The organism is Nocardioides allogilvus (assembly GCF_003047285.1).
In the GTDB taxonomy this organism is placed as follows: Bacteria; Actinomycetota; Actinomycetes; order Propionibacteriales; family Nocardioidaceae; genus Nocardioides; species Nocardioides allogilvus.
Map to the genome: position 1 here is coordinate 56,375 of NZ_PZYX01000004.1, position 54,063 is coordinate 110,437.

Annotated in this window: 59 protein-coding genes and 3 tRNA genes (2 of these 62 only partly in view); 26 read left to right on the forward strand and 36 right to left on the reverse strand. The window is 69.3% G+C overall.

Features of this window, described 5'->3' with window-relative positions:
• Positions 1-337 carry the 5' end (the start) of a glucose-1-phosphate thymidylyltransferase RfbA gene (gene rfbA, locus C9J87_RS08430; protein ID WP_010834153.1) on the reverse strand. Its footprint begins 539 nt before the window's first position, so only the first 337 of its 876 coding nucleotides appear in the window; its start codon is at positions 335-337; its stop codon lies off the left edge, out of view.
• Positions 338-380: 43 nt separating this feature from the next.
• On the opposite strand from rfbA, the gene C9J87_RS08435 reads away from it, so the two are divergent.
• Genes C9J87_RS08435 through C9J87_RS08445 form a run of 3 tightly spaced genes read left to right on the forward strand, consistent with a single transcriptional unit; the run spans position 381 to position 4,764 of the window.
• Positions 381-2,264: a DUF4012 domain-containing protein gene (locus C9J87_RS08435; RefSeq protein WP_157953153.1), complete on the forward strand. Its 1,884-nt coding sequence runs from the start codon at positions 381-383 to the stop codon at positions 2,262-2,264.
• A 35-nt stretch (positions 2,265-2,299) separates the two neighbouring features.
• Positions 2,300-3,298 (forward strand): dTDP-glucose 4,6-dehydratase, encoded by a 999-nt coding sequence (gene rfbB / locus C9J87_RS08440; protein WP_107705256.1) that lies wholly within the window; start codon positions 2,300-2,302, stop codon positions 3,296-3,298.
• Between the two features lie 56 nt (positions 3,299-3,354).
• The gene (locus C9J87_RS08445) at positions 3,355-4,764 is read left to right on the forward strand and encodes a sugar nucleotide-binding protein (RefSeq protein WP_107705257.1); all 1,410 of its coding nucleotides are present in this window, start codon (positions 3,355-3,357) and stop codon (positions 4,762-4,764) included.
• A 103-nt stretch (positions 4,765-4,867) separates the two neighbouring features.
• Here C9J87_RS08445 and C9J87_RS08450 read toward each other — a convergent pair whose 3' ends face one another.
• Positions 4,868-5,224, reverse strand: a complete 357-nt coding sequence (locus tag C9J87_RS08450) for a phosphomannose isomerase type II C-terminal cupin domain (RefSeq protein WP_232819975.1) — start codon at positions 5,222-5,224, stop codon at positions 4,868-4,870.
• A gap of 78 nt (positions 5,225-5,302) precedes the next feature.
• On the opposite strand from C9J87_RS08450, the gene C9J87_RS19645 reads away from it, so the two are divergent.
• Entirely contained in the window at positions 5,303-5,590 is a 288-nt protein-coding gene (locus C9J87_RS19645; protein WP_157953154.1) for a DUF2516 family protein, read from the forward strand.
• A 107-nt stretch (positions 5,591-5,697) separates the two neighbouring features.
• Here C9J87_RS19645 and C9J87_RS08460 read toward each other — a convergent pair whose 3' ends face one another.
• Complete coding sequence (locus C9J87_RS08460) at positions 5,698-6,396, reverse strand: hypothetical protein (protein WP_107705259.1); 699 nt, start codon at positions 6,394-6,396, stop codon at positions 5,698-5,700.
• A 1-nt stretch (position 6,397) separates the two neighbouring features.
• Positions 6,398-6,793, reverse strand: coding sequence for a helix-turn-helix domain-containing protein (locus tag C9J87_RS08465; protein ID WP_107705260.1), 396 nt, complete (start codon positions 6,791-6,793; stop codon positions 6,398-6,400).
• A 73-nt stretch (positions 6,794-6,866) separates the two neighbouring features.
• Between C9J87_RS08465 and C9J87_RS08470 the strand changes: the two genes are divergently transcribed.
• Positions 6,867-7,112, forward strand: coding sequence for a VanZ family protein (locus C9J87_RS08470; protein ID WP_232820015.1), 246 nt, complete (start codon positions 6,867-6,869; stop codon positions 7,110-7,112).
• Here the strand turns inward: C9J87_RS08470 and C9J87_RS08475 are convergent.
• Positions 7,106-8,065 carry an asparaginase gene (locus C9J87_RS08475; RefSeq protein WP_107705262.1) on the reverse strand — a complete coding sequence of 320 codons (960 nt, stop codon included), beginning with the start codon at positions 8,063-8,065 and terminating at the stop codon, positions 7,106-7,108. The genes C9J87_RS08470 and C9J87_RS08475 overlap by 7 nt on opposite strands.
• 40 nt (positions 8,066-8,105) lie before the next feature.
• Between C9J87_RS08475 and cysC the strand changes: the two genes are divergently transcribed.
• The 3 genes from cysC to C9J87_RS08490 all read left to right on the forward strand — a co-directional run bounded on the left by cysC (position 8,106) and on the right by C9J87_RS08490 (position 11,431).
• On the forward strand, positions 8,106-9,335 hold the full coding sequence (gene cysC, locus C9J87_RS08480; RefSeq protein ID WP_107705263.1) for an adenylyl-sulfate kinase: 1,230 nt from the start codon (positions 8,106-8,108) through the stop codon (positions 9,333-9,335).
• 106 nt (positions 9,336-9,441) lie between these two features.
• Positions 9,442-10,452, forward strand: coding sequence for a sulfite exporter TauE/SafE family protein (locus C9J87_RS08485; RefSeq protein WP_107705264.1), 1,011 nt, complete (start codon positions 9,442-9,444; stop codon positions 10,450-10,452).
• A 139-nt stretch (positions 10,453-10,591) separates the two neighbouring features.
• Entirely contained in the window at positions 10,592-11,431 is an 840-nt protein-coding gene (locus C9J87_RS08490; RefSeq protein WP_010834167.1) for a DUF559 domain-containing protein, read from the forward strand.
• A gap of 95 nt (positions 11,432-11,526) precedes the next feature.
• Here C9J87_RS08490 and C9J87_RS08495 read toward each other — a convergent pair whose 3' ends face one another.
• On the reverse strand, positions 11,527-12,351 hold the full coding sequence (locus C9J87_RS08495; protein ID WP_198652309.1) for a BKACE family enzyme: 825 nt from the start codon (positions 12,349-12,351) through the stop codon (positions 11,527-11,529).
• A gap of 18 nt (positions 12,352-12,369) precedes the next feature.
• Between C9J87_RS08495 and dtd the strand changes: the two genes are divergently transcribed.
• The 3 genes from dtd (at position 12,370) to C9J87_RS08510 (ending at position 15,084) form a co-directional block, all read left to right on the forward strand.
• Positions 12,370-12,816 (forward strand): D-aminoacyl-tRNA deacylase, encoded by a 447-nt coding sequence (gene dtd / locus C9J87_RS08500; protein WP_107705266.1) that lies wholly within the window; start codon positions 12,370-12,372, stop codon positions 12,814-12,816.
• Between the two features lie 67 nt (positions 12,817-12,883).
• Entirely contained in the window at positions 12,884-13,798 is a 915-nt protein-coding gene (gene cysD / locus C9J87_RS08505) for a sulfate adenylyltransferase subunit CysD (RefSeq protein WP_107705267.1), read from the forward strand.
• A complete protein-coding gene (locus C9J87_RS08510; RefSeq protein ID WP_107705268.1) occupies positions 13,798-15,084 on the forward strand; it encodes a sulfate adenylyltransferase subunit 1 in 1,287 nt (428 codons plus the stop codon). The genes cysD and C9J87_RS08510 overlap by 1 nt, the downstream gene beginning before the upstream one ends.
• Positions 15,085-15,164: 80 nt before the next feature.
• Here C9J87_RS08510 and C9J87_RS08515 read toward each other — a convergent pair whose 3' ends face one another.
• From C9J87_RS08515 to C9J87_RS08545, 7 genes are all read right to left on the reverse strand, one after another.
• On the reverse strand, positions 15,165-16,298 hold the full coding sequence (locus C9J87_RS08515; protein WP_157953155.1) for a glycoside hydrolase family 16 protein: 1,134 nt from the start codon (positions 16,296-16,298) through the stop codon (positions 15,165-15,167).
• 15 nt (positions 16,299-16,313) lie between these two features.
• Positions 16,314-16,727 (reverse strand): DUF4395 domain-containing protein, encoded by a 414-nt coding sequence (locus tag C9J87_RS08520; protein ID WP_036491268.1) that lies wholly within the window; start codon positions 16,725-16,727, stop codon positions 16,314-16,316.
• Positions 16,724-17,146 (reverse strand): TlpA family protein disulfide reductase, encoded by a 423-nt coding sequence (locus C9J87_RS08525; protein ID WP_010834184.1) that lies wholly within the window; start codon positions 17,144-17,146, stop codon positions 16,724-16,726. Before C9J87_RS08525 ends, C9J87_RS08520 begins: the two co-directional genes overlap by 4 nt.
• Positions 17,147-17,209: 63 nt before the next feature.
• The gene (locus C9J87_RS08530) at positions 17,210-17,506 is read right to left on the reverse strand and encodes a DUF1416 domain-containing protein (RefSeq protein ID WP_010834185.1); all 297 of its coding nucleotides are present in this window, start codon (positions 17,504-17,506) and stop codon (positions 17,210-17,212) included.
• Positions 17,506-18,360, reverse strand: a complete 855-nt coding sequence (locus C9J87_RS08535) for a sulfurtransferase (RefSeq protein ID WP_107705270.1) — start codon at positions 18,358-18,360, stop codon at positions 17,506-17,508. Before C9J87_RS08535 ends, C9J87_RS08530 begins: the two co-directional genes overlap by 1 nt.
• 354 nt (positions 18,361-18,714) lie before the next feature.
• On the reverse strand, positions 18,715-19,962 hold the full coding sequence (locus tag C9J87_RS08540; protein ID WP_107705271.1) for a glycosyltransferase family 4 protein: 1,248 nt from the start codon (positions 19,960-19,962) through the stop codon (positions 18,715-18,717).
• A 4-nt stretch (positions 19,963-19,966) separates the two neighbouring features.
• Positions 19,967-20,941: an NAD-dependent epimerase/dehydratase family protein gene (locus C9J87_RS08545; RefSeq protein ID WP_010834188.1), complete on the reverse strand. Its 975-nt coding sequence runs from the start codon at positions 20,939-20,941 to the stop codon at positions 19,967-19,969.
• Between the two features lie 149 nt (positions 20,942-21,090).
• Here C9J87_RS08545 and C9J87_RS08550 point away from each other — a divergent pair, with 149 nt between their 5' ends.
• The 3 genes from C9J87_RS08550 to C9J87_RS08560 are packed head-to-tail and all read left to right on the forward strand — an operon-like array spanning position 21,091 to position 24,064.
• Positions 21,091-22,245, forward strand: coding sequence for an acyltransferase family protein (locus C9J87_RS08550; RefSeq protein ID WP_157953156.1), 1,155 nt, complete (start codon positions 21,091-21,093; stop codon positions 22,243-22,245).
• Entirely contained in the window at positions 22,242-22,970 is a 729-nt protein-coding gene (locus tag C9J87_RS08555) for an FkbM family methyltransferase (RefSeq protein WP_157953157.1), read from the forward strand. Before C9J87_RS08550 ends, C9J87_RS08555 begins: the two co-directional genes overlap by 4 nt.
• Before the next feature lie 5 nt (positions 22,971-22,975).
• Entirely contained in the window at positions 22,976-24,064 is a 1,089-nt protein-coding gene (locus tag C9J87_RS08560) for a glycosyltransferase (protein WP_107705273.1), read from the forward strand.
• Here the strand turns inward: C9J87_RS08560 and C9J87_RS08565 are convergent.
• Positions 23,997-25,271: a lipopolysaccharide biosynthesis protein gene (locus C9J87_RS08565; RefSeq protein WP_107705274.1), complete on the reverse strand. Its 1,275-nt coding sequence runs from the start codon at positions 25,269-25,271 to the stop codon at positions 23,997-23,999. The genes C9J87_RS08560 and C9J87_RS08565 overlap by 68 nt on opposite strands.
• Before the next feature lie 2 nt (positions 25,272-25,273).
• Entirely contained in the window at positions 25,274-26,332 is a 1,059-nt protein-coding gene (locus C9J87_RS08570; RefSeq protein WP_107705275.1) for a Wzz/FepE/Etk N-terminal domain-containing protein, read from the reverse strand.
• Positions 26,333-26,412: 80 nt separating this feature from the next.
• On the opposite strand from C9J87_RS08570, the gene C9J87_RS08575 reads away from it, so the two are divergent.
• Positions 26,413-27,720, forward strand: a complete 1,308-nt coding sequence (locus C9J87_RS08575; RefSeq protein WP_107705276.1) for an O-antigen ligase family protein — start codon at positions 26,413-26,415, stop codon at positions 27,718-27,720.
• Here C9J87_RS08575 and C9J87_RS08580 read toward each other — a convergent pair.
• The 3 genes from C9J87_RS08580 to C9J87_RS08590 all read right to left on the reverse strand — a co-directional run bounded on the left by C9J87_RS08580 (position 27,633) and on the right by C9J87_RS08590 (position 31,238).
• On the reverse strand, positions 27,633-28,508 hold the full coding sequence (locus tag C9J87_RS08580) for an FkbM family methyltransferase (protein WP_107705277.1): 876 nt from the start codon (positions 28,506-28,508) through the stop codon (positions 27,633-27,635). The two genes, C9J87_RS08575 and C9J87_RS08580, sit on opposite strands and share 88 nt — an antisense overlap.
• A 100-nt stretch (positions 28,509-28,608) precedes the next feature.
• Complete coding sequence (locus C9J87_RS08585) at positions 28,609-30,768, reverse strand: carboxypeptidase-like regulatory domain-containing protein (protein WP_157953158.1); 2,160 nt, start codon at positions 30,766-30,768, stop codon at positions 28,609-28,611.
• A gap of 170 nt (positions 30,769-30,938) precedes the next feature.
• Positions 30,939-31,238, reverse strand: a complete 300-nt coding sequence (locus C9J87_RS08590; protein WP_107705279.1) for a MoaD/ThiS family protein — start codon at positions 31,236-31,238, stop codon at positions 30,939-30,941.
• Positions 31,239-31,283: 45 nt separating this feature from the next.
• On the opposite strand from C9J87_RS08590, the gene C9J87_RS08595 reads away from it, so the two are divergent.
• On the forward strand, positions 31,284-32,009 hold the full coding sequence (locus C9J87_RS08595) for a response regulator transcription factor (protein ID WP_107705280.1): 726 nt from the start codon (positions 31,284-31,286) through the stop codon (positions 32,007-32,009).
• A gap of 36 nt (positions 32,010-32,045) precedes the next feature.
• Here the strand turns inward: C9J87_RS08595 and mshD are convergent, their stop codons facing one another.
• Genes mshD through C9J87_RS08615 form a run of 4 tightly spaced genes read right to left on the reverse strand, consistent with a single transcriptional unit; the run spans position 32,046 to position 34,700 of the window.
• Positions 32,046-32,843: a mycothiol synthase gene (mshD, locus tag C9J87_RS08600; RefSeq protein WP_010834197.1), complete on the reverse strand. Its 798-nt coding sequence runs from the start codon at positions 32,841-32,843 to the stop codon at positions 32,046-32,048.
• Positions 32,840-33,784: a CAF17-like 4Fe-4S cluster assembly/insertion protein YgfZ gene (gene ygfZ / locus C9J87_RS08605; RefSeq protein ID WP_107705281.1), complete on the reverse strand. Its 945-nt coding sequence runs from the start codon at positions 33,782-33,784 to the stop codon at positions 32,840-32,842. The genes mshD and ygfZ overlap by 4 nt, the downstream gene beginning before the upstream one ends.
• A complete protein-coding gene (locus tag C9J87_RS08610; protein WP_232819977.1) occupies positions 33,781-34,209 on the reverse strand; it encodes a Fur family transcriptional regulator in 429 nt (142 codons plus the stop codon). The genes ygfZ and C9J87_RS08610 overlap by 4 nt, the downstream gene beginning before the upstream one ends.
• Positions 34,206-34,700 (reverse strand): FABP family protein, encoded by a 495-nt coding sequence (locus tag C9J87_RS08615; protein WP_107705282.1) that lies wholly within the window; start codon positions 34,698-34,700, stop codon positions 34,206-34,208. The genes C9J87_RS08610 and C9J87_RS08615 overlap by 4 nt, the downstream gene beginning before the upstream one ends.
• Before the next feature lie 24 nt (positions 34,701-34,724).
• On the opposite strand from C9J87_RS08615, the gene C9J87_RS08620 reads away from it, so the two are divergent.
• Positions 34,725-35,087 carry a DsrE family protein gene (locus tag C9J87_RS08620; protein ID WP_107705283.1) on the forward strand — a complete coding sequence of 121 codons (363 nt, stop codon included), beginning with the start codon at positions 34,725-34,727 and terminating at the stop codon, positions 35,085-35,087.
• A gap of 20 nt (positions 35,088-35,107) precedes the next feature.
• Here C9J87_RS08620 and C9J87_RS08625 read toward each other — a convergent pair whose 3' ends face one another.
• The gene (locus tag C9J87_RS08625) at positions 35,108-36,124 is read right to left on the reverse strand and encodes an alpha/beta hydrolase (protein ID WP_107705406.1); all 1,017 of its coding nucleotides are present in this window, start codon (positions 36,122-36,124) and stop codon (positions 35,108-35,110) included.
• A gap of 77 nt (positions 36,125-36,201) precedes the next feature.
• Here C9J87_RS08625 and C9J87_RS08630 point away from each other — a divergent pair, with 77 nt between their 5' ends.
• The 3 genes from C9J87_RS08630 (at position 36,202) to C9J87_RS08640 (ending at position 40,110) form a co-directional block, all read left to right on the forward strand.
• Positions 36,202-38,391 carry an RNA degradosome polyphosphate kinase gene (locus tag C9J87_RS08630; protein WP_107705284.1) on the forward strand — a complete coding sequence of 730 codons (2,190 nt, stop codon included), beginning with the start codon at positions 36,202-36,204 and terminating at the stop codon, positions 38,389-38,391.
• 99 nt (positions 38,392-38,490) lie between these two features.
• Positions 38,491-39,108: a DUF47 domain-containing protein gene (locus tag C9J87_RS08635; protein WP_107705285.1), complete on the forward strand. Its 618-nt coding sequence runs from the start codon at positions 38,491-38,493 to the stop codon at positions 39,106-39,108.
• 6 nt (positions 39,109-39,114) lie between these two features.
• Entirely contained in the window at positions 39,115-40,110 is a 996-nt protein-coding gene (locus tag C9J87_RS08640; RefSeq protein WP_107705286.1) for an inorganic phosphate transporter, read from the forward strand.
• A gap of 159 nt (positions 40,111-40,269) precedes the next feature.
• Here C9J87_RS08640 and C9J87_RS08645 read toward each other — a convergent pair whose 3' ends face one another.
• The 6 genes from C9J87_RS08645 to C9J87_RS08670 form a co-directional block, all read right to left on the reverse strand.
• A complete protein-coding gene (locus tag C9J87_RS08645) occupies positions 40,270-41,361 on the reverse strand; it encodes a hypothetical protein (protein WP_157953159.1) in 1,092 nt (363 codons plus the stop codon).
• A gap of 271 nt (positions 41,362-41,632) precedes the next feature.
• The gene (gene pstB, locus C9J87_RS08650) at positions 41,633-42,412 is read right to left on the reverse strand and encodes a phosphate ABC transporter ATP-binding protein PstB (protein ID WP_107705288.1); all 780 of its coding nucleotides are present in this window, start codon (positions 42,410-42,412) and stop codon (positions 41,633-41,635) included.
• A 32-nt stretch (positions 42,413-42,444) separates the two neighbouring features.
• Positions 42,445-43,521, reverse strand: coding sequence for a phosphate ABC transporter permease PstA (gene pstA / locus C9J87_RS08655; RefSeq protein WP_107705289.1), 1,077 nt, complete (start codon positions 43,519-43,521; stop codon positions 42,445-42,447).
• 1 nt (position 43,522) lies between these two features.
• Positions 43,523-44,464 carry a phosphate ABC transporter permease subunit PstC gene (gene pstC, locus C9J87_RS08660; RefSeq protein ID WP_107705290.1) on the reverse strand — a complete coding sequence of 314 codons (942 nt, stop codon included), beginning with the start codon at positions 44,462-44,464 and terminating at the stop codon, positions 43,523-43,525.
• Positions 44,465-44,562: 98 nt separating this feature from the next.
• Positions 44,563-45,672 carry a phosphate ABC transporter substrate-binding protein PstS gene (gene pstS / locus C9J87_RS08665; protein WP_198652310.1) on the reverse strand — a complete coding sequence of 370 codons (1,110 nt, stop codon included), beginning with the start codon at positions 45,670-45,672 and terminating at the stop codon, positions 44,563-44,565.
• 198 nt (positions 45,673-45,870) lie between these two features.
• The gene (locus C9J87_RS08670) at positions 45,871-46,728 is read right to left on the reverse strand and encodes an NUDIX hydrolase (RefSeq protein ID WP_107705291.1); all 858 of its coding nucleotides are present in this window, start codon (positions 46,726-46,728) and stop codon (positions 45,871-45,873) included.
• Between the two features lie 45 nt (positions 46,729-46,773).
• Here C9J87_RS08670 and C9J87_RS08675 point away from each other — a divergent pair, with 45 nt between their 5' ends.
• Positions 46,774-47,847, forward strand: a complete 1,074-nt coding sequence (locus C9J87_RS08675) for a hypothetical protein (protein WP_107705292.1) — start codon at positions 46,774-46,776, stop codon at positions 47,845-47,847.
• A 19-nt stretch (positions 47,848-47,866) separates the two neighbouring features.
• Here C9J87_RS08675 and C9J87_RS08680 read toward each other — a convergent pair whose 3' ends face one another.
• The 3 genes from C9J87_RS08680 to C9J87_RS08690 all read right to left on the reverse strand — a co-directional run bounded on the left by C9J87_RS08680 (position 47,867) and on the right by C9J87_RS08690 (position 48,842).
• On the reverse strand, positions 47,867-48,040 hold the full coding sequence (locus tag C9J87_RS08680; protein ID WP_232819981.1) for a hypothetical protein: 174 nt from the start codon (positions 48,038-48,040) through the stop codon (positions 47,867-47,869).
• Between the two features lie 211 nt (positions 48,041-48,251).
• Complete coding sequence (cspE, locus tag C9J87_RS08685) at positions 48,252-48,455, reverse strand: transcription antiterminator/RNA stability regulator CspE (RefSeq protein WP_036491281.1); 204 nt, start codon at positions 48,453-48,455, stop codon at positions 48,252-48,254.
• 314 nt (positions 48,456-48,769) lie between these two features.
• Positions 48,770-48,842, reverse strand: a tRNA-Lys gene (locus C9J87_RS08690).
• A 59-nt stretch (positions 48,843-48,901) separates the two neighbouring features.
• Between C9J87_RS08690 and C9J87_RS08695 the strand changes: the two genes are divergently transcribed.
• The gene (locus C9J87_RS08695) at positions 48,902-49,549 is read left to right on the forward strand and encodes a PaaI family thioesterase (protein ID WP_107705294.1); all 648 of its coding nucleotides are present in this window, start codon (positions 48,902-48,904) and stop codon (positions 49,547-49,549) included.
• A 3-nt stretch (positions 49,550-49,552) separates the two neighbouring features.
• Here the strand turns inward: C9J87_RS08695 and C9J87_RS08700 are convergent, their stop codons facing one another.
• Positions 49,553-51,028, reverse strand: a complete 1,476-nt coding sequence (locus C9J87_RS08700) for an NAD(P)/FAD-dependent oxidoreductase (RefSeq protein ID WP_107705295.1) — start codon at positions 51,026-51,028, stop codon at positions 49,553-49,555.
• Positions 51,029-51,270: 242 nt separating this feature from the next.
• Between C9J87_RS08700 and C9J87_RS08705 the strand changes: the two genes are divergently transcribed.
• Genes C9J87_RS08705 through C9J87_RS08715 form a run of 3 tightly spaced genes read left to right on the forward strand, consistent with a single transcriptional unit; the run spans position 51,271 to position 52,924 of the window.
• A complete protein-coding gene (locus C9J87_RS08705; RefSeq protein WP_157953160.1) occupies positions 51,271-52,203 on the forward strand; it encodes an ATP-binding protein in 933 nt (310 codons plus the stop codon).
• Entirely contained in the window at positions 52,200-52,595 is a 396-nt protein-coding gene (locus tag C9J87_RS08710; protein ID WP_107705297.1) for a FluC/FEX family fluoride channel, read from the forward strand. The genes C9J87_RS08705 and C9J87_RS08710 overlap by 4 nt, the downstream gene beginning before the upstream one ends.
• Entirely contained in the window at positions 52,592-52,924 is a 333-nt protein-coding gene (locus C9J87_RS08715; protein WP_107705298.1) for a fluoride efflux transporter FluC, read from the forward strand. The genes C9J87_RS08710 and C9J87_RS08715 overlap by 4 nt, the downstream gene beginning before the upstream one ends.
• 11 nt (positions 52,925-52,935) lie before the next feature.
• On the opposite strand, the gene C9J87_RS08720 is transcribed toward C9J87_RS08715, so the two are convergent.
• The 3 genes from C9J87_RS08720 to C9J87_RS08730 all read right to left on the reverse strand — a co-directional run bounded on the left by C9J87_RS08720 (position 52,936) and on the right by C9J87_RS08730 (position 53,606).
• Positions 52,936-53,289 (reverse strand): metallopeptidase family protein, encoded by a 354-nt coding sequence (locus tag C9J87_RS08720; protein WP_107705299.1) that lies wholly within the window; start codon positions 53,287-53,289, stop codon positions 52,936-52,938.
• A gap of 63 nt (positions 53,290-53,352) precedes the next feature.
• Positions 53,353-53,429: transfer RNA gene (locus tag C9J87_RS08725), tRNA-Asp, on the reverse strand.
• 104 nt (positions 53,430-53,533) lie between these two features.
• Positions 53,534-53,606 (reverse strand) — tRNA-Glu (locus C9J87_RS08730).
• A 127-nt stretch (positions 53,607-53,733) separates the two neighbouring features.
• Between C9J87_RS08730 and C9J87_RS08735 the strand changes: the two genes are divergently transcribed.
• Positions 53,734-54,063 carry the 5' portion of a response regulator gene (locus tag C9J87_RS08735; protein WP_107705300.1) on the forward strand. It continues 63 nt past the right edge of the window, so the window shows 330 of its 393 coding nt (coding positions 1-330); its start codon is at positions 53,734-53,736; its stop codon lies off the right edge, out of view.

A 54,063-nucleotide genomic window follows, 5' to 3' on the forward strand; every position in this document is an offset into this window, starting at 1 on the left:
CGTAGAAGATGTTGTCGCCGAGCACGAGCCCGACCGTCTCGTTGCCGATGTGGTCGGCACCGATGATGAAGGCCTGGGCGAGCCCGTCGGGACTCGGCTGCACCGCGAAGGTGATGTTGATGCCGAACTGGGAGCCGTCACCGAGCAGGCGGTGGAAGCCCTCGGCCTCGTGCGGCGTGGTGATGATCAGCACGTCCCGGATCCCCGCCAGCATCAGCGTCGAGAGGGGGTAGTAGATCATCGGCTTGTCGTAGACCGGCACGAGCTGCTTGCTGATGCCCTGGGTGATCGGGTGCAGTCGCGACCCCGTGCCCCCGGCCAGAATGATTCCGCGCATGGCGGCCACCCTATGGCCTGGGGCGTTTGGCACCATGACGGCCATGCCCGCCGCCGCCGAACTGCTCCGCCACCCCCGTCGGCGCCACGTCTCGCTGGCGCTGGGGGCGATCGCGGTGCTGCTGACGCTCGCGTTCGCCGTACCCGTCGGCTGGTCGTGGTGGCAGGGGAAGCAGGCCCAGGTCTCGCTCGAGCAGGCGATCGTCGCGCTCCAGGACGAGGACGTCGACACCGCGCGCGAGCACGTCGAGGACGCCCGGGCGTACGCCGATCGCGGGATCGCTTCCCGCCACGGACTGCTCGGCGTGCTGTGGCGCAACCTGCCGGTCCTGTCAGCGGCAGCGGACGACGCCGTCCGGATGGCCGACTCCGTGGACGACCTGACGGCAGTGGCCGAGGCGGCGATGGCGGTCTACCCGCAAATCTCCGGCGACGAGGGCCGGCTGGTGACCGACGGCAAGGTCGACCTCGACCTGCTGGACGACGTCCTCGGCTCCTTCGACGAGGTCGAGGGGCGTCTGGCCGACGCCCACGCCTCCTTGGCCGCCGTCGAGGCCGACGCTCCCCTGCTCGGGTCGACGATCGCGGAATTGCGACACGACGGGCTCGCCGGGATCCGGCCGGTCCGGCGCGGCATGAAGACGCTGGCCCCGATCGTCGACGTGCTGCCCAGCGTGCTCGGGTCCCGAGGAGAGCGCGACTACCTCATCGCCATCCTCAACCCGGCCGAGCAGCTCTTCTCGGGCGGCACCCCGCTGACCTTCACCCCGATGTCGGTTCGCGACGGCCGGATCGAGATGGGCGAGCCGCAGGACACCGCCACCCACGGCGTCGCCTTCCAGCCCCGCTTCTGGCCGAAGGTCAAGGGCAACCCGTTCCACCACGGCAAGCTGCGCATCGGCACCGCGACCTTCGCGCCTGACTGGTCAGTCTCCGGCGAGGAGGCGCTGCGCGCGTGGCGCAGCCTGCGAGGCAAGCAGATGGACGGGTTGATCGCCATCGACGTGATGGCGCTGCGCGACCTGGTGGCCATCACCGGCCCGCTCGACGTGCCCCACTACGGCGAGGTCTCGGCCGACAACTTCGTCCAGGTCCTGATCGGCAACTACGACGCCATCCCCGACTACCGCGTGCGGCACCAGATCAACCAGTCGCTGGTGCCGATCTTCCGTGACAGGTTCTTCCGGACCGGGCAGTTCGTGGAGAAGTTCCAGGCCGTCCGGGCCTCTGCCCGGGGCAGGCACTTCGCGGTGTACCTGCGCGACCCTGCCGCCCAGGCCGCCTTCTCCGGGCTCGGCCTCACCGGCGAGCTGTCCGACACCCGCCACGACTACCTCGGCGTGTTCACGCAGAACGCGGTGCCGAGCAAGACCGACTACTGGCAGAACCGCACGGTGACCTCGGACGTCCGGCTCGAGCCGGACGGCAGCGCCCGCGTCACCACGACGACCCAGATCCACAACGACAGCACCCCCTATCCCTTCGAGGGGCCCGATCCGCGCGAGGGCTACTCCACCCGCTTCGCCACCCTCTCGATCGGCCAGTTCTTGCCCAAGGGCGTCCGCAACGTGCAGGCACGCGTCGACGGCGAGAAGTTCGTGCCGACGCTCAACGACTTCTACGGTCGCCCGTTCGTACGCCGCACGGTCGCCTTCAAGCCCCAGGAGACGCGCGACTTCGCGGTCGCCTACGACGTACCCAGCGCCGCCCTGGTGAAGAACGGCAAGCTCGTCTACCGCCTGGACATCGACCCGCAGGGCCTGGTGCGGCCGTCGGCGATCAGCGTCAGCGTGCACCTGCCGCGCGGCTACGAGCCCGTCGACCTGCCGCCGGGGTGGATCGAGCTCGACGAGGACACCGTCGCCTGGGGTGGCGCGGCGCTGGTGGAGGGACAGTCCTTCAAGGTCAGGACCGCGGAGGGAGGATGACCGACGCCGCGACGAAACCCCATAGGATCCCGCCCATGGATCGTCTTCTCGTGACCGGCGGCGCCGGCTTCATCGGCTCCAACTTCGTCCACTACCTCATGCGCGAGACCGACGCACGCGTCACGGTGCTGGACAAGATGACCTACGCAGCCAGCAAGGAAGCCCTCGACGGCCTCCCCGAGGACCGGGTGTCCCTGGTCGTCGGTGACATCGCCGACGCCGACGTCGTCGACCCGCTCGTCGCCGAGCACGACGCCGTCGTGCACTACGCGGCCGAGTCGCACAACGACAACTCGCTCAACGACCCGTCGCCGTTCATCAAGACCAACATCCTCGGCACGTTCACCATCCTCGAGGCCGTGCGCAAGCACGAGAAGCGCCTCCACCACGTTTCCACCGACGAGGTGTACGGCGACCTGGAGCTCGACGACCCGAAGCGGTTCACCGAGGACACCCCGTACAACCCCTCGTCTCCCTACTCCGCCTCGAAGGCCGGCTCCGACCACCTCGTGCGCGCGTGGGTCCGCTCCTTCGGCGTCCAGGCGACCGTCTCGAACTGCTCGAACAACTACGGCCCGTGGCAGCACATCGAGAAGTTCATCCCGCGCCAGATCACCAACGTCATCGACGGCATCCGCCCCAAGCTCTACGGCTCGGGTGAGAACGTCCGCGACTGGATCCACGCCGACGACCACTCCTCCGCCGTGTGGACGATCCTGAACAAGGGCGCGATCGGCGAGACCTACCTCATCGGCGCGGACGGCGAGAAGAACAACCTCGAGGTCGTGCAGCTGATCCTGACCCTCATGGGCCAGCCCGCCGACGCCTTCGACCACGTCAACGACCGCGCCGGTCACGACATGCGCTACGCCATCGAGTCCGGCAAGCTGCGCCAGGAGCTCGGCTGGTCGCCGCAGTTCCAGGACTTCGAGTCCGGCCTGGCCAACACCATCGAGTGGTACAAGACGCACGAGGAGTGGTGGCGCCCGGTGAAGGAAGCCGTCGAGGCTGCCTACGCCCAGAAGGGCCAGTGACTTCTCCGCTGGTTGAGCAGCGAGGTACGAGCGTGTCGAAACCAAGGAGCCTCTAGATGTCCCTGCCCTCCCTCGAGACCACGCCCATCCCCGGCCTGGTCGTCGTCCGCCTCGACCGTCGTGACGACTCCCGCGGGTTCTTCAAGGAGAACTGGCAGCGCGAGAAGATGGTGGCGATCGGGCTGCCCGACTTCGGCCCCGTGCAGAACAACGTCTCCTTCAACTCCGACCGAGGCGTCACCCGCGGCATCCACACCGAGCCGTGGGACAAGTTCGTGTCGCTCGCGACCGGCCGGATCTTCGGTGCCTGGGTCGACATGCGCGAGGGCGAGTCGTTCGGCGCGACCTTCACACTCGAGATGGACACCGCGGTCGCGGTCTTCGTCCCGCGCGGTGTCGGCAACAGCTACCAGGTGCTCGAGGACGCGACGGCCTACACCTACCTCGTCAACGAGCACTGGCGTCCCGGCGTCGCCTACCCCGCGCTGGCGCTCGACGACCCGACCGTCGCGATCGCGTGGCCGATCCCGCTCGCCGAGGCAATCATCTCGGACAAGGACCAGAACAACCCGGCGCTCGACCCGTCGACCGCGATCGCCCCGAAGAAGACGTTGATCATCGGCGCCCGCGGCCAGCTCGGTCGTGCGCTGCAGGTCGACTTCCCCGGTGCCGACCTCGTCGACCTCGTCGCCGGCGACGGCGTGACGGCCCTCGACCTCACCGACCCTGCCGCAGTCGCCGCCTGGCCCTGGCACGAGTACGCCACCGTCCTCAACGCCGCCGCCTACACGGCCGTCGACGTCGCTGAGACGGCCGACGGTCGCCGTACGTCCTGGGCAGCGAACGCGACTGCCCCCGCGACCCTCGCCGGGCTGGCCCGCGACCACGGCTTCACGCTGGTGCACTACTCGTCGGAATACGTCTTCGACGGCACCGCCGAAGAACACACCGAGGACGAGCCCGTCTCCCCGCTCGGCGTCTACGCCCAGTCCAAGGCCGCCGGCGACATCGCCGTCGGGCTCGCACCGCGCCACTACCTCGTGCGCACCTCGTGGGTGATCGGCGACGGCAAGAACTTCGTCCGCACCATGGCCGACCTCGCCGCCAAGGGCGTCTCGCCGTCGGTGGTCAGCGACCAGGTCGGTCGGCTCACCTTCGCCGACGAGCTCTCGCGCGCGACGAAGCACCTCATCGACTCCAACGCCTCGTTCGGCACCTACAACGTGTCGAACTCGGGGGCCGCCATGTCGTGGGCGGAGATCGCCCGCGAGGTCTTCACCCGCTCCGGCCGTGCCGCCGAGGACGTCTCGGAGACGACGACCGCGGAGTACGCCGCCGGCGTGCTCGAGAAGGGCAACCCCTTCGCCCCCCGCCCGCTGCAGTCGGCGATGTCGCTTGCGAAGATCCGCGCCACCGGCTTCGAGCCCGAGGACGCGCTCGTCGCGCTCGACCGCTACCTCGCCTGATCCGGCGGTCACCGCTGGTTGAGCAGGCGCGCCAGCGCCGTGTCGAAACCAAGGTGCCTCAGTCTCGACACTCCTCGCTGCACTCGCAGCGGGTGGGGTCGCCTCAGGACGAGGCGGCGTCCGAGCGGCCGTAGTCGTCCTCGAGCCGGCAGATGTCGTCCTCGCCGGTGTAGCCGCCACGCTGGACCTCGATGATGACGAGCTCCTCGTTGTGCATGTTGGTGATGCGATGCGCAGCACCTTGGCTCACGTCGATGGAGTGGCCGGGGCCGATGACGTGCGTCTCGCCGTCCACGACACAGGTGGCCATCCCGAAGATCACCACCCAGTGCTCGGAACGGTGCTCGTGGGTCTGGTAGGACAGCCGCTGTCCGGGCTTCACATGGATGCGCTTGACCTTGTAGCCGACCCCTTCGTCGATCACGTGCCACGAGCCCCACGGCCGCTCTTCCGAGTCCATCGACATCCACAAACCCCGTCTACCTCGCTTGATGACGCGCACACCATAACGGCGCACGGCGCACGTAAGGTTAACCGTGTGACCGTCTATGCCCTCGAGGGCTACACCTCTCTGTTGGTGCTCCTCGTCATGCTCGGCGTGAAGGGCTTCGCGTTCATCAACGCCGTGCTCTACCCCACCGAGGCCTACCCCGCGTCCAGTCGCGGCACCAAGGCCGCCTGGACGATCGGCCTCGGTCTCGGTCTGGTCGCCCAGATCCTGATCCCCACGCCGTTGACCCTGATCAATCTGGCCTTCACGATCGCCGCGTTCGTCTACCTCGCGGACACCCGCCCCGCTCTCGCCGAGGTCACCCAGCGCCGCTGACCCTGCAGACGCACGAAGCCCCCGGCATGACGCCGAGGGCCTCGTGAGAATCCTGGGAGGGAGGATTCAGGGAGTCAGAACAGCGTCAGCTGTCCGTCGTCTTCTCTTCAGTCGCCCAGCTTCTCGGCGGCGTCGGAGACGGCCTTGACCGCGGTGCTGGCGGTCTTCTTGGCCGAGGTGACGGTGGCCTTGGCGGACGACTTGGTCGCCGCAGCCTTCTTGGCGGCCGGCTTCGCGGCGGTCTTGGTCGTGGTGGCGGTCTTCTTCGCGGCGGTCTTCGCCTGCGTCGTGGACGTGCCAGTGGCCTTCTTGGCCTGCGTGGTGGTGGCCTTGGCCTTCGACACGGTGGTCTGGGCGGACTTCACGGTCGCCTTGGTGGACTCCTGGCGACGGATGCGGCCGACGAGCGACTCGCCGCGCTTGACCAGGTCGGTGTAGGTGTCGGTGGCGACGGAGACGTTGCCGTCGACGAGGGTCTGGACCTTGGCGGGGTAGGCCTTGGCCTCGGCCTGCAGCTCGGCGACGCGGGTCTCGATCGCCTTGCGGCGAGCCTTGGCGTCGGTGGTGAGGGCGTCGACGCGGGCGTTGACGACCGTCACGGCCTGCTCGCGCAGCGCCTTCGGGTTGGCGACCTTCGTCTGCACGTCGGCGACGCGAGCGGTGACGTCCTTCTGGACGCCCGCGAGGCGGGTCTGGGTCTCCGACACGAAGTCGCGGACGACCTCGACGGCGAGGTCGGTGACGCCGACGCCCGCGAGGAGCGGCTTGGTGGCCTCGGTCTTGATGTCGAACTTGGTCTTCGCCATGTCATTTCTCCATGTGTTGGGTTGCTTCGGGATCCTGCCCCGCATTGAGCGCGAGGAAGGACGAATAGACATCCAGCAAGGACTGCTTCTGGCGCTCCGTGAGGCCCGCATCCGCGAGGATGGCGAGCTCGACCGTCGCGCCGACGTGCTCGACGGGGCTGACGATGCCGGCCCGGACGTAGAGCTGTTCGGCGGAGATGCGCAGCGCCTTGGCGATCTGCTGGAGAACTTCTGCCGAGGGCCGGCGCAGACCGCGTTCGATCTGGCTCAGGTAGGGGTTGCTGACGCCGACCTGCTCACTGAGCTGCCGCAGGGACAGCCGCGACGCGAGTCGCTGCTCCCTGAGGAACCCCCCGAGTGACTCGACGACGGTCTTCCCGTCCTTGCCCTTGGCCATGTCGCCATCTTGCTAACAACTGTTAGCAAAATGCAAACTCAGCCTAGGTGACTGCGCTCACATGTCCCTATCCATGGGCCTTTTCCCGCTAACAGCACCGGTTCCAGCGGAGCCGTGCTGCTCGGCTCCGCTCCTTCGCCCGGGCATCTCCGTGAGCACCTGGACCGCGGTCGGCTTCGGCGGATCGCTGCTGGTCGAGGCCTGCCAGGCCTTGCTGCCGGGTCGCTTCTCCAACCATGTCGACGCCGTCGCCAACACCCTCAGTGCAGCCCTCGGGGCACTGGTCGCGTGGGTCGTCCTGCGCGCGCGGCGTCAGTAGCAGGCGCGGATCTCGCCGACCGGCTTCCCGCCACCCAGCAGGGTCAGCTCCCCGGTCCTGCGTACGGCGACGCCATCCACCCCGTCGAGGTCGAGCACGCCCGAGCGTTCGAGGGCGGCCGCCATCAGCACAGGGCGCACCCGCGGCGCACCGTCGTCGGTCTTGAGCGCGAACGCCCGTCCGTCGGGCAGCGCCACGACGTAGCAGGACTCGGCCCCGGCCTTGCCGATGGCGCCGGGGATGGCGGTGAGCAACGCGAGCTCGTCGCGGGTGGTGCCCGAGACGAAGGCCGGGTGCGCGCGGATCGCCTCGGCGATCTGGCGCTCAGGACCCGCGGCGGCGACGGCCAGCGCGCGGAAGGCCCGGGCCAGGCCGATCAGCGAGGTCGAGAGCAGAGGTGCTCCGCACCCGTCGACGGCCACGACGTCGACCGGCTCGCCCGTGAGCTCGGCGAAGGTCTCCGCGATCGCGACCTGCAGGGGATGCTTCGGGTCGAGGTAGTCGTCGATCGACCAGCCGTTGAGCACGCAGGTGGCGAGCATCGCGGCGTGCTTGCCCGAGCAGTTCATCTGGAGCGACGTCTTGGCGCCGCCGTCGCGGATCACCGCATCCCGGGCGGAGTCGTCGAGTGGGTAGTCGAGCGGGGTCTGCAGTGCGGACTCGTCGAGTCCGGCGCCGGCCAGGATCCGGCGTACGCCGTCGAGGTGGAAGGGCTCGCCGGAGTGCGACGCACACGCGAGCGCGAGCAGCTCGGGCGGCAGGTCGAGGCCGGCGCGCACCATGGCGAGCGCCTGGATCGGCTTGTTGCAGGACCTCGGCAGGATCGGCGCGTCGACCATGCCGACGGCCCACTCGACCTCGCCGGCGGCGTCGAGCGCCACGACCGATCCGTAGTGGTGGCCCTCCACGAAGCCCGAACGCACGATCTCTGCAACGACGACTGGTGCTGACATGCCTGCAGGCTAGTGCCCGCGGACTGGCAGGATTGCAGCCGTGTCGACACCCCAGCCCAGCCCTCAGCACTGCCCCACGCCCCGCGAGCTCGATGACCTCCAGCTCCTCACGACCGGCGCACTGGCTCCGCTCACCGCGTTCAACGAACCCGGCAGCGTGGTCACCGTGGACCTGCCCGCCGAGATCGCCGCCGCCGAGTCCGTCGAGCTCGTCGATCCCGAGGGCCTGCCGCTGGCGACCCTGTCGCCCGCGACCGGGGCCGTGACCGCGCTGACGCACGCACAGTTCGGACCCTTCCGCCGGCTCCACCTGTCCCCCGCCGAGGTGCGCGAGCAGCACGCCGGTCGCACGGTGGTGCCGGTGACCGATGCCCTCACCGAGGCCGAGCTCGACGAGCTCCGCGCCCTCGGTCCGGTGCTGCTGCTCGCCTTCGCCGGTCACGGCACCTCCCGCCTGTCCTCGGTCGCCCTCGTCCGCGCCACGCTCGCGGCCTGTGACCTCCTCGACGATGCAGCCGTCGTCGTGGTCCCGCTCGCCGCCCACGGTGACCCCGAGGCCGATCACGACCTCGGGGTGCAGGTCGCAGCGACGTACGCCGCGGGCGACCCGGTCCACGCCCTGGCCGACACCGACGGGCCCTACCCCGAGACCATCGCCGCGATCGTCGAGCGCGACCTGCCTGCGCCCGAGGACCAGGGGCTGGTGCTGTTCTTCACCGGCCTGTCGGGCAGCGGCAAGTCCACGCTCGCCCAAGCCCTGATGGACCGCGTGCTGGAGCAGGGGCACCGCACCGTCACGAGCCTCGACGGCGACGTCGTGCGCCGCAACCTCAGTGCCGGCCTGACGTTCAGCAAGGCTGATCGCGAGACCAACATCCGCCGCATCGGCTGGGTGGCGGCCGAGATCTCGCGCCACGGCGGGCTCGCCGTGTGCAGCCCGATCGCGCCCTTCGACGAGACCCGCAAGCAGGTGCGAACGATGGTCGAGGAGGCGGGCGGCGCCTTCTTCCTCGTGCACGTCGCGACGCCGCTGGAGGAGTGCGAGCGGCGCGACCGCAAGGGGCTCTATGCCAAGGCCCGCCGCGGCGAGATCCCGGAGTTCACGGGCATCTCCTCGCCGTACGAGGAGCCCGAGGACGCCGCTGTGCGCGTCGACACCACCGGGCGGACGATCGAGGCAGCGCTCGACGACGTGATCGAGGCGCTGGCGGAGTCCGGCCACCTCGACCTCCGCACCGCCCCGGTGGTCGAGCAGGAAGGGGCGAGGTGAGGTCGGCGGCCGGCCGGCGGCGTGGGAATTCGGCTGCCGTGGCGGCAGCGTGCACAATCTCGACTATGTTGAGCGTGATTGTTCCCGTACGTCCCGAGGAGGACTGATGGCCGACCTTCTCACCATCACCGCACTGTCGATCCTGGCGGCCGGATTCTTCGTCGGAATCGTCGTCGGACTGACCGGGATGGGCGGCGGCGCGCTGATGACGCCCGCGCTGATCTTCCTCGGCGTCGGTGAGGCGGCGACCGTCGTCACCGCCGACCTGACGGCCGCAGCGGTCTACAAGACCGGCGGCGCGATCGTGCACAAGCGCGAGGGCTCGCCCAACATGCAGCTCGCCAAGTGGCTGATCATCGGCTCGGTGCCGATGGCGCTGCTCGGGCCCCACCTCGTCAGCTGGTTCGCCGATCCCGAGGACCTCGACGAGACCCTCAAGCTCTGCATCGGCTTCGCGCTGCTCTTCGCCGCCGCGACCTACGCGATGCGGCTCTACATCAACCTCAAGCGCGTCCGCGGCGACGGCGTGCAGGCCGAGGAGAACCCCGCCATCCGTCCGATCCCGACGCTGCTCGTCGGCGCCCTCGGCGGACTCCTCGTCGGCATCACCAGCGTCGGCTCCGGCTCGGTGATCATGATCGCGCTGCTGATGCTCTACCCCGGCCTCAGCGCCGTGAAGCTCGTCGGCACCGACCTCGTGCAGGCCGTGCCGCTGGTGATGGCCGCCGCCATCTCCAACATCGCCCTGCACGGTCTCGACTGGGGCGTGCTCATCCCGCTCGTCATCGGCTCGGTCCCCGGCACCCTCCTCGGCGCCAAGATCGCGCCCAAGGTCCCCCAGTCGATCATCCGCCGCGGCATCGTCGTGGTGCTGACCATGAGCGGCGTCGCGCTGCTCGACAAGGCCGGCTGGGCCCCGCTCGGTGCCGGTGAGGACGAGACCCACCCGATGCTGATCGCCGGCGTCGGCCTCTTCGTCGTGGTCGTGCTGCCGATCGTGTGGGGCTTCCTCCGCAAGTCGCAGGGGTTGCCGATGTTCGGCTCCCCCACCATCGCGCAGCTCGAGGACCCCAACTACAAACCGGGGCTCGTCGGGATGAAGCGCACCGACGACTAGGGCCACGTCTTCACAGCACCCGCCGTCTCGTGCGGCGTGTCGCTCTCGCCGTACGGCGTGTTGCGGCCCTGCGCCTCGAGAAGCGGCCCTCTGTGGAGAACCGTTCGCGCCTCCGCCGCCCGTTGGCGAGACTCGCGGCATGGACCCCGTGGCCGCACTCACCCGCCTGGGTGGCATCGCGTCCACGCGTGAGGTGATCGGCCTGACCACGCGCAAGCGTCTGCGGCGCGCGGTTTCCACCGGCCGGGTCGTGCACGTGTCGCGTTCGCGCTACGCCTTGCCCTCCCAGGACGAGGCGCAGGCCGTGGCAGTCGCGATCGACGGCCACCTCCGGCTGCTCTCCGCGGCGGCACACTGGGGGTGGAAGGTGAAGTGGTCGGCACAGTGGCCACACATCCAGGTGGCGGCGACGCCGTCCGAGACGATCGACGCGTCCCTGACCGTCGGGGCCCTCCCACGCGCCGACCTCGACGGGTGGGCGACCTCCCGGGTCCGCACCGTGCTGGACTGCGCGGCCGAGCTGCCCTTCGACGAGGCCCTGTCGGTGGCGGACTCGGCCCTGCGCAGCGGGGAGGTGACGCGCGAGGAGCTCGAGGCCGCCCTGACGGCAGCCGCCCCTGCGGCTGCACGGCGCGTGGTGGCGCATTCGACCCACCTCGCCGCCAACCCGTTCGAGTCGGTGCTCCGCGCGATCCTGATCGAGGCGGGCATCGCCGTGGTGCCCCAATGGGCGACCACCATCAACGGGGTCACCTACCACCCTGACCTCGCCGACCCCTTCAACGGCATCGCCATCGAGGCGGACTCGTTCGCGCACCATGGCGAGAAGGACGCCCACGACCAGGACTGCCTGCGCTACAACGCTCTGGTCACCGGCGGATGGATCGTGCTGCGCTTCACGTGGGACCAGGTGATGTTCAAGCCCGCTGAGGTCGTGGCCACCGTCCGCGCAGCCCTCGCCCTGCCCCGCGCCGCCTGACGGGGCCACTTCCTGGCGCCGCCGGGCGTTGCCTGCGGCGTGTCCTCTCGCCGTACGGCGCGTTGCGGGCCATTCGCCAGAAAACGGGCCCTTCCTCAGCTCAGCCCGAGCAACGAGCGGCACTCGGCGGGCGTCATCGGGGTCCGCTGCGCCAGCTCCCCCATCGCCACGGCCCGTGACACGAGCTGGGCGTTGGACTCGACGGGCACGCCCCGGCTGATGGTCAGGACGTCCTCCATCCCCACGCGCAGGTGCCCGCCCATGGACAGCGACGCCATGGCGACCGACAGCGTCGAGCGCCCGATCCCGGTGGCCGCCCACGACGTCACCTCGGGAGGCAGTGCCGCGACGGCGGCGACCAGCGCTGGCGCCGTACCAGGCATGCCGCCCGGCACGCCCATCACGAAGTCGACGTGCGCCTTGCCGCCAGCCGGCACCCCGAACTCGCGGAACAGCCGTCCCAGCGCGTGCACCTGCCCGAGGTCGAAGAGCTCGAACTCCGGCGCGATCCCCCGTGAGAGGGCGAGCTGGTAGAGCTCCTTGACGAACGGCCACGGGTTGAGGAACACGTCGTCGCCGAAGTTGGTGGTGCCCATCGTCAGGCTGCAGCTGTCGGGCTCGGCGTCCAGCACCTTGAGCCGCTCCTCGAGCGGGTCGTGGACCGAACCGCCCGTGGAGAGCTGCACGACGAGCGAGGACGACGACCGCACCGCCGCGACCCACTCGCGCAGCAGCCCCTGGTCGAGCGTCGGCGCGTGCGACGCGTCGCGCACGTGGATGTGGATCATGGCGGCACCTGCCGCCTCGCAGTCGGCGGCAGTCCGGGCGAGCTCCTCGGGGGTGGTGGGGAGCTGCGGGCAGTCGGCCTTGGTGGTCTCGGCGCCGGTGGGCGCCACGGTGATCAGCAGTGGAGCGGACATGAGCGGCATCCTTGCACCATGCGTGCAGTCATCCAGCGGGTCCTGAGTGCCAGCGTGTCCGTCGACGGCGAGGTCGTCGGCGCGATCACCGACCCCGGCCTCCTCGTCTACCTCGGCATCACCCACACCGACGGACCGCGCGACGTCGAATGGATGGCACGCAAGGTCCGCGACGTCCGCATCCTGCGCGACGAGCAGTCCGCCGGCGACGTCGACGCGCCCGTCCTGGTCGTCAGCCAGTTCACGTTGTACGGCGACGCGCGCAAGGGTCGCAGGCCCACGTGGATCGCCGCCGCTCCGCGCGAGATCAGCGAGCCGACGTACGCCGCTGTGTGCGCCGAGCTGGAACGGCTGGGCACCCCCGTGGCGCGCGGGGTGTTCGGGGCCGACATGCAGGTGAGCTCGGTCAACGACGGCCCGATCACCGTGATCCTCGACTCCCCGGGGTCCGCCAGCGACGCGTGATGCGACGTTCCCCGCGGGCATCGCTACGATGTGGGCTGCTGTCCCCCAGAGAGGCCCCTCGTCTGTCATGACAACCACCCACGCCGACTACCAGCTGAGTCAGCTCGACCAGCTCGAGGCCGAGTCGATCCACATCTTCCGTGAGGTCGCCGCCGAGTTCGAGAAGCCGGTCCTCATGTTCTCCGGTGGCAAGGACTCCATCGTCATGCTCCGGCTGGCGGAGAAGGCCTTCTACCCCGCCAAGCTGCCCTTCCCGCTGCTCCAGGTCGACACCGGCCTGGACTTCGACGAGGTGCTCTCGACCCGCGACAACTGGGTCGACCGCCTCGGCGCGCGGATCCACATCGCCAGCGTCGACGACGCGATCGCCAACGGCGTCGTGATCGACGACGGCAAGACCTCGCGCAACCGTCACCAGATCGGCACCCTGCTCAACGCCATCGAGGAGAACGGCTTCACCGCCGCCTTCGGTGGTGGCCGTCGTGACGAGGAGAAGGCCCGCGCCAAGGAGCGCGTCTACTCCCACCGCGACGAGTTCGGCCAGTGGGACCCGAAGATGCAGCGCCCCGAGCTGTGGAGCCTCTACAACGGTCGCATCCACGCCGGCGAGCACATGCGGATCTTCCCGCTGTCCAACTGGACCGAGCTGGACATCTGGCACTACATCGACCGCGAGCAGATCGAGATCCCCTCGATCTACTTCGCCCACGAGCGCCAGGTCATCCTGCGCGACGGCATGTGGCTCTCGCTCTCCGACGCCGTGCAGCCCGTCGGCAACGAGCAGGTCGAGACCAAGATGGTCCGCTTCCGCACCGTCGGCGACAAGTCCCAGACCGGTTGCGTCGAGTCGACCGCGTCCACCACTGCCGAGATCATCGACGAGATCGCGATCGCCCGGGTCACCGAGCGCGGCGCGACCCGTGGCGACGACCGGTTCTCCGAGGCGGCCATGGAAGACCGCAAGAAGGAAGGCTACTTCTGATGGGCACCCCCCAGACCTCCTCTGACCACGGTCAGATGGACCTCCTCCGCTTCGCCACCGCGGGCTCCGTCGACGACGGCAAGTCCACGCTCATCGGTCGCCTGCTGCTCGACTCCAAGTCGATCTTCGAGGACCAGCTCGAGGCCGTCGAGGCCTCCTCGGTGTCCAAGGGCTACGACTACACCGACCTGGCGCTGCTGACCGACGGTCTGCGCTCCGAGCGCGAGCAGGGCATCACCATCGACGTGGCCTACCGCTACTTCGCGACGCCCAGCCGCAAGTTCATCATCGCCGACACCCCGGGCCACATCCAGTACACCCGCAACATGGTCACCGGTGCCTCCACCGCCGACCTGGGCCTCGTGCTGGTCGACGCCCGCCAGGGCCTGACCGAGCAGTCGCGACGTCACGCCGTGCTCCTCTCCCTGCTGCGGGTCCCGCACCTCGTGCTGGCCGTGAACAAGATGGACCTGGTCGACTGGTCCGAAGAGGTCTACGACAAGATCCACAAGGAGTTCACGACCTTCGCCACGAAGCTGAACATCCCCGACCTCGAGGTCATCCCGATCTCGGCGCTGCAGGGTGACAACGTCGTGACGCGCAGCGAGAACACCCCGTGGTACTCCGGCCCGACGCTGATGCACCACCTCGAGAACGTGCACGTCGCCTCCGACCGTGACCTCGTCGACGTCCGTTTCCCCGTGCAGTTCGTGGTGCGGCCCAAGTCCGACGAGTTCCACGACTACCGCGGCTACGCCGGACAGGTCGCCGGTGGCGTCCTCAAGCCCGGCGACGAGGTCGTGGTGCTGCCCAGCGGCATGACGTCCAAGATCCAGGGCATCGACCTCTTCGACCAGGAGGTCGCCGAGGCGTTCCCGCCGATGTCGGTGACCGTCCGCCTCGAGGACGACGTCGACGTCTCGCGCGGCGACATGATCGCTCGCGTCAACAACGCGCCGAAGCCCAGCCAGGACATCGACGCGATGGTCTGCTGGATGACCAACGAGCCGCTCAAGCCGCGGCAGAAGCTCCAGATCAAGCACACGACGCGTACGGCGCGTGCCATGGTCAAGGACATCCAGTACCGCCTCGACGTGAACAGCCTGCACCGCGACCAGGACACCAAGGAGCTCGGTCTCAACGAGATCGGCCGCATCCAGCTGCGCACCACCGTGCCGCTGCTGTGCGACCCCTACTCGAAGAACCGCACCACCGGCTCCTTCATCCTGATCGACGAGGCGACCGGTGTCACCGTCGGCGCCGGCATGATCAACAACGCCAGCTAGAACTCGGCGTCACATACGAACTGCCCGCCTGGCTCGACCAGGCGGGCAGTTCGCATTTCGATGGCAGAGGACCGCCGGGCTCAGGGCGCCGGGTCGGCCCACACCTTCACCCAGTCGACGTCCATGTGCTGCGGGAGCTTGTCCTCGCCCCCGAGGTGCTGGAGCTCGTAGTCAGAGCTGAGCAGGCTCAGGATGAGGAACTCCGGCTGCCCGGACACGCCCTGCGTGATGGTGTTGGTGACCTGGCCGTCGATGCGGAAGACGTACTTCTTCGGGGTCCACTCGACCGAGAACACGTGGAACTTCGACGACCAGTCGCCGCCGAACTGCTCGGGGTCAGGCAGCCAGCCGCCGGCCGTCTTGCCCTTCGCGGTGGGGTGCCAGTAGACGAAGCTCGTCAGGCCGCCGTCGGGGTGGTCGTCGCCGAAGTACTCGATGACGTCGATCTCGGCGCCGGTGACCTTCGCGTCCCCGGTGGGCTTGGGCCCGAAGCCCTGCATCCAGAAGGACCCGTGCTGGCCACGGAGCTCCTGGAACTTGATGCGTGCGGCGGCGTGGCCGTACCTGAAGCTGAAGCCCGTGCCGATGTGGCCGTTGAGGCGGTAGTTGTACTTCTCACCCTTGACCCGGCACGTGCCCTTCTTCGGGTCGTCAATGACGCTCAGCCGCACGACACCGTCGACCCACTCGACTGCGTCGTCGGAGGCACGCGAGCACAGCCGGACACCGGCATAGCCTTGGTCGCGCGTCGCCCAGACGTCCTTGAGCTGCTCGTCGAACTCGTCGGTGAAGGTCGCCTCGGGCGCGTCGGCGGTGGACAGGTGGATGCCCACGGGCTCGTCACCCTCGGACACCACGCGCAGCTCGCTCGCCTCGCCGACGGTCAGCGCGACCCGGCCCTTCTCGTCGGTCTCGGCACTGTCCTCGAGGGTCCAGTCGTCACCGTCGGCGACCTGGAGCTCCACCACCTGGCCGGCCGAGGCTCCCTCGATCGTCGCGTCGACGACGTACTCCGCGTCGGACGACTCCTCGGTGTCCTCACCGGGAGCCGCGAGCTGGGGCAGCACCACGGCTGTGATGCCGGCGCCGTCGTCGTAGTCGGACTCGGCGACGTCGATGCCGGAGGCTCCGGAGCACGCGGTGAGCGCGGTGAGGCAGACGAGGGCGGCGGTGTGCCGCAGGGCAGTGCTGGTTCGAGACCTGGTGCGAGACATGGCCTGCATCTTGCCCTAGCGCGCGAGCCGCATCCCGAGGAGGTAGAGCTCGCACCCCAGGCAGAAGCCGAAGACGGCGTTGAGCAGCGCCGCAGCCACGGCGAAGCCGATCGCCACCTGCGCGACCACCAGCGCACCGGCAGCGAAGCCGAGCAGCGCCACGACGGTGAAGGCCAGTCCGACGGCCTGGGCGAACCGCGGCGGCCTCGGGTCCTCGAGCGCGGCCGGCGGCGCGAGGCGCGGCTTGACCAGGGTCTTGAAGACGTAGGCCGTCGGCGTCCGCTGCACACCGAGGGTGGCACCCGTCAGGAAGAAGAGTGCCTGCACGGCGACGAGCGCCACGGCGACCGGCGTCGGCGCCAGCAGCGCCGCGGCGAGCAGCACGAGGGTCACAGCCGCGGTGAAGCGCGGGCCACGGGGATCGATCACGAGTCAGCTCCGGTCGGTAGGGCGGCGAGCACCTGGGCGCGCTGCGGGGCACCCGCAGCGCGGGCGACCTCGTGGCCGCGCGAGTCGAGCACGAGCGTCGTGGGAGTACGCCGCACGTCGAGCGCCCGCACGAGGTCGAGGTGCTTCTCGGCGTCGATCTCGACGTGGCGTACGCCGATCTCCCGCTGTGCGACGTCCGCGAGCACCACCCGGGTCGTCCGGCAGGGTGCGCAGAAGGCAGAGGAGAACTGGACGAGCGTGGCCCGCTCGCCGAGCGACGCGGCGGGGAGCGCGTCGCTCACGTGCCCCCACGTGTGGGACACCGGCTCGCTGCCGAAGTCCCCGTCGGTGGCGCGCCGGAACAGGCCGAAGCCCACCGCCACGACGACGGCGAGAGCGAGGATCACGATTCCGGTCACACCAGCCTCCAACAACACGAGCGGCTCCCGATGTTCCGGGAGCCGCTCGCGAGATGCATCACGTCAGATCGCGACTGCGACCTCGGCGACCGAGCCGACGGCCGCGGTGACGCGGGTGTCGACGGGCTCGGCCTTGGGGGCCAGCGTGCGCAGGGTCCACTCGCCGTCGCCGGCGAAGAAGCGGAAGTGTCCGGTCGCGGAGGTGGGGACCTCGGCGGTGAACTCGCCCGACTTGTCCAGCAGACGCACGTAGGCGTTCGGGACCGGCTCGCCCTCGCGGGTGACCTGGCCCTGGATGACGGCCTCGATCTTGGTGTTGACGCCGTCGAGCGACAGGCCGCCCTCAGTTGCGCCGCACATCAGGCGTCAACCGTTCCGGGCTCGTCGCCGAGGGCGATCGGGACGCCAACGAGGGAGCCGTACTCGGTCCACGAGCCGTCGTAGTTCTTGACGTTCTTGCGACCGAGCAGCTCGCTCAGGACGAACCAGGTGAGCGAGGAGCGCTCACCGATGCGGCACAGCGCGATGGTGTCCTTGTCCTGGTCGAAGCCGACCTCGTCGTAGAGCTTGGTCAGGTCCTCGTCGGACTTGAAGGTGCCGTCGTCGTTGGCGTTCTTGCTCCACGGCACGTTGACCGAGGTCGGGACGTGACCGGCGCGCTGCGACTGCTCCTGCGGGAGGTGGGCCGGGGCGAGCAGGCGGCCGGCGAACTCGTCGGGGCTGCGGACGTCGACCAGGTTCTGCACGCCGATGGCGGCGATGGTCTCGTCACGGAAGGCGCGGATCGAGTGGTCCTGCTCCTGCGCGACGTAGGTGGTCGCGGCGCGGGTCGGCAGCTCGGCGGTGAGCTCGCGGGAGTCGAGCTCCCACTTCTTGCGGCCGCCGTCCATGAGCTTGACGTCGCCGTGGCCGTAGAGCTTGAAGTACCAGAACGCGTAGGCGGCGAACCAGTTGTTGTTGCCGCCGTAGAGCACGACGGTGTCGTCGTTGCTGACGCCGCGCTCGGACAGGAGCGCCTCGAACTGGGCCTTGTTCACGAAGTCGCGACGGACCTGGTCCTGGAGGTCCGTGGTCCAGTCGAGCTTGATGGCGCCCCGGATGTGGCCCTTGTCGTAGGCGGTCGTGTCCTCGTCGACCTCGATCAGGACGATGCCGGCAGTGTCGAGGTTGTCCTCGACCCACTGGGCCGAGACGAGCGAGTTTTCGCGGCTCATGGGATGTGCTCCTTGGTTGTGGTGACGCGATGGAAGAAGTGGCATGACTGCGTGGGGCACGCGGCTCGGAGACCACGCGCAGAGGACGAGCCCGCGCCCCGCGAATTGTCCACAAGAGTGGTGGACTTAGCGGAGGATGAAGTGCGGACCCGTCAGGACATTCGACACAGCGCCGAGCGCGTGCGGCAGTGATCCACTGCGCGGCGCTTGGTCAGCATGGTCGAGAACATGCTGAGGACTCTAGGGCGGGGACGGTGACGAGCTTCGATCCGTCTCGCATGTTGGATGGGCGTACCACCGATTGAGACGGACGGGAGTGAGGCCCGCGGCGGCCGCCCAGGGACCGCCGGCGGCCTACTTGCCCGAGAGGGCGAAAGGACGTGCGCGGCCGCGACGGAACGGCAGGACCGAGGTCGGCAGCACCGAGTCGAGGATCGACTCGAACTGGTCGGCACACCCCTCCAGCGCGAACTCCTTCTCGGCGAGCAGGCGCGACTCGGCGCCGAGCTGGGCCAGCCGAGCGGGGTCACGCAGCACCTGGTCGGCCCAGAGCGCAGCAGGCCCCAGCGAGGAGCACAGCGGCGGCGCGATGAACCCACCGGCGTCGAGCACCAGCCCGGCCGCGAGGTTCTCCGGCGGCATCAGGCCCAGCACCGGTCGCCCGGCCGCGAGGTAGGAGAGCGTCTTGGACGGCACGGAGAACTCGCCGGCGTCCTGCTCGAGCAGCACGACGAGCAGGTCTCCCGACGCGAGGACGTCCGGCAGGTCGGCGTACGGCTGGAACGGCAGCAGGCTCAGCGGGACCGAGAGCCGCGCGGCCGCCGCACGCACGACGGGCACCGCGGGGCCCTCGTTGACGACGACCAGGCGGACCGGGGTGCCCTGCGCGCGCACGGCCGCGGCCAGCTCGACGAGCAGCTCGGGGTCGTGCTTGAGGCCGAGGGTGCCGGAGTAGAGCAGCGTCTGCTCCTCGTCGAGGCCCTGGGTGACGGCCCAGTCGTTGTCGCGCGGACGCGGGGAGATCTCGTCGAGCGGAGCCCAGTTGGGGATGACGGTGACCTTGTCGGCCGTGCCCCACTTCTCGTGCACGGACCGGAACGCCTCGGTGATCACCACGATCGCCGCGGCCCGCCGCGACCCCCAGCGCTCACCCCACTCGAGGGCCCGCGCCAGCGCGCCGAAGATCGGCGACAGCTTGGTGCCGGCCAGCCGCGCGACCGCGACGGCCTGCACGTCCTGGTGCCACAGCACCCAGGGCGTACGGCGCAGCCACAACGTCGCAGCCAGCATCACCAGCATCGGCACGGGCGTGGTCGACACGAGCACCACGTCCGGTCGGGCGCGGCGCACGAACCGGACGAGGTCGACCCCGAGGCGCAGCTCCTGCAGCGAGCGCCGGAGATAGCTGGTCTTGGCGATCGTGCGACCCACCGACACCGGCTCGAAGCGCACCGTCTCCCCCGGTCCGGCCTCGAGCCGGCCGTGGCCGCTGACGTAGGCGTCGCACCATGCGTGCGTCACGTCATGGCCCCGGCGGCCGAGCTCGCGGCTCAGCTGGGCCTGGAAGGGATGGCCACTGAAGTCGAAGACGAGGACCCGCACGACCTCAGCCCTGCGAGCGCTTCACCTGGTCATGGACCCAGGCGTAGGTGACCTCGAGCCCGTCGGCGAGCTGCGTCGAGGGCGCCCAGCCGTGCACCTGCTCGATGAGGGTGTTGTCGCTGTTGCGCCCGCGCACGCCCAGCGGGGCGTCGAGCTGGTAGCGGCGCTCGCAGGTGATGCCCGCGATCTCCTCGACGATGTCGACGAGCTGGTTGACGGTGACGAGCTCGGAGCTGCCGACGTTGACGGGCTCGCCGGAGTCGCCGTGCATGACGAGATCGGTGCCGGTGAGGCAGTCGTCGATCCACGTGAAGCTGCGGGTCTGCTCGCCGTCTCCCCAGATGTCGATCTCGTGCTCGCCACTGATCGCGGCCTCGGCGATCTTGCGGCAGATGGCCGCCGGTGCCTTCTCGCGACCGCCGGTCCAGGTGCCCTGGGGGCCGTAGATGTTGTGGTAGCGCGCGACCCGCGTGACGAGGCCGAAGTCCTCCTCGAAGTGACGGCACATCCGCTCGGAGAAGAGCTTCTCCCAGCCGTAGCCGTCCTCGGGCATGGCCGGGTAGGCGTCCGACTCCTTCAGCGCGGTGACGCTGGCGTCCTCCTGCAGGCCGGCGGGGTAGACGCACGCCGACGACGAGTAGAAGTAGCGCTCGACGCCCTGCGCCTGGGCGGCCTGCAGCATGTGGGTGCTGGTCAGCACCGAGAGCATGCAGGCGGCCTTGTTGTTCTCGATGAAGCCCATGCCACCCATGTCGGCGGCCAGCATGTAGACCTCACCCACGCCCCGCGAGGCGCTCATGGCGCTCTCGAGCAGGGAGAGGTCGGCCGTCACGTTCTCGACGTCCGGGTGGACCTGGTGCCACTCGTCCAGGGGTTTGACGTCGACACTGCGCACCGTCCGCCCCTCGGCGAGGAGTCGCCCGACCAGATGTCCACCAATGAAGCCGCCGCCACCGGCGACCAGCACGTCCACGTTCACGCGATGCCCTTCGTCCTTGTCTCCGACTGTTCATTAACGGCTGAGGAGCGATTCCGTCACTGTGCCACCCTTGCGGGCTCGGCGTCGGCGGTCACGGGGATTGAGACAACCCGCGGCGGACATCGGCCAACGTGTGACAACCTCCGCGTGTGAGATCGAGGCCAGCCGGAACGCCGAGCCGGGCACCCACCCCACCACTGCCGTGGGCCGACGGGGTGCGCGCGCTGGCCATGCTCGTGGTCCTGGTCTGGCACACCCTGCTGACGGTCGCACCGGACGAGCCGACAGCGCCCTGGGCGTGGGTCATCACCCCGTTCGGGGGTGTCGCGCACGCCGCCGTGCTGACCTTCATCGTCCTGTCCGGCTATCTCCTGGGCCGGCACTGGCGCCCGGGCGAGCTGCGCACCGAGTCGCTGCACTACCTGCTGCGACGGGGCTGGCGGCTGCTGCCGCCCTACTGGGTCGTGGTGACCCTCACCGTCGTGGCGATGCTCGCGCTCGGCCTGCGCCACCCCGGCGGAAGCCACTGGGACGTCGGGCTGCCCATGACGTGGGGCAACACCGCCCTCAACTACCTGCTCCTCACCGATCTGGCCGGCACCAGCCCCTACAACCACCCGCTGTGGACGGTGCCGGTGGAGTTCCACCTCTACCTCCTGGCTCCGCTCCTCGTCCTCGTACGCCGCCGCGCGGCCGCCATCGTCGTGGGTGCCGTCCTCACGCTGGCCGTCGCGTTCGCCGCCCCAGGCTTCGTCGCCCCGTTCTTCGCGTTCGCGTTCGCCGCCGCGTTCTGGGCCGGCCACCACCGCCAGTCGCTCCGCGAGGTCGACACGCGACGGACCCTCCGGGTGGTGCTGCCCGGCGCCGTCGTGGGGCTCGCCGTGGCCGCGGCCGTGGTCGTCGGCGGCGACCTGTCGCAGGGCGGCGTCCGGTTCCTCCTGCTCGATGCCGTCGCCACGCCGCTCCTGATCGGGTGGCTGCTGCTCAGCGACCTGTCTGTCGGTGACGGCCGCGTCCATCGTCTCCTCTCGAGCGGTCCCCTCCGCTGGACCGGCGCGCGCTCCTACAGCACCTACCTCGTGCACGCCCTGGTCATCGAGATCCTGTGGCGCTTCGCCGTCGAGCCGATCGGCCTGGCCGGCGACGCCGCGCCGTTCGGCGTGCTCCTCGTGCTCGCTGCGCCGCTGAGCCTCGTCGCCGGCAAGCTGCTCCACCAGTGGGTCGAGCTGCCCTCGGCCCGTCGCTCCGCGGCCGTGGGCACCCGGCCCGGCCGTCTCCCCGCTCCGAGCAAGGACCCTGCGTGAACGCCAGGCACACCGCCACCGAACGCCTCAAGCTCGGCCTGCGGCGAGCGCTGCTCCGCGCCGACCTCGACCTCGGCCGGGATGCGTTCGTCCAGCGCGTCGCGCGCACCCTCGCCGACCGCGACATCGACACGGTGCTCGACATCGGCGCCAACGAGGGTCAGTACGCCGCTCTCGTCCGGGCTGCCGGCTTCTCCGGGCGCATCGTCTCGGTCGAGCCGCTCCCCGACGCCTTCGACCGGCTCCAGCGCCGCGCTCGCCCAGACCGCCAGTGGGTCGGCGACCGGCGGGCCGTCGGTGCCGAGCCCGGTCGCACCACGATCCGGGTGTCCGCCAACTCCTTCTCCTCCTCGGTCCTGCCCCTGACCGCGGCCCACCTGCACGTCGCCCCCGAGTCCCGGGTCGTGGAGTCGATCGAGGTCGACGTCACCACCGTGCTCGACCTCGCCGCGGCCCACACCCTCGTGCCGGAGCGCACGCTGCTGAAGGTCGACACCCAAGGCTTCGAGAGTGCCGTGCTCGACGGAGCCGGCGAGTGGCTCGACCACGTCGCCGCCGTCCAGCTCGAGGTCTCCCACGTGGAGCTCTATGCGGGGCAGGCCCTCGAGCCCGAGCTGACCGCGCGGCTCGCCGGCCACGGCCTGGTGCCGTGGACCAACGACCCCGGCATCTCGGCCGCGGACGGCCGGCTGCTCCAGTCCGACGTGCTCTTCGTCCGGGCCTGAGGCGCATGCGGATCCTGGTCGAGGCGCTCTGCGCCGAGTACGGCGGCATCCGGACCTACGTCGACAACCTGCTGCCTGCCTGGATGGCCGTCGCCCCGGACGACGAGGTCCACGTGATGGTCCAGTCGGACTCCACGATCGTGGTGCCCGCTCCCCTGGTGCGCCACGACATCGCCGTACGCGGTCCGCAGTCCGTGGCGCGACCACTCGCCCAGACCAGGCACACCAGCCGCCTGGTCCGCGAGCTGCGACCCGACGTGGTGCTGGCGACGCTGCCGTCCACGACGGTGCGCCGCCTCGATGTCCCGCTCGGGGTGGTCGTCTACGACCTGCGCCACGAGCTGCGCCCCGAGCAGTTCGAGCGGTCCCGCCGGCTGTTGCGCTGGGCGAGCTACGGGCGCGGCTACGCCACCGCCGACGGCTTCGTCAGCATCTCCCACCGCACCCTCTCCGACCTGCACGCGCTGCACCCGGCCACCGCCGACAAGCCCGCGGTCGTGGCCCACCTCGGCGGCGACCACGTCGACCACTGGCCGCACACCGGGCCGAGCGATCGCGTCGTGACCTTCGCCCACCACACCAACAAGAACCTCGACCTGGTCCTCGACGGCTGGCAGCACCTCGGCCCCACGGCGCCGGAGCTGCTCGTCCTCGGCGTGTCGGGCGATCGCCGTACGACCCTCGACGAGGAGGTGGCCCGCCGTGGCCTGGCGGGCGTCGTGACGCTGGCGCCGTTCCTCGACGAGGGCGACTTCAGGCGCACGCTGGCGGGTGCCGCGCTGGTGCTCTTCCCCTCCGACTTCGAGGGCTTCGGCCTGCCGGTGGTCGAGGGGATGCGGCTCGGCGTCCCGGTCGTGATCGGCCCCGAGCCGGCGACCCGCGAGGTGGCGGGCGGTCACGCGTTCGAGATGTCGACCTGGCAGCCCGACGAGCTGGCCCGGGCTGTCCGCGCCGGGCTCGCAGCCACTCCCGCACAGCTGGCGAGCGCGCGCGAGCACGCAGCCGGGTTCACGTGGGCCAACACCGTCACGCAGACGCGGGCTCTCCTGACGACGCTGCTCGAGCCAGCACCGCCAGCTGGCCGACCAGGGTGACGGTGCCCGCCACGAGCAGGACCCAGCCGGGGTAGGTGCCACCCACCGACGCGACCGCCATCACCGCGAAGCCCGCGAGCATCAGCGCCAGCCCGGCCATCTCCGCCCGGGTCGCGGTCGCGGCCCGGCCCAGGCCCACCAGGCACGACGAGGTGACCCGGCGCAGTCCCAGCACCACGCCCGCGGCGACGAGCACGCGGGCGAGCGGCACCGCCGGCTCCGCCTCGGCACCGAAGGCCAGCACGAGCAGCGGCGCGAGGACGACCTGGATCGCCAGGCACGCAGCCACGCCGACCCCCACTGCGACGAGCAGCCAGCGGCGTACGAACGCAGCACGCTGCGGTGCCGGCAGCGTGCTCAGCCGCGGGCCGACGAAGCTCGCCAGCGCGACCAGCACCACGACCGGGCCGGTCTCGAAGGCCCAGCCGATCGTGAAGAGCCCGAGCAGGTAGTGACCGCCGATCAGCCCGACGAGCAGCTGCTCGATGCCCAGGGTGTCGATCGGCGCCGCGGTGGTGACCATCGCGCTGCGCGCATAGGAGCGTACGGCGACGGGCGCCGGGAACTCGGTGCCATCGCCCGGCACGCCGCGCGCGACCAGCCGGAGCGACACGACCGCGACCACCGCCCAGCCGGCGAGGTTGATCGCGAGCAGCAGGGCCACGGTTCCGCCGCCGGTCACGAGCAGCAGCGCAGTGGCAAGGGCGTAGGACACTGCGGGCAGCGGCTGCAGCCGGGCCAGCACGCCGAAGCGCTGCTGCCCCTGGAGCGCGGCCATCCCGAGCATCGCCGCCATCACGGCGGCGACTCCCAGGGCGACGACGAGCGCCAGCAGCCACACCCGGGGCAGGGGGTGGTCGGCGATGTCCAGCAGCAGCACGACCGCGGCCGCGAGCACCGAGCAGGCGACGACCTGACGCACGAACTGGCGCTGCAGCCGGGCCAGGAAGGCGGCGGCGTCGAGTCGCCGGCTCGCCACGAACCACGTCACGGCCGCCGGCAGCCCGGCCACCCCGACCTGGCTGACCAGCAGCACGACCGCGAAGACGAGCGCCAGCTGACCACGGTCGGTGACGCCCAGCATCCGCACCACCAGTGGCCCCGAGACCACCAGCGCGACCTGCGCCAGCAGTGAGGCGCGCAGCAACCGGGCCGCGGGATGGCCTGCCGAACGACGGAGCCGCCCGACGCCCGGCTGCGGAGCCATGCTCAGGAGTGGTGGGGGCCGGCGAAGACGGCCCCGAGCACCCGGGCACCGGCGTCGGTATGCTGCCGGGCCGTCTCGGCGACGGACGCGCGATCGACCCGACCCGGCTCGAGGACGAGGATCGCACCGTCGAGCCCGCCCGCGAGCAGCACTGCGTGGTTCGAGGCGACGAGCAGGACGTCGTACTGGTCGCGCAGCGCCGCCACCTGCCGCTCACCGTCGGGCCCTGGCCCGGGCCGGACGGCGTGGGCGCGGTAGCCGGCGGCCGCGAAGGCATCGGTCAGGGTGTCGGCGACGTCGTCGAGTCCGTCGTGCAGCGGGGTGATCACCACAGCACGGTGGGCCGTCCCGGCCGTCGCTGCGAGCACGGCGTCACAGACGGCCTCGAGACCATCGCCCGGCGTGATCGTGCCCAGTGGCACCAGGCCCAGGCCACGGAGGTCGTCGGGCGTGCGGATCCGCTCGTCGAAGAGGTCACGCAGCGCAGCGAGCGCCACGCCGAGGAGCAGGCCCGCGAGGAGGGCTGCGGCGAGGTTGAGCAGCGGTCGGGGGGAGGTCGGGTCCTCGGGGAGGGTTGCCTCCTTGAGGACCGCCACCTCCACCTGGAGGCCACCGACGTCCGCAGTCTCCACGTCCGCCAGCACGTCGTTGTAGCTGGCGACCACAGCAGCCGCCACGTCGCGGGCCTCTTCGGGTGTGTCGCCAGTCGCCGTGAGGTCGATGATGACCGTCGCGAAGGGCACCGTCGTGCTGATCCGCCCGGCGACGTCCTCAGCCGACTCGTCCAACCCGAGGTCATCGATGACCCTCAGGGCCATCTGTTCTGAACTGGCCACTGCTGCGTATGACAGCGCCCGGCCCTTGACCTGGACACCGTCGGCGACCACCGCCTCCAGGTCGGAATCATCACCGGCGCTCGCGACGTAGAGCTCCGCCCGGGAGGTGTAGACGGGGTCTGCCGTGAGCGTGACCACCAGTCCAGCGAGCGTGAGGGCGACCGTCACGACGGCGATGATGCGCCATCGCGCGAGGATGCGCCGCACATAGGCGTTCACCGACATGGCTGACCCCCTTCGGGTCTCGACTGCGCGCAAGTATCACACCCGCCACACGCGCCGGGGCGACGGCCTAAGGTGTCGCCGTGCCGACCGACTTCGCCCTGCCGCTGCTGGGCTTCGCCCTGAGCGCCGCCGTCGTCGCGGTCGGCATCGGGTTCAATCGGTACGGCGGCCCGTCGCCCTCCTGGGTGCTGGGCATCGTCGCCTTCCTCCAGCCCCTCAACGGCGTGCGCCCCTTCGGTCCCAGCGCCTCGCTGGGCGACCTCGCGCTGGCACTGCTCGCACTGGGCTGCCTGCCGTTCCTGGGCCGGCTGCACATGCCTCCGCGGGTGCTGGTGCCGTTCGCGGGCGCGCTCGTCATGTGTGCGGGGGGCCTGCTCGGCATGCTGGTGACCGACGGCTGGTGGGAGACTCCGTGGTTGCTGCGCTTCCTGCTCGGCATCCCGCTGGTGATGATCACGCTCGCCATCGTGCGGCCCAGCCACCAGCTCGCGACCTGGCTGGCCGGTTGCTATGCGGTGGGAGCCACGGTGAGCGCGATCGCGGCGATCACCGGTCCGGTCGTTCCCGGCTTCGCCCGCGCCTCCGGGCTTGGCGAGCACCTCATGCACCTGGCCGTCTCGACGATCTTCGCCGTCGTGCTCGCGATCGGCTGGTTCGTGTCCACGTCCTCGACCTGGCAGCGGGTGCTCGCCTCGGCGATCATCGTCATCTGCCTGTGGGGCCAGCTGCTCACGGGTGCACGGTCCGCCCTGCTCGGGACCCTGCTCGCGGTCGGCTACCTCGCGGTCCTCGGGCGAGCCCGCGGCGTCGCGATCGCCGGAGGCATGGCGCTGCTGGCCGCGGCCGTCCTCGCGGCCGCCATGCCTGCCCTGCCCCAGGGCAGCACCCTGCACCGGATCTTCGGCGGCGAGCTCACCGGACTGGTCACGCTCAGCAACGGCGCGCACGTCCAGGACGCGCTGGAGGCCATCTCCGAGATCGGCGCCCACCCGCTCACCGGGCTCGGCTTCGCCCAGGGCCTCGACGCCCACAACCTGTTCCTCGAGGCGGCCAACATGGGCGGGGTCCTCGGGCTGGCCGGCTTCTTCCTCATCTGGGGCACGATCGGGGCACTGCTGGTGCGACAGCTGCGCTACGGCGTACGCCGCAAGGACTGGCTGCGAGCCTCCCTGCTCGTCGGGGTCGCCGGCTACTTCGTGCTCGCGCAGCTCGAGAACATGGTGTGGGACCGGCACCTGTGGTTCTTCATCACGCTGGCGCTCTACGCGCTGCCGAGGACCCTGGCCGATCCCGACGACCGTCAGGATCCCCAGGCCTCCGGCAGCACCTCGACGAGCGCGGCCAGTCCCGAGCCGTCGCCCGCGTGGACCACCGCGACGTCCCAGTAGTCCCACGCGGGGCGAGGCACGTCCAGGGCGCCCGCGACCTCGACCATCCGGGCCAGCGGCAGCCGCCCGAGCGGGGCGCCGTGGTTGTCCCAGACCCCGACCTCGGTGTAGCCCAGCGCCGCCAGGCGTGGCCAGACCTCCAGCGGGTCGTTGCCCGCCAACCGTGACAGTCCGTGGTCGTACTCGAAGAACAGCACGGGCGCGGCCGTGGCGTACGCCTCGGCCAGGGCCGGCACCAGGCGCACGTCGTGACCGTCGGTGTCGCTCTTCACGAGGCGGACCGAGTCGAAGGCGGGGTGGGCCGCCCGCAGCCCCACTGCGGTGACGACCGTGGCCGCGTCGGCGCTGCCCCGCTCGAACCGGGTGGTCCCGCCGCGGCGTACGGGCGCCAGGTCCGGGAGTCCGTCGCCGCTCCACAGCAGGCCGGGGTGCACGGTGACCCGCGGGTCGTGGCCGACGTTGCGGCGCAACCAGGTGAGCCAGTGCGGATCGCCCTCCACGCACAGCACCTCGCCGTCCACGGCGGCCAGGACCTGCAGGGCGGTGTCCCCGACATTGGCGCCGACGTCGATGAGGCGCAGCGGCTCGTCGGTCGCGAGCGCTGAGGCCAGGGCCACGATGTTCTGCCCGTACGCCGGCTCGAGCCGCGCGTAGTCCGGGAGCCGGTGCGACCAGGGCAGGCGCAGCTCGACGCCCTGCACCACGCGGCGGACCTCCCGCTCGGGCCGCAGGCCACGCACGGTCCAGGAGAGCCGGTTGCGGACGCGGCCCGCGAGACTTCGTCGCATGGAAGCGAAACCTATCGGCTGATCGGCGGTCCCGACGCAGAACGGGCCCCGGCGGAATCCGCCGGGGCCCGTTGCCGGGAATTGCGTCAGTCGCTCGCGATCAGCGCTTGACCTTGACCTTCTTGGCTTCCTCGTTGGAACCGACCTTGCCCTTGCCGGTGAAGAAGAAGACGAGCTTGTGCTTGCCCTTCTTCAGCTTGCTGAGCGAGACCGTGCCCTTGCCCTTCTTGATCTTGGTCTTGGCGACCTTCTTGTACTTGACGGTGCCGTTGTCGTTGACCTTGACGATCTCCTTGACGATGACCGTGCCCTTGACCTTCTTGGCCTTGACGGGCGACGCCTTGATCTTGAGCGACGCCTTGCTGCCCTTGACCTTGACCTTGATCTTGGGCTGGTAGCCGATCTTGACCGAGGGAGCGGACGATGCGGAGTTGATCAGGCGGCCGTTCTCGGCGGTCACCCGCAGGGTCAGGCGGTCACCGATGTGCGCGGCCGACGGGGTGAACGCGTCACCCTTGCCGACGACCGTGCTGCCGACGAACCACTCGTAGTTGAAGTCGGTGCCCGTCTGCAGGTTCCACACGCCAGAGTCGGCCGTGATGGCCTTGCCGACCCACGGGTAGCCCTCGATCTCGGGCCGCTCGGTGGCGATCAGCTGGGTGCCGAGGGCGGCGTTGAGGCCGCCCGTCATCTGCCCGGCCTTGACCGTCACGACGACGGCGTCGTCGACCTCGTACTTGTCCTTCCACCACTCGCCCGCGTGGAGGCCCGCGATGTCGTCGAAGCGGATCTTGTAGGTGCCCGGACGCAGCGAGCGCGACTCGAAGGTGGAGTCGGCCTTGAAGGTGACGCCGTCGGTGGCCAGCAGGCCGTCGTTGGCGCCGTAGACGTCGACGTCGGCGACGAGCGCCGTTCCGGCCGCACCGGTCACCGAGCCGGCGATGCCGCCCGCGCGGTCCAGCACGAAGTCGACCGCACCGACGGGCGTGCCCGGGGTGACGGTCACGACCGGCGAGGTCTCGTGGTTCTGCATGCCGCCGAACCAGGAGCCGAACAGGTCGAAGGCGTTGTCGTCGCCCTGCTCGTTGCTGGAGGCGTGGACCTTGAACTGGTTCTCGCCCTGGACCTTCTCCAGCTCGGTGAAGGCGTAGACACCCTGACGGTTGGAGTAGACGCCCTCGACGGACCTGCGGTCGCCGTCATAGGCCGGCGTGGAGTTGGCCGTGACGTAGGCCCCGACGACCGGGACGCCGCTGCTGTCCTTGACCGTGCCGCTGACCTCGACCGTCTTGGTGGTGTCGGCAGGAAGGGGCGTCAGGTTGGCGTTGATGCCGCCGACGGCCTGGTCGGCGCCGACCGGCACGAGCGTGGCGGCGGAGTAGTCGGGCGTGTTGTTGTAGTACTCCGCGGAGTACTCGCCGATCGGGTCGGAGAACCGGACCCGGCGGTTGCCCATGGTGACGTTCTTGATCGTGTAGACGCCGTTCTTGTCGGTGTAGTCGTAGACACCGTCGGCGGTGACCCGGACGAACTCGAGGGGGGCACCGGCGTCGCTGGTGACCTGACCGCTGATGGTGCCGCCCGCGGTCAGCACGACCCTGCCGAGGTCGGCCTGGGTGGGCGACGGCGCGACGGGGTCGGCGGTCTCGAAGTTGCCCTTGTCGTTGTAGTACTCGAAGGCATAGCCGTCGTCGTAGAAGCCCAGCTTGACGGGCGCACTCTGGGAGGGAGCCTTGAAGACACCCTTGGCGTCGGCGTAGAACGTGTCGCCGACGCTGTCACCGCTGGCCGCGTCCCACATGGCGATCGAGGCGCCCGCGAGCGGCTTGCCTGCAGCGTTGGTCACCGAGCCCACGACGTAGGGCTGGTCGACGGTCCACGTGCTGGTCACCGGCGTCCCGCCGGCAACCGTCACGACGTCGGCCGTCGCCAGGTCGGTCTTGTCCTTGTAGAACTCGGTGTAGGTCTCGGTCACGAAGGCGAACTTGTAGACACCGTCCGAGATCGTCTGCTGGAAGAAACCTGTGTTGCTGACGTAGTAGGTCGACGACGGCTGGAAGACGCCCGCGCTGTCCCTGCGATAGGACTTGAGGTTGCCGGACACCGGGTTGCCGAGTGCGTCGGTGACACCGATGGTGACGACGGAAGCGGCGTTCGCGGGTGCCATCACCCCCAGACTCAGTCCTGCGGCGACGAGTGCGGCGCCCGCACCCATCGCAGTCACACGGCGCCCGAGGCGCCGGAAAATGGCAGAGCTCATTACTTCCCCCTAGTTGTGTCATCTGAACCGGACTGAGTCGTCCTCGGCGGCACCTTCCCACAAAGCGGTGGGATCAAACGGGAAAGTGCGCTTTTCGATCGGTCCCGTGAGGGGGTGACGCATTCAGGACGCGTTTGGTTGCGTTCCCTGGGCGTTTCGTACGTCGAGGGTCAGCCGCCGGCGAACGGCGGCAGGAACTCCACCGTCGTGCCGGGCTCGACCACGACCGCGCCGGCGTCCTGGGTGCTGACGGGACGATCGCCCACCAGGACGGAGCAGACACCGATCGTCCGGGCGACGTCCGGGCCGGGGTGGGCCGCCAGGACGAGCGCTCGCACCTCGGCCAGCGTGAGGGGTCCGGGGACCTCGAAGACGTCCCGCTCGACACCCGCCGCGGAGCGCGCCCCGGCCCAGTAGCGGGCCGTGATCGTCGTCTCAACCTCGGAACTGTGGCCGGTCTCAGGGCTCATGAGGCCTATCCTTACGTATTCCGCCATTGTGGGGAGGACTCAATCATGGGCACCTTGTTGCTGCTGACCGGCGCTCTGCAGCCGTCTGCCGACGTGCTGCCCGCCCTCGCCCTGCTCGGCCACACCGTCAAGATCCTGCCGGCGGAGGGCAGCGCGCTGCTCGAGGCGCCCGACTCCGACCTCGTGCTCGTCGACGGTCGCCAGGAGCTCGCCCACGCTCGCGACCTGTGCCGGCTGATCCGCACGACCGGCAGCGACGTGCCGGTCCTGCTCGTGATCACCGAGGGCGGCCTCGCCGTCGTCGCCCACGACTGGGCGATGGACGACGTGGTGCTGCACACCTGCGGCCCGGCCGAGCTCGAGGCCCGGATCCGGCTCGCGATCGGACGGCTCGCTGCGGAGCGGGAGAACGCAGACCCCTCGTCCCACGTGATCCGGTCCGGCGAGGTCGTGGTCGACGACGCGACGTATACCGCGAAGATCAGCGGGCGCCCGCTCGACCTGACCTACAAGGAGTTCGAGCTCCTGAAGTACCTCGCCCAGCACCCGGGCCGGGTCTTCACCCGTCAGCAGCTGCTCCAGGAGGTCTGGGGCTACGACTACTTCGGCGGCACCCGCACCGTCGACGTGCACGTGCGTCGGCTGCGCGCCAAGCTCGGGCCCGAGAACGAGCACCTCATCGGCACCGTCCGCAACGTCGGCTACCGCTTCGTGCTGCCGTCCAGGGAGCAGAGCGTCGACGCACCCGAGCAAGCCCGCTCCGACGCCTGATCTGCCCCCGGTCGTCCCGACCTCGCTGGACGGTGCTCAGGCCTCGCGGCGATACATGACGTGCGTGTCGGCGTCGGCATGGCTGAACCCGAGCTTGGCGTACGTCGACCGCGCGGCGTGGTTGTCGGCCTCGACGTACAACAAGACCTCCGAGACGCCCCGGCCGGCGAGGTGGTGCAGCCCGGCCAGGGTGAGCGCGCGCCCGAGCCCGCGACTTTGCGCGGTGGGGTCGATGCCGACGACATAGACCTCACCGAGGTCGGGCGAGTGCTGCTTGGTCCAGTGGAACCCCAGCATCCGGTCGCCGTCGACCGCGACCAGCAGGCCGGCCGGGTCGAACCAGGGCTCGGCCATCCGGGCCGCGAGGTTGGCCTCGTCCATGCTCCCCTGCTCGGGGTGGTGGGCGAAGGCCTCGGCATTGACGCGGAGGAGCTCCGCGGTGTCGCCGGGGGTCCACGCGCGGATCTCGACGTCGGACGGCGGCGGCAACGGCTCACCCATCGGGCGGCGCATCACCCACAGGTCGCGCGCCCGCTCGAAGCCGAAGCGGCTGGCGAGGGTGGCAGCGGCCGGATGACCGCCGTGCGACCACGCCTGGGCCGGCCCCTGGATGCCCTCGAGCCAGGAGGTGGCCAGCCCCCGCCTGCGTGCGGTCGGGTGGACCACGAGGTGGAGGTCCTCGCCGTGCGTCAGCGCGAAGCCCTCATCGGTGACGACTCCGAGCCAGTCGGCGTCGCCGGACCGCAGCGAGAGCCAGGTCCCCTCATCGAGCGGCTCGGCGCCGTCCACGTCCGTGGCGGCGGCGGCAATGCTGCGGACGAGCTCGAGGTTCACCGGCGGGGCCGGACGTGCAGGCCCACCTCGGGATCCACGATGACCTCTTGCGCAGCGGGCATCGCGTCCACGGTCAGGTCGGTGTCCACGGCGACGTTGCGCTTGATCAGCGCCAGCGCGATCGGACCGAGCTCGTGGTGACGGGCGGAGGTGCCGACGAAGCCGACGACCTTCTCCCCCAGCGTCACGTCCGAGCCCCGGACGGGCAGCCGGTTCTCCGAGCCGTCGAGGTGCAGCAGCGTGAGCCGCCGCGGCGGACGGCCGAGCGTGTGCACCCGGGCCACCGTCTCCTGGCCGCGGTAGCAACCCTTGTCGAGGTGGACGGCCGGACCGATCCAGCCGAGCTCGTTGGGGATCGAGCGGTGGTCGGTGTCGAGGCCGAGCCGCGGCTCGCCGCGCGCGATGCGCAGCGCCTCGAAGGCCCACAGCCCGGCAGCGGGACCAGCGGCCTGCGCGTAGGACTCGAGGCGCTCGCGCGGAATGAAGTCGTACGTCGCTGCGCGCTCGCTCGTCGCCGGTCGCCAGGCAACGGCGGTCTGCGGGGTGTCGAGGGTGACCTCGACGCGCATCATGAACCGCATCCGCTCCAGGAAGTCGACGAGCGCCTGACCGGCGCCCGGCTCGGTGTGGGCCACGAAGGCCTCGCCGTCGTCGACGCCGGCGAAGGCGTGCTCCACGTGGCCGTTCGGACTGAGGATCAGCGACTGGGTCCACACGCCGGTGGCGAGGCCCTCGAAGTACTGGGTGGTCAGGCTGTGCAGCCAGGTCAGCCGGTCGGGGCCGGCGACCTTGACGACGTCACGGTGGGAGAGGTCGACGAAGCCCTGGCCTGTCTCGAGGACGCGCTGCTCGCCGTTGAACGAGCCGTAGTGCGCGGCGACCGGGGCGTCGATCCCGTCGCCACCGACCGCACCGGGGAGGTGGAGCAGGGGGCTGGTCATGAGGACTCCAGTTCACAGTTGACACACGTACCGAAGATCGCGAGGTGGCCCAGGTCGACCGCGAAGCCGTGCTCGGCGCGCAGCGTCTCCACCAGGGCGGTGGCCACATCTGGTTCAACCGAGCGCACCTGCTGACAATTCCGGCAGACGAGGTGGAAGTGCTCCGGCTCGCGTGCGGAGTGGTAGGTCGGAGCGCGGTCGCTCAGGTGCGTGTGCCGCACGAGCCCGAGCTCCTCGAGCACCTCGAGGGTGCGATAGACGGTCGAGGCGTTGACGGCGCTGGCCTGGGTGCGCACCTTCGCCAGCACCTCGTCGACCGTCGCGTGACCGAGGTCCTCGACGGCTCGGAGGATGAGCTGGCGCTGTGGCGTCAGGCGGTAGCCGCTGCCCCGCAGTCGATCGGCGAGCTCGTCGGGCACGGTCACGCCCGCTTCAGTCGCGCCCAGGTGTGGGGCTGGAGCTCCTGGCCCATGGCTGCCATGTCGTAGGCGTACATCAGGTCGCCCTCGACGTTGCCGTAGATGCGCGTCCCCGAGTCGACCTCCTTGGCGGTCTCGGTGAAGCTCACCCCGGCGGTGTGCACCTCGAGCTTGCCGCCCTCCGCGGCGCCGTACCAGACCTCGGCGAAGCCGGTGTTGTGCGCCAGCAGCAGCTCGACCTTGCCGGGCTCGGGACAGCGCAGGAAGCCCGACTCCATCGCCGCGTCGCGCACGAACTCACCCTCGGCGTCGATGATCCACGCGCGGGCCATGTAGTGGAAGAACGGCCGGCCGTCGTGGGTGAAGATCAGCTCCTGGCCGAACTCGAAGCCCTCGATGGTCGGGTAGTCACCGTGGCCGTTGCCGCGCCACGTGCCGAGCAGCCACGCGACGGGGCCGCAGTTGGGGTGCAGGTTGTCGGGGATCTCGAACGGCATGAAGCCGAGTCTAGGGTGGGTGGCATGCCTCGCTCACTCGTCGTCAAGGTCACCTGCGGTTCCGAGGATGCCGAGCGCTGCAACCAGGCGTTCACCGTCGCCGCCGCAGCGGTCGCCAGTGGCGCCCAGGTCTCGCTGTGGCTGACCGGGGAAGCCGCGTGGTTCGGCGTTCCGGGCCGCGCCGAGGAGTTCAGCCTCGACCTGGCCACCCCGCTGGCCGACCTGTTGTCCGTCGTCGTCGCCGGGGGCCGGGTCACCGTCTGCACCCAGTGCGCCGCCCGTCGCGGCATCGTCGAGGGCGACCTGCGCGAGGGGCTCACGATCGCGGGCGCAGCCGTGTTCACGGAGGAGATCCTCGACGAGGGCGTGCAGGCGCTCGTCTACTGACCCTTCGTGCGCGAGTGCGGTCAGTGCGTCAAGGCAGCTCGCAACGCGTCGGCGATCTCGTCGACTGCCGATCGCGCGGTGCGACCGACGCCGACCATGTTGAAGAAGCCGTGGATCATGCCCGGGAACCGGATGAGACGCGCCTGCACACCGGCGGCCTTCAGCTTCTCGACGTAGGCCTCGCCCTCGTCGCGCAGGGGGTCGAAGCCGGCCGTGACGACCAGGGCCGGGGCGAGACCGGCCGGCAGGTCGGCGTACAGCGGACTCACCCGCGGGTCCGTCCACGTCTGCGCATCCGGGGAGTAGGTGTCGCGGGCGAGGGCGATGAACTCGTCGGTGAGGTAGAAGCCACGGCCGAAGGTCTGCCGGCTCTGCGCAGCGCCGGTCGCGTCGGTCAGCGGGTAGACCAGCAGCTGGAAGGCGCACGGCCAGCCCTGCCGCGCTGCCTCGATCGCGACCACCGTCGCCAGGTTGCCACCGGCACTGTCCCCGCCGACGGCGAGGCGATCGCGATCGGCGCCCCAGTCGCCCGCGCGCCCGACGATCTCGGCATAGGCCCGGAGGCACTCGTCGTACGCCGCTGGGAAGACCACCTCCGGAGAGAGGGTGTAGTCCAGGGCGAGCACCCGCACGCCGGCGCGCTCGGCGAGCACACGGCACACGGCGTCGTGCGAGTCGAGGTCGCCGTAGATCCAGCCGCCGCCGTGGAAGAACACCAGCATCGGCCCGACGTCCGGGGCGTCCGTGGGCTCGTAGAAGCGCGCTGGGAGACCCGCGACCGTCTCGTCCCGGACCTTCCCGACCGGCTGCTTGCCGCCGACGAGGACGGACTGCTTGAGCAGGGCCCGGCGTCCCTCGGGGATCGGCAGCGACTCGACCGCAGGCTCGCGCGCGACGCGCTGGAGCCGCAGCAGGAGCTGGGTCTCGGTGGCCAGGGGCTGCCCGTCCAGCACCACCGGCCGACCGGCGAGCCTGCGCTGGATCCGCTCGGGAAGCGCAAGCAACGACTTCGCGGTCAGGGCCTCGACTGTGTCCATGATCTTCACGCACGCAACCTAGACGGCCCGTGGCATCGAGACACCTGCCGTTCACGATGCGGTGCCAGACTGGACGCATGTCCGAAGCAACCGTCGCCAGCACCTCCCTGCCCAGCACCGTCGGGACCTCGATCGAGGACGGTCCCACCGCCGAGCCGTTCGGACACCCCAGCGACACCTTCGACGTCGAGCCGCCCTACGTCCCGGACGCCGCCGAGATCGCGGCCGTGGAGAAGTTCGACGACCGCTTCCTCGACCGCGAGCTGTCGTGGCTGCGCTTCAACCAGCGGGTCCTCGAGCTGGCCGAGGACCCGGCGCTGCCGCTGCTCGAGCGCACCCGGTTCCTGGCGATCTTTGCGAGCAACCTCGACGAGTTCTTCATGGTCCGCGTGGCCGGTCTCAAGCGCCGGATCGCGGCGGGCGTCGCCGTACGCGCCGCCAGCGGACTGCTCCCGCGCGACCAGCTGGAACAGCTGTGGGCTGGCAGCCGCGACCTGATGGAGCGGCACGCGCGCGTCTTCAGCGAGCAGGTGATCCCCGAGCTGCGCGACCAGGGCATCGAGATCGTGCGGTGGGCCGAGCTGGACCGCGAGGAGCAGAAGGTCTGCAAGAAGCTCTTCAAGGAGCGGATCTTCCCGGTCCTGACGCCGCTCGCCGTCGACCCGGCGCACCCGTTCCCCTACATCTCCGGGCTCTCGCTCAATCTCGCTGTCGTGGTGCGTCACCCCAAGACCCGCACCGAGCACTTCGCGCGGGTCAAGGTGCCGCAGACCTTCGGCCGCTTCGTGCCTGTCGGCAACCAGCGTTTCGTGCCGCTCGAGGACGTCATCGGCGAGCACCTCAAGAAGCTCTTCCCCGGCATGGAGGTGCTGCAGGCGCACACCTTCCGCGTCACCCGCAACGAGGACCTCGAGGTCGAGGAGGACGACGCCGAAAACCTCCTCAAGGCACTCGAGAAGGAGCTGCTGCGGCGCAAGTTCGGCCCGCCCGTGCGGCTCGAGGTCGAGGAGTCGATCGATGCCAAGGTGCTCGACCTGCTGATCTCCGAGCTCGGCGTCACCCGCCAGGAGGTCACCAAGCTGCCCGGCCCGCTCGACCTGCGGGGCCTGCACTCGATCGCCGACCTGCCGCGCGAGGACCTGAAGTACCCCACCTTCGTGCCCACGACCCACGCGCAGCTGGCCGAGGTCGAGTCGTCCAAGCCGGTCGACGTCTTCGAGTCCGTACGCCGCAACGACGTGCTGCTCCACCACCCCTATGACTCATTCGCCACCTCGGTCCAGCGCTTCGTCGAGCAGGCCGCGGCCGACCCGCACGTGCTCGCGATCAAGCAGACGCTCTACCGCACCTCGGGCGACAGCCCGATCATCGACGCCCTCATCGACGCCGCCGAGGCCGGCAAGCAGGTGCTGGTGATCGTCGAGATCAAGGCCCGCTTCGACGAGCAGGCCAACATCCGGTGGGCACGCAAGCTCGAGCACGCCGGCTGCCACGTCGTCTACGGCCTGGTGGGCCTCAAGACCCACTGCAAGCTGTCGATGGTGGTGCGAGACGAGCCCGACGGGATCCGCCGCTACACCCACATCGGCACCGGCAACTACAACCCCAAGACCGCGCGTCTCTACGAAGACCTGGGTCTGCTCACCGCCGACCCGCTCGTCGGCGAGGACGTCGCCCACCTGTTCAACAACCTGTCGGGGATCAGCCGCAACACGACGTATGACGGTCTGCTGGTCGCCCCCGACAGTGTGCGCGACGGGCTGATCAGCCAGATCCACGCCGAGGTCGCCAACCACCAGGCCGGGCGCCCGGCAGGGGTCCGGATCAAGGCCAACTCGATCGTCGACGAGGCGATCATCGACGCGCTCTATCTCGCGTCGCAGGCGGGCGTGCCGGTCGACCTGCTGGTGCGCGGGATCTGTGCCCTTCGCCCAGGAGTGCCGGGCCTGTCCGAGACGATCCACGTGCGCTCGATCCTGGGCCGGTTCCTCGAGCACAGCCGCGTCTTCTGGTTCGTCAACGACGACGAGCCGCTCGCCTGGATCGGCTCGGCCGACATGATGCACCGCAACCTCGACCGCCGTGTCGAGGTGCTCGTCCGGTTGCCGCAGGGGCCCAATGTGGGCGCCGTCGGCGAGCTTCTCGAGCTGGCGTTCAGCCCCGAGGTGAGCGCTTGGGAGCTCGACAGCGCGGGTGAGTGGCACCAGAACGAAGGTGATGTGCATCTCCAGGAGAGGTTGATCGAGCTCCAGCGCAAGCGGCGGTAGCGGTTCGCCGTACTGCACTTGTGCTCGCTGGGTTGCGGCCGGAGGACTTCGACCCCCTAACATGTGGATCGTTCACGCCCCCCTCATTCGGAGTTCTCCGTGCGTTTGAAGTTCCGGCCCGTCGACGCGTCCTTCTACGACCTGTTCAGTGAATCCGCCGCGCATCTCGTAGTGGGCGCCGAGCTGCTCGCCGAGATGCTCGGCGAAGGCGGTGATCGCGAAGCCATCGCCAAGCGCATGCGCGATGCCGAGCACGCCGCTGACGAGACCACCCACGCCATCGTCAAGCGCGTCAACTCGACCTTCGTGACGCCGTTCGACCGCGAGGACATCTATGCCCTCGCCTCGGCTCTCGACGACGTGATGGACGAGATGGACGAGGCTGTCGACCTCGTGCTGCTCTACGGCGTGACCACGCTCCCCGCCGAGACCTCCGAGCAGGTCGAGGTGCTCCAGCGCTGTGCCGAGCTCACCGTGGGCGCGATGCCCAGCCTCGCGACCATGAGCGCGCTCGACGAATACTGGATCGAGATCAACCGCCTCGAGAACGCCGGAGACCGCAGCTACCGCCGCATCCTGGCCAACCTCTTCAACGGCGACTACAAGGCCATGGAAGTGATCAAGCTCAAGGACATCGTTGAGGCTCTCGAAGGCGCCATCGACGCCTTCGAGAAGGTCGCGAACATCCTGGAGCAGATCGCAGTCAAGGAGTCCTGACCGCAGATGGAAATCGCGATCATCATCGCGGTCGTCGTCGTGGCGCTGGTGTTCGACTACACCAACGGATTCCACGACGCGGCCAACGCGATCGCCACCTCGGTCTCCACCGGTGCGCTGACCCCCAAGGTCGCGCTCGCCATGGCGGCGATCATGAACTTCGTCGGCGCCTTCCTCGGGCAGAAGGTCGCTGAGACCGTCTCCGAGACCATCGATCCGGGCCAGGGGACGCACGGCCTCGTGATCGTGATGGCAGGCCTCATCGGCGCCATCGCGTGGAACCTCACGACCTGGTACTACGGTCTGCCGTCGTCCTCCTCGCACGCCCTCATCGGCGGGCTTGTCGGCGCCGCGGTGGCTGCAGGCGCGACCGCCAACTGGGACGTCGTCCTCGCGAAGGTCGTCATCCCGATGCTGCTCTCGCCACTCGTGGCGTTCGGCCTCGGTTTCGCCATGATGATCGCCATCATGTGGATCTTCCGCAACGCCCACCCGGCCAGGGCCAATCGCGGCTTCAAGATCGCCCAGACGATCTCCGCCGGTGCCATGGCCCTGGGTCACGGCCTCCAGGACGCTCAGAAGACGATGGGTGTGATCTTCCTGGCCCTGCTGACCGGCGGATATGTGGCCGAGTCCGACGGGCTCCCCATCTGGGTCATCCTCGCGGCGGCCACCGCCATCTCGTTGGGCACCTGGTCCGGCGGTTGGCGAATCATGCGCACCCTCGGTCGACGGATCATCCACCTCGACCCGCCCCGCGGTTTCGCCGCCGAGTCAGTCGCGGCCTCCGTGCTCTACACGACGGCGTACGTCTTCGAGGCGCCCATCTCCACGACCCACACCATCACCTCCGCGGTCATGGGTGTCGGCGCCACCAAGCGCCTCTCCGCCGTCCGCTGGGGCGTCGCGAAGTCGATCCTGACGGCCTGGGTGCTGACCTTCCCGGCCGCCGCCCTCGCCGCCGCCGTGACCTACTGGATCGCAGCCCTCTTCCTCCCCTGATCCGTCCCCCTCCCGACATCCGGGTCTCTGGGTCTTTGGGTCTTTGGGTCTTTGGGTCTCTGGGATATCTGAGGACGTGACGGTCGTCCTCAGGGGCGATTCCCGTTCACGACGTCCTCAGATATCCCGCGGCCGAGGTGGAGAGCGCACCAAGATCCGTCACGCGGCGCGCTGGCGATGCCGCAATAGGCGATCGCGGTCGTACGGCGACAGCGCTCGCCTGGCATTCACGGTCGTCGTGTCCAGCCACCACTCGGGCGGCCGGATCGTCCACGCCCGATCAGCCGCGGGCCGGCGTGACGCGCGCGCGTAGGCCTCGCGGAGCCTGTGCGCGAACCCCGACCTGTCAGCCAGGTCACCGGCCATCATCGTGACGCCCTCGAGGCCGAGAGCACGGTATGCCGCCTCCTTCGCGACATCTCCGTGGCGCACCTCGCCCAGCAGGTGCAGGGCACCGTCATACATCCCGTAGACGCCGGCCTCGACGTCGATGCCGTCCGGGGTGCCGACGAAGCGACCGGCGTGGTTGAAGACCGGACGGTTCATGAGCACGACGGCGCCTCCGATCTCTTGCCGCCAGGCCAGCTGCAGCACTGGTTCCATCGGCGACCAGGCGTTCTCGTCGAGATGGGGAAGCGTCCGGCGTACACGCTCCACCCCCTGGCGGGCGACGAGGTCGGAGTCGACGTAGGCCCGAAGCTCCTCGATCGACACCAGGTCGTTGAACGCTGCCATGGCGAAGGCGACGACGGCGGCCTCATCGCTGGCAGCCTTTCGCATCTCGTAGGCCACGCTCCACCAGGGTTCGGTGATGCGTATCCCGTCGTGGCGCATGAGGTTGCGAGGCGCAACCACCTCTTGCGAGACGACCAACCCCTCGCGCGCCCGCATCCGGCGACCACTGCTGACCGCCACCGGCACGGGCGTGAGCTCACCACCTGGGCCGATGCCGCCGAACCACACGCCACCCAGCCAGGACAAGGCCCCCCATCCGGTGACACCGCCATACCCCGGGAGCTGCGCGGCCGCCTCGACGACGCGCTGAGGACCGTGGGCGCCGTCGACGCTGGCCGGCACCCACAGGTTCGGGCCGCCCCGTCGCCACGCTCCGGACCGGGTCTGCCACGACGTCGGTCCGTCGAGGCCCGTGGGATCACGACGCGACGGCCAGCGAACGGCGGGGCGGAGGCCCTCACGTGGCCCGATCCCACGCAAGGGCCACGCACCGGGGGTCCAGATGTCAGAGTCCATCCCGGCATGGTGCTCGCGTTCGCGAGTCAGCCGCCCGCGTTGTCCACAGCCCAGCCCCCCACCGGGATATCTGAGGACGCTGTGGACGGTTTCAGGCAGCGAATACGTTCACCACGTCCTCAGATATCCCCCTCGGCGGGCGGACGAGACGGGCGGACGGACGGACGGAACAGGACGGGACACTGCTGGGATGGACCGAGACAAACGGACCCACGGAACCCCCGAACCGGGGTCCGCTTGTCACGGGCCACCCCATGCAGTCGCAGTCGACTCAGCCGAAGCGACCTGAGATGTAGCCCTCGGTATCGGAGTTGTCCGGGTTGGCGAACATCTTCTGCGTGGAGTTGAACTCGACTAGATGCCCAGGCTCTCCAGTGGCCTTCAAGTTGAAGAATCCGGTCTCGTCCGAGACGCGCGCCGCCTGCTGCATGTTGTGCGTGACGATCACGATTGTGTACTCGGTCTTGAGTTCGTGGATCAGGTCCTCGATGGCGGAGGTCGAGATCGGATCGAGCGCAGAGCACGGCTCATCCATGAGCAGCACCTGTGGCTGGACCGAGATCGCCCGGGCGATGCACAGTCGCTGCTGCTGACCACCCGAGAGGCCCATGCCGGGTCGGTCGAGCCGGTCCTTCACCTCGGCCCACAGATTGGCGCCCTTGAGCGAGGACTCGACAAGGTCGTCGGTCTCGGACTTCTTCATCTTCTTGGCATTGAGGCGGTTGCCGGCGATCACGTTCTCGTAGATCGACATCGTCGGGAAGGGATTGGGCCGCTGGAAGACCATTCCGATCTGACGGCGCACCTCAACCGGGTCGACCTGGTCGCCGTACAGATCCTGTCCCTCCACGACCACGCGGCCCTCGACACGCGCGCCGGGGATGACCTCGTGCATCCGATTGAGGGCCCGCAGGAAGGTTGACTTACCGCAACCGGAGGGCCCGATGAAGGCCGTCACGGACTTCGCCTTGATGGTCATGCTGACGCCTTCTACGGCCTTGAAGTCGCCGTAGTAGATGTCGAGGTCGGACACGTCGATGCTCTTGGCCATTGCTGTTTCTCTCGTCTCTCGCAGTCTCGGGGTCAGCGACCGGTCTTGGGCGCGAAGGAGCGGCTGATGAGCCGCGCCAGGATGTTCAGCGCCATCACGATGGCGATCAGGGTCAAGGCCGCGCCCCATGCGCGCTCTTGGCCGAACTCCGGCGGAACGCCCGGCTGCATGTAGGAGTAGTAGATGTACACAGGCAGGGTCGCCATGCGCTCAGAGAAGGCGTTGAAGTTCACCGAGTCGGTGTCGCCGGCGATGATCAGCAGCGGAGCAGTCTCGCCCGCCACCCGGGCCACCGCCAGGGTCACGCCGGTGACGATGCCGGACATCGCGGTCGGCAGCACCACCTTGGTGATGGTCCGCCACTTCGGGACACCGAGGGCGTACGCAGCCTCGCGCAGGTCGCCTGGGACGAGCTTGAGCATCTCCTCGGTGGAGCGCACCACGATCGGGATCATCAAGACCGAGAGAGCGACAGAGCCGCCGATCCCCATCCGCACACCCGGACCGAAGAAGAGCACGAAGAGCGCGTAGGCGAACAAGCCCGCCACGATCGACGGGATCCCGGTCATCACGTCGACCAGGAACGTCACAATGCGCGCGATCCGGTTACCGGCGCCGTACTCGATGAGGTAAACCGCGGCCATGACGCCGATCGGGACGGAGATGATCGCGGCGAACGCGGTCACGATGACCGTGCCAACAATGGCGTGGTAAATGCCTCCGCCCTCACCCACGACATTGCGCATCGAGTAGGTGAAGAATTCGGCCGAGAGCACGGGTACGCCGTTGCTGATGACCTGCCACATCAGAGTGGCCAGCGGGACCATGGCGAGACCGAAGCCCGACCACACGAGGGCAGCTGCAAGGCGGTCCTTGCCCTTGCGGGAGCCCTCGACCGAGGACGACCAGGCAGGCAGTGCGATCACGAATAGGACCACGGCCAACAGCACCATGGCCACCAGGCCCCAGCCGAGGAACACCACGGGAAGCGCGGCGACCGCCACGGAGATCGCGGCCACCAGAGCAGGTGCCCACGAGGGCAGCTGCGGCCGCGTCAGGGGAATGTCACCGATCGAGGTCGGTGCGACCTTGTCCTGTGTGGTGGACATGTCAGCGCCCCTCCTTGACTAGACCGCGGGCCGCAATCAGGCGGCCGAGGAAGTTCACGATGAACGTGATGACGAAGAGCACCAAGCCGCTGAAGATGAGAACGTTGACCTTGATGCCGGACGCCTCTGGGAAGCCCAGCGCGATGTTGGCCGCGATGGTCGACGGGTTGACCGACGAGATCAGGTTGATCGTCACGACACCGGTCGCTGAGAGCACCATGGCGACGGCCATCGTCTCTCCCAGCGCGCGCCCGAGCCCGAGCATGATCGCGGAGATCATGCCCGATCGGCTATAGGGGAACACCGTGAGCCGGATCATCTCCCAGCGCGTGGCGCCGAGCGCGAGTGCAGCCTCCTGGTGGAGCGTCGGCGTCTGCGAGAAGATCTCGCGGCAGATCGCCGTGATGATCGGAAGTGCCATCACGGCCAGCACGATGCTCGCCGTGAGGATGGTGCGCCCGGATCCCGACGCGGGCCCCTCGAAGAAGGGAAGGAAGCCGAGGTTTTCGGCTAGCCAGGCGTAGGCGCGACCCAATCGCGGGCCGAGGAACTCGATGCCCCACAGGCCGTAGACGACCGACGGAACGGCAGCCAAGAGATCGACAAGGTAGCCGATCGGCTTGGCCAGCTTGCGCGGCGCGTAATGCGAGATGACCAGCGCAAGGCCGATCGACAAGGGGGCAGCCATGATGATGGCGAGGGCAGCGGCCAGCAGGGTGCCGTACACCAGCGGCCAGACATACAAAATGATGTTGCCCTTGCCCCCAAGGACGTCCGGCTCTGCCTTCAGAGCCGGCATGCCTTCCAGGGTGAGGAAGATCGCCACGCCTGCCAGCGCGACGAGGATCAGCACGGCGGCTGACGTCGCAAGGCTCTTGAATACCGTGTCGCCACGACGAGTCATGGCTGGACGGTCCAGCGATACTGCAGTCACGCAGCGCATCCTTCCGCGAACGGGGCCGTCTGACGACCCCGGGGTGGCACTGAGGGGATCCCGTCGATGTCTTCGACGGGATCCCCGATGAACTCAGTGGTGATGGCTCACTTCACCGAGATTGCCTCGACGATTTCCTGAGCCTCGCTGGCGAGGCTGTCGGCGAGCGGAGCGGAACCCGCCTGCTCGGCCGCGACCTGCTGGCCCTCGCTGCTGACGATGTAGCCGAGGTAGCCCTTCACCAGGTCGGCGGTCTCCTGGTCGGCGTACGTCTGGCAGGCGATCAGGTAGGACGTCAGCACGATCGGGTAGACCCCCGTCTCGGTGGTCTTGTAGTCGAGGTCGAAAGCCATGTCGACCTCGGCGCGACCCTCAACGCGGGGGGAGACCTCGAGGATCTTGGCCGCGGCCTCGGCGGTCGGAGCGACGAACTCCTCGCCCACCTGGACCGAAACAACACCGAGCTCGCCAGCCTGGCTCGCGTCGGCGTATCCGATGCTGTTCACACCCTGCGTGACCGCAGCGACGACGCCGGAGGTGCCGTTGCCGCCCTCGCCGGCCTCGATCGGCCAGTCGCCGACCTCGCCGTGCGGCCAAGCGTCCTCGGCGACAGTCGCGAGGAAGTTGGTGAAGTTTTCCGTCGTGCCCGACTCGTCGGAGCGGTGGACCGCGGTGATCGTGGCGTCGGGGAGGTCGACTCCCTCGTTCAGCTCCGCGATTGCGGGGTCGTTCCACTTCTTGATCTTGTCGTTGAAGATCTTGCCGATGACCTCGGGGCTCAGGTTGAGCGAGTCAACACCCTCGACGTTGTAGATGACCGCGATGGGCGACACATAGTTGGGGATCTCGATCGCGTCGGAGCCGCACCGCTCGGCGGCAGCGGAGAGTTCGCCCTCCTCGTCAGTGAGGTAGGAGTCCGAGCCCGCGAACGGGAAACCGCCTGCGGCGAACTGCTCGCGCCCGCCACCCGAACCGATCGGGTCGTAGTTGACGGTGACGTCCGGGTTTGCCTCCTGGAAGCCGGCACGCCACGCGTTCTGCGCTGCCTCCTGAGATGAGGCGCCTCCACCGGAGAGGGTGCCGGAGAGGCCGCTGCTCTCATCGGATCCGGCCGAATTGGCGGTCTCGTTACCCGCGCCACACGCGGTCAGGGAGATGCCGAGGGCGAGGGCTGCAGCGCTCGGCATGAGGGCCTTGCGGAAGGAAGTGCGGTTCACTTCGTAACTCCTGAAAGTCTGTGATGGGGCTGACGACCGTGAACCTAAGCAGCCCAAGTGACCTCCCGCGTCGGCCTCGATGAACGGCCGGTGAACGACATCAGGCCGGTCGGCCACATCTCCCGGTAACGGAGACGTACGTCACATGAACAAGGGCGGCCAGCCTTGACGCCGCACATAACGAAGGCGTAACGGTGTTCACACGCTCACCCGGTCGGCCGCGACGACGGCACCCTTGCGGTGATGGACCACGAGCATCTCGGCGGGCTCCAGTCTCACGTCGGCCAGCCCGAGCGCCTCGAACACCGTCGGCAGCACCGGTCGGTGGGTGCACAACACGGCACTGGAGTCGGCGGCAAACAACTTCGCGACGAGCTCGCCCACCGCCGGCAACGCGGCCTCCTCCTCGCTGAGCTCGTCATAGGAGTGCAACGGCCAACCGGTGGTGTGGACGTACGGCGTCACGGTGGCCACGCAGCGCACGCTGGACGACGAGTAGATCTCGGTCGTATCGAACGCCGCGAGCACCGGGACGAGCCGTTGGGCCTCGCTCTCGCCCGCGAGGAGCAGCGGGCGACGGCGGTCGTCGCCCTTGAAGGACGCGCGAGAGCGCGCGCGACCGTGCCTGAGCACAACGATGGCCCGGGTCTTGCGGCGTAGCGGCCGGGCCTGGGCGAGCGTCTCCCGGTCGTAGTCATAGGTCAGCCGCTGCGCCGCCTCGGCCCACGGCACCCAGGCAACCGCGTCGATCTCGTCGTTGACCCGATAGCAGCTCACGTCGTCGTCGCCCTGCACTCGACCGACCCAGTAGTTCACCGTCTTCATCCGCCCGCGGCCGGTGTCATAGCGCTGGGTCGCGAGCGCCGGGCCGAGCCGGATGTCCAGCCCGGTCTCCTCGGCCACCTCGCGCACGGCCGCGGTCGTGACGTGTTCGTCGGGATCGAGCTTGCCCTTCGGGAAGGACCAGTCGTCATAGCGGGGGCGGTGCACGAGCAGGACGTCACCACCCTTGCGAGTGACGACCGCTCCGGCAGCACGCACGTCCGGGGCTGGCATGGGCGCTAGTCTCACATCATCAACCGACTCGTGAGGAGTCCCCCAGTGCAACGTCGTCTCCCCCGGGGTGTCGCGATCGCGCTCGGAGCCGGTCTGAGCCTGCTGATCGTTGCCACGGTGGTGGTCGGAGTGTGGTGGTGGCGCGCCGAGCACCGACCCGACCTGGCCCGTGCAGTGTCCTTCGCGCCCGCGTCGACGGAGCGGCTGTCCTGGACCGATTGGCAGGCCGTACGCCGCAGTGTCGGCGTGGACCTCAGCACGCGGCCGTCCACGGACGAGGTGACGGCGTTCCTCGACGAGGCCTTCAGCCAGGACCTGTCGACGTCCTCAGCGTTGGTCGAGTCGGCTGCGACCTTGAACGCGCAGTTCCGCTTCTCCCCCGCCACCCTCGACTGGGAACTGCTGGCGCAGGGACCCGACGGGGCCGTCGACATCCTCGGCTTCCCCGACGACACCGACTTCGCGGCCCTGGCCGACAACCTGGAGTCGTTGGGTTTCACGCGACCCGCCGACGAGGACGGGGTCTGGGTCGGCGGGGCCGACCTGCTCGCACGGATCGGCCCCAACCTGACCCCGGAGCTGCAGTTCTTCGCCCTGCTGCCGGATGCCGGCGTCGTACTCACCTCGGACACTCAGGGCTATCTCGAGAAGGCCGTGAGCGCCGCGACCGGGGAGTCCGCCACCCTCGCGTCACTGGACGACGTGGTGGCGGCTGCCGGGTCGCCACTGGTGGCCGCGATCTTCACCGGTGCCTACGCGTGCGAACACCTGGCGATGGCGGCCGCGGACGACACCGACCAGGCCCAGGCGGAGGAGCTCGTGCGGCTGGCCGGCGGGGTGCACCCGATGACGGGCTTCGCGATGGCGACCGAGGCCAGCGGGCAGATCACCGTGAGCATGGCCTTCGAGTCCGAGGACGCCGCCCGACAGGACGCCGACTCACGAGCAGCCCTGGCGCGCGGACCGGCCCCGGGGCAGGGTGGCGCGTTCACCGACCGCTTCGAGCTGACGTCGGCGACCGCCGATGACCAGGTGGTGCAGCTCGAGCTCGCGCCGCTCGAGGGTCAGTACGTGCTGTCGGACCTGACCAGCGGGCCGGTCCTCTTCGCGACCTGCTGAGCCTTCGCGGCAGCAGGCGTCACTTCTCGCGCGGACGCGGCAGCGGGACCTCGGCCGACGGCGGCACCGGGGTCACACCGAGGAGACGATCGATCTCCTCTGGCGTGAGGTGATCGTCGGACTCGCTGGCGGCGATGATCAGCGTGGTGGTGAGCTCGACCTCGCTGAGGAGGTCGTCATCTTCGAGGGTCACGTCGAACTGATCGTGCACAGTGCACCTCCGATCGGCAGACGTTGAACAGTCACCATGCCCAATCGCACGGCTTCCAAACCCATTAAAACCCAGAAATTGCCCGACTACGCCGAAGATGACCCGAACGGCAACGAGGCCCCACCCAGATGGGTGGGGCCTCGTCATCTTTGAAGTCCGGGACAGGTGCTGTCCGGCTTCGCAGGGGTCTGAATCAGACCGCGCGAACGTTCTCCGCCTGGGGGCCCTTGGGACCCTGGGTGACGTCGAACTCGACCTTCTGGTTCTCATCCAGCGACTTGTAGCCGTTGGACTGGATGGCGCTGTAGTGCACGAACACGTCGTCGCCGCCGTCCTCCTGCGCAATGAAGCCGAAACCCTTCTCGGCGTTGAACCACTTCACGGTGCCTTGAGCCATTGCTCTGTTACTCCTGTTATCGGGCGAAAGATCGTCACTTCAACGATCCCGCATCAAGTGCGGTGACACGTCGCTCCGACTCACGGACTGGCAGGCCCGAAGCTGAAACGCCGTTGGATCACAAACTCCGCTGGCGTCTACCTGCTGGAACTTGCACCTGTTGCATGACACACACTATCAACTGCACGACTATTCGAAACCTTCCTCACCCTCTCAATCTGCTGAGACGGGTGAACTCTTGGTTCCGCGAGTGCTACACGCGGGTGACGCACCGACCCGGGGTGACTGTGGGGCAGGGAGGAACAACCAACAAGTGGGCCCTGTCGGGCTCGAACCGACGACCAGCGGATTAAAAGTCCGACGCTCTACCAACTGAGCTAAGGGCCCTCGGCCGCAGCCTATCGAGCCGTCGTCGGCTCCGGATCAGGTGTCCGTAGGCTGCGCCCATGAGTGGCTACCTGGTCGATGACGCGACGCTGGACGAGATCGAGGTCGAGCGGGCGACCTATGCGCCGCTCGCCGAGGCGACCCGCCAATTGAGCGACCTCAGCATCCGCACCCGGGTCTCGCCCGACGACGCCGCGCGGGCCCAGGAGCACCTCGATGCCGCGATCGCCCTGCTGGGCAAGGACGTCGACACCGAGTCGTACGGCGTCCGGCACTCGCGCATCGGCGTCACCCGAGCCTGGGGCAACGCCGTGGTCGGCATCCGCAATCCGATCGCGCCGCCGCTGACGATCGTGCACCACGACGAACGGGTCTCGGCGGAGTTCGAGCTGTCGGCGGCGTACGAAGGACCGCCGAGCCTCGTGCACGGCGGCGTTTCTGCCCTGATCCTCGACCAATTGCTCGGCGAGGCCGCGGCGGCAGCAGGCAAGCCGGGCATGACCGGGACGCTGACCGTGCGCTACCGCCGGGCGACTCCACTGGGCGCCTTGCGCGGTGAAGCGCACGTCGACCGGGTCGACGGCATCAAGACGTACGCCGTGGGGCACATGGCCGACGCGGAGGGCATCTGCGTCGAGGCGGAGGGCGTGTTCATCCTGCCCAGATGGGCCCGGAAGGACTCGGCCGCACCGACCAAGTTCGAGTAGCGCTCAGCGCTGCTCGGACTGCATCCCACGAGCGCCGCTGTCGGTCAGGCGCGCCTCTTCGACCGCCAGCGCCTCGAGCTCCTGGCGACGGCTCGTCTCCATCACCTCACGGGCAGCGTCGTAGGCACCCGGAGCCGAAACCAGATCGGTGGCTCCGCGGCGCAGGCGTGCCAGCGCCGCCCGGGCGAAGATCTGCTGCTCGGTCGTGGTGCGCTCGGAGCGCCCGCGACCGAGGAACGAGACTGCCCAGTGCATGACCGCGGTGAGCCGGTTCTTGAAGCCGGTGATGTAGACGAGGTGCACGGCGAGCCACATCAGCCAGGCGATCAGCCCGGTGAGGCGGAGCTTGCCGACCATCGCCACCGCGTTGAAGCGGCTGATGATGGCCATCGAGCCCTTGTCGAAATACTTGAACGGCTCCTGCGGGGCCTTGTCCTCGAGCCGGTTGCGGATCTCCTTGGCGGCATACTTCGCGCCCTGGATCGCCACCTGCGCGACGCCGGGGAGGTTGTCGAGGGCGATCATGTCGCCGACGACGAAGACCTCGGGGTGGCCCGGCAGCGTGAGGTCGGGGTTGACGCCGATCCGGCCCGCGCGATCGAGGGGCGCACCGGTCTGCTCGGCGAGAGTCCTGCCCAGCGAGCTCGCCTGGACGCCCGCGGCCCAGATCTTGGTGACGGTGTTGATCCGCTCGACACGGCCGTCCTTGAACTTCATCTCGATGCCGCGCTCGTCGACATCGGTCACCATCGCGCCGAGGATGACCTCGACACCGAGCTCCTCGAGCTCCTTCTTCGCCTTCGCGCCGAGCTTCTGGCCGAAGGGCGGCAGCACCTGCGGAGCAGCGTCGAGCAGGATCACCCGTGCGGTGCGGGTGTTGATGGAGCGGAAGTCGCGCTTGAGGGTGCGGTGGGCAAGCTCGGCGATCTGGCCCGCCATCTCCACGCCGGTCGGGCCGGCGCCGACGACCACGAAGGTCAACAGGTGGTCGACGTTGTCGCCACGGTTGGCGCCGAGCTCGGCCATCTCGAAGGCACCGAAGATGCGGCCACGGAGCTCGAGAGCGTCATCGATGCTCTTCATGCCGGGGGCGTGCTCGGAGAAGTGGTCATTGCCGAAGTAGGACTGGGTGGCGCCCGCCGCGACGATCAGCGAGTCGAAGGGCGTGACGGTCTCCCGGCCGAGGACGTGGCTGGTGACCGTGCGCGTCTCGAGGTCGATGGCGGTGACCTCGCCGAGCAGCACCTGGGCGTTGTCCTGGCCGCTCAGCACCTCACGCGTGGGCGGGGCGATCTCGCCCTCGCTGAGGATGCCGGTCGCGACCTGGTAGAGCAGCGGCTGGAAGAGGTGATGGGTCGTCTTCGCGAGCATCGTCACGTCGACGGGGGCACGTCGCAGCGCCTTGGTGCCGAAGAGGCCACCGAAGCCGGAACCGATCACGACCACCTTGTGGCGAGTGGGTGCCTGGACGCTCGACATGTCAATCCTCTCGAAGCCGCTCCAACACGAAGTTTTCTATCGATTGCCTCCGCGCGGCTGACCGGAGACCGTCACTGCCAGTCTCGCGCCTCCGGGGGCCACGCGCGAACTCGGGCAGAGGTCTGGTTGATCACACTGTGAACAGGAAAAAGAAAAAATGTGTGCGACACGTTTGATTGGTGCCACACCTGGGTAGCCCTATGGCGCTGGACTATCCACATCAGTCCACCTGAGAGAACACTTTGTCACTGAGCCACGATCCGTTGTCACTGTCGCAAACCCCGCGTGCGGCCGCCGACGCGCGGCGCTGGGTCGCGCGCATTTGCCGCGAGCTGGGCCGCGAGGATCTTGTCGAGTGTGCCCAGGTGGGCACCGCCGAACTCGTGGCCAACGCGATACTGCACGGCGTCGCGCCTATCTCGGTGCGGGTGCGAGGCACCGCGACCCACCCGCGGATCGAGGTCCTGGACGGCTCATCCGAGGCGCCCGTGCCCGCTTCCTCCGCCGTCGACTCCGACGACTTCCTCGCGACCTTCGGTCGTGGCCTCTCGATGGTCGCCATGTCGGCCGTCGCGTGGGGTGCCTCGATGGAGGACGACGGCAAGGTCGTCTGGTTCGAGCCGGCCTCCGGGGTCGGCGATCACGAGGCGGCTACCCCCGTCTTCGACAGCCACGCGGAGCCGGATGTGGAATCGCGCAGCGACCAGGCCGTCGCCGTAAGCCTCCTGGGGCTGGACGTGCCCCTGGCCACGGCCCTGGGCCGTCAATATGCCGACCTGCGCCGTGAGCTGAGGTTGTTGGCCGTCGCCCATCAGGACGCCTATCCGCTGGCCGCCAACCTGTCGGCGATGTTCGCCAGCTATGAGCGCCAGTTGCCGCGCGAGGTGCAATTCGCCGTCAAGCGGGCCCGACGAGCAGGCAAGGCGACGATCGACCTCGACGTCACGGTCGAGCCGGAAGCAGCACCGATCCTCACGACCATGCTCGAGATGTTCGACCTGGCCGATGCCTTCTGCAAGGCCGAGCGCCTGCTCTCGATCCAGCGCACGCCCGAGCAGCGCGCGTTCCATGTCTGGTATCTCTCCGAATACACCCGCCAGATCGATGGCCAGCAGCCGGTCAGCTTCCGCAAGTCCGGTCCGGGCCAAGCACTCGGCAACCAGCAGGTTTCATGACGCAACGCCTCCGGGCCGGGGACCTTGCCCTGGTCGCCGTTGGCGGGGCCGTGGGAGCCGTGCTGCGCTGGGGCCTCGGGGAGGTCACGCCGGACGGTTCCGGATTCCCGTGGACGACATTCGCGATCAACGTCGCCGGCTGCCTGGCCCTCGGGCTGCTCCCCATCGCCGTGGCGCGGGACCACCGCCTGACGCTGCTGCTGGGACCAGGGTTGCTGGGCGGCTTCACGACGGTCTCGACCTACGCCGACCAGGCGCGCGGCCTGACCGCGGACGGACACGCCGGCCTGGCGGGGACCTATGTCGTGTGCACGCTCGCGGCCGCGCTGGCCGCGGCGGCCGTCGGACGCCGGCTCGCGCACCGTTCCGAGCCCGAGGACGCGCTGACGTGACGGCGCTCCTGGTGGCGCTGGGGGCGGCCGTGGGTGCGCCGCTGCGCTTTGCGTTGGCGCACACCCTCGACGGGCGGTGGCCGGCGGGGACGATGGCGGTCAACGGACTCGGGTCGCTGCTGATCGGGTGCTTCGCCGCCCTCGCTCTCGGGGGGCAGGCCTGGGCGCTGCTCGCGACCGGGCTCTGCGGTGGCCTGACTTCCTTCTCGTCGTTCACCGTCCAGTCGGTCGAACGAGGGCCACGGCTGGGAGCGGCGTACGCCGCCGCGACGGTGGGCCTCGCCCTGCTTGCCTGCGCCGTGGGCTTCGCGCTCGTCACCGCCCTCTGACCTCGATCGGGTCAGGCGTAGCCGAGCTCGTCGAGTCGCGCGTCGTCGATGCCGAAGTGGTGTGCGATCTCGTGCACGACGGTGATCCGCACCTCGTCGGCGAGTTCCTCGGGCGTCGCGCACATTTCGAGGAGGTTGTCGCGGAACAGCAGGATCCGATCGGGCAGGTCCCCGGCGTGGTTGGCTGCTCGCTCCGTCAGCGCGACCCCGTCGTAGATGCCCAGCAGGTCGGGGTCCTCGGGCGGCGCGTGCTCCTCGATGAGGACGACGACGTTGTCGACCCGCGCCGCGATCTCGGCCGGCAACGAGTCGAGGGCCTCCTCGACGAGGCGGTCGAAGGCAGAGGGGGCAATCTCCAGGGGCATGGAACCAGCGTAGAGAGCGCGAAAATCACGCACGCCCCGGATCAATGATCCGGGGCGTTGCGTTGGCGACCCTGACGAGACTCGAACTCGCGACCTCCGCCGTGACAGGGCGGCGCGCTAACCAACTGCGCTACAGGGCCATATTCTCAATATTTTCAAGCTGTGCTCCACGAGGTGAAGCGGTGGAACTCTAACCCATCGTTTGCCGCCCCTCACAATCGAGGCGATCGGCTGCGATGAGCAGCACCCCCAACGGGATTCGAACCCGTGCTACCGCCGTGAAAGGGCGACGTCCTAGGCCGCTAGACGATGGGGGCCTGCCTGTCAGGACGTGGTCCGTGAGGCGTCGTACAGCATAGGGCCACGGCCGGGAGGCACCCAAAACAGAGGTCGTTCCGTAACGGTGTAGCGGCCTCACCACCCGCGCCGATAGCCTCACTCATCGTGAGCACCCAGGCGAAGCCGCTGCGCTTCCTCGTCGTCGACGACACCGAGGATCTCCGGGACCTGATGGCCCGGATGGTCGTCCGCCTGGGACACCTCGCCGACGAGGCGGCCGACGGTGTCGAGGCCGTCGAAGCGCTCCAGCGGGAGTCCTACGACTTCCTGCTCCTCGACCTGTCCATGCCGCGGATGGGCGGCGAGGACGTGGTCCGCTGGCTCAACGAACACACCGATCGCGGAGTCGGGCTTCGCGTTGTCGTCATCACCGCCTGGGCCGGCGAGCGCCGGGCCGTGCTGCAGGAGCTCGGTGTCACCACCATGCTCCAGAAG

Bases quoted from the DNA above. Each gene is read 5' to 3' on its own strand.
- C9J87_RS08710 (WP_107705297.1), top strand. From the start codon at position 52,200: ATGACGCAACGCCTCCGGGCCGGGGACCTTGCCCTGGTCGCCGTTGGC.
- pstA (WP_107705289.1), bottom strand. From the start codon at position 43,521: ATGTCCACCACACAGGACAAGGTCGCACCGACCTCGATCGGTGACATT.
- C9J87_RS08565 (WP_107705274.1), bottom strand. From the start codon at position 25,271: ATGGCTCCGCAGCCGGGCGTCGGGCGGCTCCGTCGTTCGGCAGGCCAT.
- C9J87_RS08530 (WP_010834185.1), bottom strand. From the start codon at position 17,506: ATGTGCGGCGCAACTGAGGGCGGCCTGTCGCTCGACGGCGTCAACACC.
- C9J87_RS08490 (WP_010834167.1), top strand. From the start codon at position 10,592: ATGGACCCCGTGGCCGCACTCACCCGCCTGGGTGGCATCGCGTCCACG.
- C9J87_RS08495 (WP_198652309.1), bottom strand. From the start codon at position 12,351: ATGTCCGCTCCACTGCTGATCACCGTGGCGCCCACCGGCGCCGAGACC.
- C9J87_RS08445 (WP_107705257.1), top strand. From the start codon at position 3,355: ATGTCCCTGCCCTCCCTCGAGACCACGCCCATCCCCGGCCTGGTCGTC.
- C9J87_RS08435 (WP_157953153.1), top strand. From the start codon at position 381: ATGCCCGCCGCCGCCGAACTGCTCCGCCACCCCCGTCGGCGCCACGTC.
- C9J87_RS08560 (WP_107705273.1), top strand. From the start codon at position 22,976: ATGCGGATCCTGGTCGAGGCGCTCTGCGCCGAGTACGGCGGCATCCGG.
- C9J87_RS08640 (WP_107705286.1), top strand. From the start codon at position 39,115: ATGGAAATCGCGATCATCATCGCGGTCGTCGTCGTGGCGCTGGTGTTC.
- C9J87_RS08515 (WP_157953155.1), bottom strand. From the start codon at position 16,298: ATGTCTCGCACCAGGTCTCGAACCAGCACTGCCCTGCGGCACACCGCC.
- cysD (WP_107705267.1), top strand. From the start codon at position 12,884: ATGACAACCACCCACGCCGACTACCAGCTGAGTCAGCTCGACCAGCTC.
- C9J87_RS08720 (WP_107705299.1), bottom strand. From the start codon at position 53,289: ATGCCCCTGGAGATTGCCCCCTCTGCCTTCGACCGCCTCGTCGAGGAG.
- ygfZ (WP_107705281.1), bottom strand. From the start codon at position 33,784: ATGACCAGCCCCCTGCTCCACCTCCCCGGTGCGGTCGGTGGCGACGGG.
- dtd (WP_107705266.1), top strand. From the start codon at position 12,370: ATGCGTGCAGTCATCCAGCGGGTCCTGAGTGCCAGCGTGTCCGTCGAC.
- C9J87_RS08465 (WP_107705260.1), bottom strand. From the start codon at position 6,793: ATGGCCAAGGGCAAGGACGGGAAGACCGTCGTCGAGTCACTCGGGGGG.
- C9J87_RS08620 (WP_107705283.1), top strand. From the start codon at position 34,725: ATGCCTCGCTCACTCGTCGTCAAGGTCACCTGCGGTTCCGAGGATGCC.
- C9J87_RS08580 (WP_107705277.1), bottom strand. From the start codon at position 28,508: ATGCGACGAAGTCTCGCGGGCCGCGTCCGCAACCGGCTCTCCTGGACC.
- C9J87_RS08695 (WP_107705294.1), top strand. From the start codon at position 48,902: ATGAGTGGCTACCTGGTCGATGACGCGACGCTGGACGAGATCGAGGTC.
- C9J87_RS08460 (WP_107705259.1), bottom strand. From the start codon at position 6,396: ATGGCGAAGACCAAGTTCGACATCAAGACCGAGGCCACCAAGCCGCTC.
- C9J87_RS08670 (WP_107705291.1), bottom strand. From the start codon at position 46,728: ATGCCAGCCCCGGACGTGCGTGCTGCCGGAGCGGTCGTCACTCGCAAG.
- C9J87_RS08475 (WP_107705262.1), bottom strand. From the start codon at position 8,065: ATGTCAGCACCAGTCGTCGTTGCAGAGATCGTGCGTTCGGGCTTCGTG.
- C9J87_RS08625 (WP_107705406.1), bottom strand. From the start codon at position 36,124: ATGGACACAGTCGAGGCCCTGACCGCGAAGTCGTTGCTTGCGCTTCCC.
- C9J87_RS08450 (WP_232819975.1), bottom strand. From the start codon at position 5,224: ATGGACTCGGAAGAGCGGCCGTGGGGCTCGTGGCACGTGATCGACGAA.
- C9J87_RS08585 (WP_157953158.1), bottom strand. From the start codon at position 30,768: ATGAGCTCTGCCATTTTCCGGCGCCTCGGGCGCCGTGTGACTGCGATG.
- C9J87_RS08595 (WP_107705280.1), top strand. From the start codon at position 31,284: ATGGGCACCTTGTTGCTGCTGACCGGCGCTCTGCAGCCGTCTGCCGAC.
- C9J87_RS08535 (WP_107705270.1), bottom strand. From the start codon at position 18,360: ATGAGCCGCGAAAACTCGCTCGTCTCGGCCCAGTGGGTCGAGGACAAC.
- pstB (WP_107705288.1), bottom strand. From the start codon at position 42,412: ATGGCCAAGAGCATCGACGTGTCCGACCTCGACATCTACTACGGCGAC.
- C9J87_RS08510 (WP_107705268.1), top strand. From the start codon at position 13,798: ATGGGCACCCCCCAGACCTCCTCTGACCACGGTCAGATGGACCTCCTC.
- C9J87_RS08630 (WP_107705284.1), top strand. From the start codon at position 36,202: ATGTCCGAAGCAACCGTCGCCAGCACCTCCCTGCCCAGCACCGTCGGG.
- pstC (WP_107705290.1), bottom strand. From the start codon at position 44,464: ATGCGCTGCGTGACTGCAGTATCGCTGGACCGTCCAGCCATGACTCGT.
- C9J87_RS08470 (WP_232820015.1), top strand. From the start codon at position 6,867: ATGGGCCTTTTCCCGCTAACAGCACCGGTTCCAGCGGAGCCGTGCTGC.
- C9J87_RS08700 (WP_107705295.1), bottom strand. From the start codon at position 51,028: ATGTCGAGCGTCCAGGCACCCACTCGCCACAAGGTGGTCGTGATCGGT.
- C9J87_RS08615 (WP_107705282.1), bottom strand. From the start codon at position 34,700: ATGCCGTTCGAGATCCCCGACAACCTGCACCCCAACTGCGGCCCCGTC.
- C9J87_RS08485 (WP_107705264.1), top strand. From the start codon at position 9,442: ATGGCCGACCTTCTCACCATCACCGCACTGTCGATCCTGGCGGCCGGA.
- C9J87_RS08645 (WP_157953159.1), bottom strand. From the start codon at position 41,361: ATGGACTCTGACATCTGGACCCCCGGTGCGTGGCCCTTGCGTGGGATC.
- rfbB (WP_107705256.1), top strand. From the start codon at position 2,300: ATGGATCGTCTTCTCGTGACCGGCGGCGCCGGCTTCATCGGCTCCAAC.
- C9J87_RS08590 (WP_107705279.1), bottom strand. From the start codon at position 31,238: ATGAGCCCTGAGACCGGCCACAGTTCCGAGGTTGAGACGACGATCACG.
- cspE (WP_036491281.1), bottom strand. From the start codon at position 48,455: ATGGCTCAAGGCACCGTGAAGTGGTTCAACGCCGAGAAGGGTTTCGGC.
- C9J87_RS08570 (WP_107705275.1), bottom strand. From the start codon at position 26,332: ATGTCGGTGAACGCCTATGTGCGGCGCATCCTCGCGCGATGGCGCATC.